Origin of the sequence: Sinomicrobium weinanense, from assembly GCF_018863395.1 — a bacterium.
GTDB classification, from domain to species: domain Bacteria; phylum Bacteroidota; class Bacteroidia; order Flavobacteriales; family Flavobacteriaceae; genus Sinomicrobium; species Sinomicrobium weinanense.
Genome location: NZ_JAHKRR010000005.1, coordinates 57,672 through 115,342 on the forward strand (window position 1 = coordinate 57,672; position 57,671 = coordinate 115,342).

The window sequence follows — 57,671 nt, forward strand, 5'->3', positions numbered from 1 at the left end:
CATCTTCTATCCCACAGGAGGGAACGAGGCCATAAAACTTGCCCTTAAGATCCTGAATAAAGATCCCGTATCGAAAAACAATATACTGGGCACCACTGTGATCGACTCCGTAAACGCAGACATCATGAAAAACCAGCTGGACAAGATAGACCTCCAGCAGGCCAGTATAGAAAACCAACTGCATAAACTCTCCGAACAGGAAAAAAAATATGCCACCCAAACCAATCTCATTAAGATACTGACCTTTTCCCTGGTGCTTATCCTGTCACTTGCACTGTACAGTATTTATTCTACTTACGTGATAAGCAAGAAGAAAAAACTGCTGGAACTTCAAAGCGAAAAGATCACCCTTCAGCAAAACGAAATAGAAAAGATCACCGGGCAGGAATTCCGTACCAGACTCGACACCATTATAGAGCAGCACCTGGATAACCCGCAGTTTACGGTGGAAGAACTCGCCCAAAGGCTAAATCTGTCGCGTGTGCAGCTCTACCGTAAAATAAAAGGGATGTTCGGTATAAGCGTCAATGAGTACATCAGTGGCATAAGGCTTGAAAAATCCAGGGAAATGCTCCGGAAGACTTCCCTGAACATTGCCGAAGTTGCTTATGCTTGCGGCTTTTCTTCCCCCAACTATTTTTCTACTTCTTTTAAGAACAAATACGGTATCACCCCAAAAGAATACAAGAACAATCCGTAGTTCCCGATACGGTTTTCCGTGATCCTCGTGGCCGACCTGTCCTTTTCAGTTTTTCCAACCAGATTTCCACATGAAATACCCTTACTCCGATAAGGTCAAACTAAAATTCGAATAATTCATCATTAAGAACGTGTTAAAACCATGTAACCTCAGTATAATTTGTGTTACCTGAGTGTAACTATATCGTTGTAGTACATGATTTATAAAAAATAAAGCCCTTGATTTGCAACGATTTAAAAAAATAAAGGCATAAAAAATCAAAAACGAAATAATTTGCAACATCATTAAACATAAACCTTGTTTTTTAAGAATAGTTTAGCATTCATCACAATAAATTACAAGATGAATAAAATTATTCTTTGGTCTGTTACGGCTGCATTGGCCGGTTTCCTGTTCGGGTTTGACACCGTGGTGATTTCGGGAGCTGATAAACAATTACAATTATTATGGAAGTCCTCCGATGCCTTTCACGGTTCGGTGGTCATGGCCATGGCTTTGTGGGGTACGGTGGTCGGCGCCCTGTTCGGCGGAATACCTACCAACAGGATAGGCAGAAAAAACACCCTGCTGTTGATAGGGGTGCTCTATCTGGCTTCTTCTCTCGGTTCTGCCCTGGCCAATGATCCTTATACCTTTGCTTTTTTCCGGTTTATCGGGGGATTGGGCGTGGGGGCATCGACCATTGCTGCACCTGCCTACGTATCGGAAATTGCCCCTGCAAAAAAACGGGGCCGGCTGGTATCTCTTTATCAATTTAATATTGTGCTGGGCATCTTGATCGCCTTCATCTCTAACTACCTGCTCAGAGACACAGGCCATAACTCCTGGCGCTGGATGATGGGAGTGGAAACCTTCCCTGCCCTGATATACCTCCTTTTTGCATTCAACCTGCCCAAAAGCCCGAGATGGCTTATTTCCAAAAAACGGATAGACAATGCCAAAACAGTACTAAAATTTATTAACCCCGACAAAGATGCCGAACATTTAATCGAAGAGATCCGGAAAGGGTCGGAGACAGAAGATAGCGGGGAAAGCATACTCATGAAAAAATACAGGTTTCCGCTTATCCTTGCCTTTCTCATTGCCATGTTCAACCAGCTATCTGGAATAAATGCCTTTCTGTACTATGCCCCCAGAATATTCGAGGAAGCCGGACTGGCACAGAATACAGCCCTACTGAGTAGCGTAGGTATAGGGTTGGTGAACCTGTTGTTCACGCTTTTAGGGGTGATGCTTATAGATAAGCTGGGCAGAAAGCCCCTGTTGCTGTATGGTTCATTCGGCTATATCCTGTCGCTTTCCATGGTCACGGCCGCATTTTATTTTGACTGGGGCGGATATTCGGTGCCCTTGTCACTGTTTTTATTCATCGCATCGCATGCCGTAGGCCAGGGAGCTGTGATCTGGGTTTATATTTCCGAAATATTCCCCAATCACCTGAGGTCATCCGGGCAGGCTTTCGGATCGTCTGTACACTGGGTGCTTGCCGCTGTTATCCCCTCGCTTATTCCCATGCTTTTCGGCGCCATCGGTGCCTGGCCGGTGTTTATGTTCTTTACGGTAATGATGGCGATGCAACTTCTCTTTGTATGGTTCGTCATGCCGGAGACCAAGGGAATTTCCCTGGAGAACATACAATTACGGATCAGAAGTCAGAAGTCGGAAGTTAAAAGTTAGAGGTATTGAAGGGGGGGGCACAGGGGGGTGTTTTCGCCAACCTGATAAAAACCTGAAACTACAAAAACGATAAAACAACAAATCAATCAATCCCTATGAAAAAAACAGTAATAACCAAAGCAGCTATACTTCCTGCCTTCCTGTTCTTTCTCATCGCATGCGGTCAGAAGAACGGGAAAAAGGAAGCGACGGATTCCGGCGTTCCTGTTGCCGGAGAAGAAGAACGTTACAGACCAAATTTTCACTTCACGCCCAAAGAAAAGTGGATGAACGACCCTAACGGCATGTTCTATTACAACGGGTATTACCACCTTTTCTTCCAGCACTATCCCGATTCTACCGTCTGGGGACCTATGCACTGGGGGCATGCAGTAAGCACGGACCTATTGAACTGGAAAGAGCTTCCCATAGCCCTCTATCCCGGTGAAGAAGGATATATTTTTTCGGGAAGTGCCGTGGTAGATCACGAAAACACATCCGGGCTTAGTACTAACGACGCTCCTCCTGTGGTCGCCATGTATACCATTCACGATCCTGAAAAGGAGGATAAAGACCAGGTCGATGTGGAGACCCAGGGCATTGCGTACAGTACGGATGAAGGCATGACCTGGACCAAATACCGGGATAACCCGGTGATACAAAACCCGGGAATACGGGATTTCCGCGATCCGAAAGTGGTACGTGACACCATTCGAAACCAGTGGATCATGGTCCTTGCAGCCCAGGACAGGGCCAAGTTCTATCGTTCTGACAACCTTAAAGACTGGGAATTCCTTTCGGATTTCGGAGTGAACACAGGCGCACACGGTGGCGTCTGGGAATGCCCGGACTTTTTTCCGCTGACCGCAGGGGGCACCGGCGAAACCAAATGGGTACTGCTCCAGAGCCTCAATCCGGGAGGGCCTAACAGTGGTTCGGCTACCCAGTATTTCATCGGGGATTTTGACGGTACCACCTTTACACTCGATCCTGAATTTGAAGTCGAATTAAACAAAAGAAAAGCCTTCTGGATAGACTACGGCAAGGATAACTATGCCGGGGTCACCTGGTCCGGCATTCCCGGCAGTGACGGCAGAAAGCTCTTTATCGGGTGGATGTCTAACTGGGAATACGCTCAGGAGGTCCCCACCACAGCCTGGAGAAGCGCCATGACCCTTCCCAGGGAATTACAGCTCGTCAAAAGCGGGACTGCCTATCAACTGGTCTCCCAACCCATCCGGGAACTGAAGGACTTCCGCGCCAAAGCCATTAAAAAACAGAATATCGCCCTGGATGCCCCATTCGTGTATCGCAGTGAAAAAGGCCCTGCCCTGAGCAGTACCGAAATCAAACTCACCCTCGAAGGGCTTGGCGACAGTACTTACAGATTTGAGCTGTACAATACCGGGGGAGATACACTTTCTTTCGGACTGAATAACGCCAAAAAAGAATTCTTTATGGACAGGAGAAAGGCCGGGCAAACAGATTTCTCTGAAAAATTTGCAGCTAAAATATCCACCGCCCCCCGCTTCTCTTCGGCCGATACACTCGACATGCACATCATATTGGATAAAACCTCCGCCGAGGTCTTTTACGACAACGGCACAACAGTCATGACAGAGGTATTCTTCCTCAAAGCCCCTTTTGACACTTTTAGCCTCAATGCCGGGGACCCCGGATCTACCGTGAAATCGATAGCCATTCACCAATTAAAATTCAATTAACCAGAAAAACCAAAACGCATGAAACGATTATTGTTTTGCCTTCTGCTTCTGGCACAAGGCTACCTGTTTGCGCAGGAAACCCAGGTAAGCGGTACGGTGACCTCTTCGGAGGACGGGCTTCCCCTCCCCGGGGCTTCCATCCTCGTACAGGGGACCACAAAAGGGACCGTGACCGATTTTGACGGCAATTACAGCCTGGACAATGTTCCGGCCGATGCTACACTGGTGTTCAGCTATGTAGGCTTTGTAACACAGGAGATCCCCCTGAACGGACAAACACAGGTGGACATTGCCCTGGAAACGGACTCACAGCAACTGGACGAAGTGGTCATTGTTGGATACACCCAGGAACGAAAAGTGGAAATGACCGGAGCCATCTCGGTAGTAGACCTGGCTCCCCTCGAAGGACAAAGCATGAGTTCGGGGAGTACAATGCAGGCCCTTCAGGGACGTGTTCCCGGCCTGTTTGTGGAAAAATCGGGAGACCCGACGGGGGCCAGCAACCGTATCCTTATCCGGGGGGTCAGTACCCTGGGGGACAACAACCCGCTTTACGTCATTGACGGGGTGCCCACCGTACGTCCGGAAGTCTTTGCCAGCATCAATCCCAGCACCATAGAATCTGTCCAGGTCCTAAAGGATGCTTCCGCTTCTTCCGTATACGGGGCCAGAGCAGCAAACGGGGTCATCGTGATCAGTACCAAAAACAGGTCCAGAGGTGAAGGTGAAAAATTTACTGTAAATATAAATTCCAACATCTCCGTACTTTCCGAAAAGAAACAGCGCTACGATATGCTCAACGCCCGGCAGAGAGGTGAAGTACTGTGGCGTGCCTCGGTAAACGACGGTGCCGACCCTAACAATGCCTTCGGGGAAATATATGATTTTGACTGGAACGGCGACCTCAGCAATCCGGTGCTCAACAGTGTTGCCGTACAACCTTATGTGGGCGGGAACACCGACGTTCCCGCAGGAGATACGGACTGGCAAAAAGAAACCTACGAAACCGGATATGTGTACAATAATGACGTCAGCATTTCCGGAGGAACGGACAAATCGTTCATGCTGCTTAATCTCGGGTACCTGAAAAACACCGGTATCCTGAAATATACCGGTTATGAACGCTATTCGGCCAAATTTAACGGAAATATCAAACTCTTTGACGACAAGGTAAAAGTGGGGGTCAACACCCAGTTCTATACTTCAAACGAAACCCTGGCCTCTCCCGATGTGGGAAGTGCTCCAACACCCGGGCTTGCCATTACCCTTGCACCTACCCTGCCCGTGTTTACCAGCACCGGGGAATACGCGGGACCTCTCGGCTCCGGTTATTCCGACCGGAACAACCCTGTGTACATGCAGTATATCAACCGTTGGGACAATACCAAAAGGACCACGTTCTTCGGAAATGTATTTGCCGAAATAAACATCCTCAAAAACCTGACGTTCCGTACTTCCCTGGGGATCGACCACAACCGCTTTCACCGGAAAGATATAGAAACCACTGTGGATAACGGTTTTATTACAAGGGCTACCAACAGGCTCACCCATGACACTAATGACTATTCGAGCCTTACGTTTACCAACACCCTTAATTACAACCTGGAGACAGGAGACCATAAAATAGGGGTATTACTCGGTACGGAAGCCATAAAAACAGACCTGAATTCCATCAGGTCCTCGGCCCAGGACTTCGCCATAGAGACCGAGGACTACTTTACGCTAGGTGCCGCCTCCGGAAAACGCACCACGGACGGTACCGTAAGCGGAAGCCGGTTATGGTCGTTATTCGGAAAAGTAAACTACGCCTTTGCCGGTAAATACCTGGCTTCCTTTACCCTGCGAAGGGACGGTTCTTCCCGTTTCGGGGAAGACAACCGCTACGGGTACTTCCCGGCCGCAACCGCAGGATGGCGTATTAACCGGGAAAACTTTCTCAGTGAAAGCAAGCTGATATCCGACCTCAAGATCCGTGCGGGTTATGGTAAAGTGGGGAACCAGTCTATCGGGGATGTCGCCCGTTTTGGCCTCTTCGAAGCGAGATACGGCCCCAACCAGAACGTATATATGCCCGATTTCTTTAATATCTACTACAATGTAGGCACGGCTTACGACCTTAACGGGGTGAATACCGGGAACCTCCCTTCCGGCTTCGTATCCATACAGGCAGCGAACAGCGGGTTAAAATGGGAAGAGACCGGAGAAGTGAACATCGGGCTCGACTTTGGCCTGTTGCAGAATAAAATAGCCGGTTCTTTCGATTATTTCGTAAGGAATACAGAAGGTATTTTAATACAGCCTCCCGTGGCCTCGGTATTGGGTGAAGGAAAACAGCGTTTTCTGAACGGTGCCTCTACCCGTACCAAAGGATGGGAATTGTCTCTCGCTTATTCCGGCACTTATGAGAACGGTCTGTATTTTGCCGTATCCACCAACTTCGGGGCTTTTAAGGACGAGATCACCGAGCTACCCGAAAAGGTAAGAACAGCATATCCCGGAACTGCTGAAAATTCCATTGTCGGGCATTCCCAGTTTTCCATTTTCGGGTATAAGACCGATGGCCTCTTCCAAAGTCAGGAAGAAGTAAATGCACACGCCAGCCAGGTAGGCGCCCGGCCGGGAGGGATCAGGTTCGTGGACCTCAACAATGATGGGATCATCAATGCAAACGATCGCGACTTCCTCGGCACAACCCTCCCCGATCTCGAATACGGTATCCGTATTGACCTGGCCTACAAAAATTTCGATTTTTCGGTATTTGGCTCCGGGGTAACGGGACGTATAGGGCTTGACCCCTATATTTTCTGGAACAACTTTGTGCAGAGCCGGGAGAATGCCGGATTGGGCGTCCTCAATGCCTGGACTCCCGAAAACACCAATACGGACATCCCTTCACTGTCCCTGGTGAACAATGACAGCCAGACCTCTGATTACCTCTTCCGGAACAACTCCTACTTTAAACTCCGGAATATGCAGCTGGGATACAGCCTTCCCAAAGAACTCATCGAAAAATGGGCCGGGATGACTAACCTGCGGTTCTATGTGCAGGGTGAGAACCTGTTCTGGATCACCCCGGACAACTATATAGGATCAGATCCGGAAAGGACCGATGTCAATGCTATTCCCGTCCCCACCACTTTTTCGATGGGAGTCAATATCGGGTTTTAATGTTCCTATGATATAATGGAATCATTCGATAATGTATACACACCCGAAACGCATATATGCCTAACTGAAAAATTAAAGATAAAATGAAAACAATTCGCACCATATATTATACTTTCCTTGCAGGAGCGCTATTGACATTCGTGTCCTGCAGCAAGGATTATTTGGAATACGACCCCAAGGGCCAGGTTTCCGAAGAGGATATCGCTACTGCGGAAAATGCTGACGGACTGGTAACGGCCGCCTACGCCGGCATTGCCAATGACGAAATGATAGGCCCTCTCACCCACCTGTGGGTCTATGGAAGTGTACGCTCGGACGATGCCTATAAAGGCGGTGGCGGAAGAGGTGACGTACCCGTGGTAGACCACTACGAACAGTATAACCTTACCCGTGCCGACGATGACGACGACTGGATGGCACCGCGTACCTGGACCAATTTTTACAAGGCCATCTCCAGGGCCAATTTTGCCCTGTCCGTGATCAAAGACCTTTCTGAAGAGGAATTTCCGCAAAAAGCCATCCGGATGGCCGAACTGCGTTTTTTAAGGGGCCACTCTCATTTTATGTTGAAATTACTGTTCAAAAAAATACCCTACATCGCAGAAGGCCTCAGCGAAGAAGAAGTCCTGGAAATCTCCAACGATATGAGTAATGAGGACCTCTGGAATACCATCGCCGAAGACTTCCTGTTTGCTTTTGAAAACCTTCCGGAAACACAGGAAAATCAGCCGGGACGGGCCGACAAGAGCGCAGCAGCAGCTTACCTGGCCAAATTAAGGCTGTACCAGGCCTATGAGCAGGACGAAAATCACCAGGTTGTAAATATCAATGCTTCCAGGCTGGAAGAAGTGATCACCTATGCCAACGCCGTGTCCGGAAGCCTTGAGCCCGACTTTGCCAACAATTTTCTGGACGGCCATGACAACGGATCCGAATCGATATGGGCCGCACAATTCTCTATCAATGACGGTACGGAAGTAGGCAGGGTGAGCTTTGCTACCGGGTTAAATTCCCCTCACGGCACTGCCCTCTATGGCTGCTGTGGCTTTCACCTGCCCAGCCAGAATATGGTCAATGCATTTAAGACCGATGGGGACGGTCTGCCCTTACTGGATAATTTTAATGCCTCAGATATGGCCGACACTGAAGATTTTACCAGTGTGGACCCCCGCCTGGATCACACCATAGGTGTACCCGGTCGCCCCTTTAAATACCGGAACAAGGTAAAAGAGGATGGCGACATGATCTACAGTGCCAGCTGGGCAAGGGACCCTGGAGTTTACGGTATTTTCGGGAATATGAAAGAACAACAGGCCCCCGACTGTTCCTGTTATGTCAAGGAAGGTCCTTTTGTCGGAACTTCCAAAAACGTGGATTTTATACGTTATGCCGATGTGCTGTTATTCAAAGCCGAGGCACTTATACAGCTCAATCGCTACAATGAGGCGCTTCCTATCATCAATCAAATACGGGAAAGAGCTGCGGCAAGTATCTCCAGGCCGTTAGAAGCAGGGGCAAGCGACATCTACAATATAGAATCGTACCCCTCTTTTTCTTCCAAAGAAGAAGCGTTAAAGGCCCTGAAGTTCGAAAGAAGGCTGGAATTTGCCATGGAAGGCCACCGCTTTTTCGATCTCGTGCGATGGGGTGAGGCTGCCGAAGTACTCAATGCTTACCTCGAGGAAGAAAAGACAAAACGGGATTTCCTAGCCAATGCACAATTTACGGCAGGAAGGGACGAATACTATCCCATCCCGCAACGGGAGATCGATTTTACCGGGGGATTGTACAAGCAAAATCCCGGGTATTAACACAACAACTGTCTCTCCGAGGGTTTCGATACCCTTCGGCTGTACTCAGGGCAACGCAACTCAGCATTTGAATTTCGATACCTAACACTTAAATTTTCGTAATTTGTAACGGCAAATCTGCCGGAAATGAATAAAAAGACAAGCATGGACAAAGAAAAAAAGTTAAGGGTCATATCCTTTGGGGAAGTGTTGTGGGACTGTTTCCCCGACCGCAAAAATATCGGGGGAGCCCCGCTCAACGTAGCCTTGCGTATGCGGTCCCTGGGATGTGATGTAAACATGATAAGCTGTATCGGTAACGACGAGGACGGCAGGAAGATCAGGTCTTTTCTCGAAAAGCACGGAGTGGGTACCGTCGGTATTGCTGAAAACACCCTGCACCCTACCGGGGCGGTAAAAGTAAGCCTTAACGACCGTGGATCGGCTACATACGAGATCACCTATCCTTCAGCCTGGGACAAGATCCCCGCCACGGAGACCACCGCCCGGCTGGCGTCGGATTCCGACCTGCTGGTATATGGTAGCCTGGCCTGCCGGGACGAGCTATCCGAAAACACACTGCATACGCTGCTTTCGCACGACATACACAAGGTGTTTGACGTCAATCTCCGAAGCCCGCATTATACGGTGAATACCATCGGCAAACTTATGGACAGGGCTGATTTTATAAAATTCAACGATGACGAACTCTATGAAATTGCAGAAGCCATCGGTTCACCCTACCGTTCGCTGGAACAGAATATAACGTATATCGCCGAAAAGACCGTCACCCCGGCTATATGTGTCACCAAAGGAAGGCACGGAGCGGTATTGTGGCAAAACGGAAAATGGTATTACAACAGCGGGTACAATATCACCGTAAAAGACACGGTTGGCGCCGGCGATTCCTTCCTGGCCACCCTGCTCACTTATCTTTTCCATTATAAATCACATCCGCAGGACGCCATAAACCACGCCTGTGCTATGGGGGCCCTGGTAGCAGAAAGCAAGGGTGCCAATCCCCTGATCGATGATCTGAAACTAAAAACACTGATGCAGGGCGAAAACAAAATAAAATCCGTATAAATCCATCTGATCCGTGTCATCCGTGTGCCTTTTTTAGAGAATAGCACACCGATGACACGGATTTTACGGATATTCACAGATAAAACTGCCCTATTTTGAAATGACCTTCGCTTCTTCAGGTTGATAGGCAGGCATTTTCTCTTCAAAAATATCTTCAATACACTTTATTTCTTCGGCATAGATCGTTTTTTTGCGCATGGCAAAATACAGGGTGTTCTCTATGACCGGCTCTCCTTCCCACAGCAGTTTTATATTGCCTTTTTCCATTTCTCCCAAACATAAAAAATCCGGAAGTACGGCAAGCCCTTTGGCCCTGCTCAGGCAACGGACAATGGAGGTTTTATTGGGCACAATATAATTGCACTTAAAATCAGGGTGCTTGTTAAAATTCACATTCCAGAATCTTCTCAACTGCTCCATATCGCCTGTGGTTCCATACCATGTTTGTTGCTTCAGCCAGTCCCGGGCCCTGTTCAGGTCGCCCTCTTCGAGCAAGGCCTCAAAACCATCCGTATCGGTATCCCTTCCGGCCACCAGTACGATCTTTTCCTTCGAAAAGGCCCTGTATTCTATATTCTTGTCCGAGCCTTTACGTGAGCTCACCACCAGGTCCAGTATCCCCTTGTCCAGGTCATTCAGCGCATCCTTGTATTCTACAAATTTTATGATGACATCAAAGGGCAAAGACGAAATATAAGGCTCCACCGTGTACTGGAATGTTTCCATACACATCCCTATACTGATGGTGGGCTTGTCCTTTTCCGTACTCTTTCGGAAGCATTGCTCGGCATCTTCGAGCTTGGTGATAGCTTCCTTGATGTGATTGTATAATACTTTTCCCCTTTCCGTAGGGACCATTCTCCGGGAAGAACGATCAAACAGTTTGTACCCCGTATATGCCTCCAGCGAACCCAAATGAAGGCTCACTCCCGGCTGGGAAGCGTAAAGTGCCTGGGCAGCCCCGGTAAGCGTTCCTGTTTCATAGATCGCCTTAAAAGTCCTGTACCATTCCAGATTGACCATATCTTTATACATCATAATTATGATACAAATATATGATTTATATTATTTTTATAATACATTAAACGCTCCTAATTTTGTCCTGTAAAATAAAAATGCCGGAAGTCAGAAGTAGATTTGATTTACAACTCAAACTTCGACCTGTCATCCCGAGCGTAGTCGAGGGACAGACTTCCGACCTAAAAAAACTCTTATGAAAAAGATATTCATTATTAACGGCGGACAAAAATTTGAACAATCCGGAGGCAGGTTTAACGAAACCCTGACCCGCATATCCTCCGATTTTTTTAAAGACAAAGAAGGATTTGAAGTAAAGACCACAGATATAAACGAAAGCTACCGCCCCAAAGAGGAAGCCGAAAAATTCGTCTGGGCAGATGTTGTCATTTATCACATGCCTGTCTGGTGGTTTCAGATACCTCATAAATTAAAAGAATACCTCGATCACGTTTTGGAACACGGGAAGGTTTACGGTGGTGATGGCCGCTCTTCAGCAAATCCCGCCATCAATTACGGTACCGGCGGCCTGCTTCAGGGGAAAAAATATATGGTCACCACCAGCTGGAACGCTCCCAAGGAAGCCTTTACCCTGCCCGGGGAATTTTTCGGCCAGAAAAGTGTGGACGAGGGTATTTTGTTCGGTTTCCACCGGATGAATGCCTTTATCGGCATGGAGGCACTGGAAGGTATTCACTTTCACGATATCGTTAAAAACGGAAATGTGGAACGGGATATGGCCGCTTATAAGGCTCATCTGGAAAAAGTGTTCTCCCCGATAAAGAGCCTTGTGTTGAAAGATTGAATGAGATTGAAGGGATTGATTTAAGGACGTTTCTATCTCCATCAACCTTCCGACGTAGTCGGATCAATCTGCTATCAATCTTTTAACCGATGGTTTTCCATCAATATAATTTTGCCATATACAAACTAAATAATACAGTATAGTGAAAAAGAGCTTATTATCCTTAGCACTGGGAGGCCTGGGCATCGGTGTCACCGAATTTACCATTATGGGGATGCTCCCCGACGTGGCCAAAGACCTCGATATTTCTATCCCGGTCGCAGGTTACCTTATCTCAGCCTATGCCCTGGGGGTAGTGATCGGTGCGCCCCTGCTCGTGGTGAGTATGGACAGGTTTTCCCCGAAAAAGACATTGATCCTTTTAATGGTCTTGTTCACCGTCTTTAACGGTGTGTCCATTATTGCCCCGGACTATGAACTTCTCCTGTTATCGCGGTTTGTTTCCGGGCTTCCGCACGGGGCCTTTTTCGGGGTAGGTTCCGTAGTGGCCAGCAGGCTGGCCGATAAAGGCAAGGAAGCCCGTGCTGTGGCTATGATGTTCTCAGGGCTTACGGTGGCCAATCTGCTCGGTGTTCCGCTGGGAACCTATATCGGACATCATTTTTCCTGGCGGTATACCTTTTTGCTGATCGCCCTGATCGGGCTGGTCACTATGCTTGCGCTAAGGTTCTGGATGCCCGCAATGGAACCGCGTAAAAACGCTAACAATCCCTGGAAGGATTTTGCCATTTTCCGGGATAGCAATGTCTGGTTTATGGTATTGATATTTTCGGTAGCACCGGGTGCGCTTTTCGCATGGATAAGCTATATTGCCCCGTTGATGACCGAAGTATCGGGCATTGCAGAAATGCATCTGCCCTATATTATGATACTCGCCGGATTCGGGATGTTTGTGGGAAACCTCATCGGAGGAAAACTCTCCGATGCCTTTTCCCCTTCTGCAACTGTTATGGCCATACTGGGATTACAGATATTGTGTATGATCCTTATTTACTATACCGCCTTTCTTCCGTGGGCATCACTGATCATGACCTTTTTTACAGGAGTAACCACTTTTGCCATTGTACCGCCGCTTACGGTATTACTGCTTAACTCGGTAAGAAGCGAGGCCGAAATGCTGGTGGCTTCACTGGGCCCGGCCTGTTTTAACATCGCCAATGCATTAGGCGCATTCTTCGGGGGTATTCCCATTGATATGGGCTATGGCTATACTTCCCCGGCATGGGTGGGAGTTGTGATGGCGACAGCCGGTATCTTTATATCTCTGATGTATTTAAGGAGGAACAGAGGGGAAGTCCGAAGACAGAAGTCGGAAGTTAGAAGTAAGTCGGGGGTCTGGTAAAATGATTTTACTTCCGACTTCGGATAAAAAATAAAATATGGAAATTTAGTCAACCTGAATCATTATGGCTGAATAATACGACTAAAGGGCCCCTGCCGATTAAAGATGATATTTTCGTTTTTTATTCTTTTATCAAATGCTTTGTCGTTTCTTTCCCGTTTATATGAAACCGGACGATGTACTGCCCCATCTTTAACCGGGAAATATCCACCGGTTCATCGGGTCTTACGGCCATCGCGGGTATGACCATTCGTCCGGACATATCGTAAACGGTCATCCTGGCTTTTTGGGCATCGAACTGCAAACGGAGATCACCGGATGCCGGGTTCGGGTAAAGTATAGCATTGGTTCCCTGTCCGGATGTGTTTTCGGTGCGCACCGTAATGGTCCGGCCTGCGGAATATAACTGGTTTCGGGGTATGATCTCTTTGGGCTGGGAATCATTCGACCACCGCAGCCTGCAATTGGCACCTCCGTAATTTTCAAAATATTCGAGCCTGATGTCGTATCGTTGTCCGGCTTCGAGTGTAATGGTCCCGGAATATTCCACATCCCAGTCGTCGATCCACTTATCGATAATAAGTTCCCCGTTCACCCAGAGCCGCCTGCCGTTATCGCTGGTCACATAAAACGTATATTCCCCGGAATACCGCGGCTCTACTTTTCCGGTCCATCTTACGGAATAGCCGTCCGTATCCACTCCACTACCGGGAGAGCCTTCGCCCCAGTCGAAATCGATATCGGGATCGACCCGGGAAAAGACATGAGTGTCGAATTCCATACCGTTGTAGTAATCGCCCGTAAGCCCGTCACCATTGCCGACCGGCGGAGCGGAGATCAGTTCCCATACAGCAGAGGCCTGCCCGGTATCGGTGAACTGCACGACATTGGCTTCAGGGGCCGTGCTCTCCCCTGCTATGGCAATGACCTTTCCGCTTATTACGGAAATGAATTTGTAATACCGGCCGTTGACAGGGATGGCAATAAACTGCTGGTTCAGGGCTTCGTAATTTGTTCGCTGGGAAATATTGGCATTATCGTCGTAATCCGATTGTTCCACATCGAGACATTTGGCGCTGTGATATGCGGTTATGGTATATACGCCATTGCCGAGATGCTTCAGGTTAAAGGTCTGGTTGGCCTGGTTGTTTTTATGCCAAAGCTGGGCATTCGCCCCATCGGAAACACCGCCGAGGCCTCCCCTTACATCGAGGAATAAGCCACTGTTTATGTTTTTCAGGGAATATGTCCCGCCGAGCCCGGTCTCACCGTTGGCTACCACTTTTACAGAACTTGTCCGGTTCTTCCAGTTCCCCAGGCAACCATTATTCACCGTCAGTGTTTTGGATGCTCCTTTAAAGTTGTCATCTTCATAAAGTATCACTTTGTAGCCTTTGGCAATTTTTAACGAAGCGATCTCATCATCCCGGAAGCCTTTCAGTTCCAGGTCGGCCAGTTTGTATTGGCCTATGGGCAGCCCGGCGTGAAACCCATTGTAGTCGCAATGTTCGTAGAAGGTCACCGGGCCTTCGGAAACATCCGGCCTGCTGTACAACTGTGCCCGGGGTATTGTTTCGCGCATTTGGGAGGAACTTTCCCATTCCAGGTAGCAAAAGGCCTCGCCGTTGCCTTCGCCATATTCCAGAGAAATATCGTATTTCTCCCCGGCCGCAAGGGTAATGGTACCGCTACGGGTATAGCCCCCCTGAGTTTCGTAATCGTCGATAAGCACCTGTCCGTTTACCGTAAGTTTTGCCCCGTCATCGGAATATACGTAAAATGTATATGCTTCGTCATACAGCGGTTGCACCTGGCCGGACCATCTTACGGAAAACTGATCTGTGCCCAAAGATTCATCGGGAGTACCGGTTGCCCAGTCGAAATCCACGGTGGGGTCTGTTTTGCTGTATTTGAGTTCATCCCGGTGATACCCGTTGTAATATTCGGCTTTCAGGCCATTTCCGGTACCTGCTGGTAATCTGCCGAGATTCTTTTTGACAAGCCATACAAATTCATCCGGGGCCACAACCCGTACATTTGGCCCCAGGCGGCTGATACATTCCAGTACATCATCCACTCCCCTGGACCACACATGAACGGGAATAAGGCTGTAACCGTCTTCGGAATAAATATCGGTAGAGGCCTGGTTGAGCTGTTCGGCAAGCGATCCGGGAGAGGAAAGCGTACCCCAGAGGGTATACCTTCCGCCGATGGACGGTTTTCCGTTGTACCAGTCTATCTGTCCCTGCCTTCCCGTGTAGTTGGCTCCGTAGCTGTAATAGAACAGGGCGTCGATGTTGTCCTGTTTGAGGTAGGCAGAAGGGTCGTTATCACTGTCGTCTGCATCGATGATATTCACGATGCGGAGGTCTGCCCTCTTCATATAATTGTTCAGCAGGCTGCATTCTTCTTCAAGGTCTGCATCGGGGTAACGGCCGGGCAGGTGATAGCCCCTTCCGGAGGGCCCGGCGATGAGCACATTTCTTCCTTCAGGTGTAGTCAGGGTATTGTCCACATATTTTTCGTAAACTATGGGAGCCAGTTCTGCAAGAGCGGGAGAAGTGGTCCATCCCAGGTTGACCCGTGCCCGGTTGGGATTGTTCCAGCTTGTAGGGCTATCGTGCGAACCGAGAAGCCATTGTACGTTATCACCATCAGATATGACAAAGCATACGGTATGGACATCGGGCACGGTTTCAAAGGCCTTGACAGGGTCCTTCTGACGGAAGGTTTCCTTTACCGGGGGAATATTGGTCAGTGCCGACATATTCGGCGCCCAGTCCGACGGGTGTATCACACCGGAATGCAAAGACAGTTGTTCCACGGTTTCGTATTCCCCGGCCCCCCATCCGAAATAGGTGGCTCCCTTGTCCATGCGCTTGTAAACACTGTCGGCCAGTGTCCCGGTAGCCGAATCGTCCCAGAACTGGAATGCCCCGGTATACGTGCTGTAATCTGCCAGGTGATTTACCCGGTCGTCGGAACTCTGTTGATAAGAGGCTATGGTACGGCTGAACAGATCGCCATAGTTGGCCAGCACCCACGACTCGTCCTTTTCGCGCACGTCCAGCAGGCGTGTAAGCCCTGCATCGATGGCCGTCTGTTCTATATCTTCGGGAATGGCCACGGCATTCATCACCCCAGCGAGCGAAATGGCCGCGTTGGTAGACCGGTCTTTCGGATGGCACAGGATGTACCCGTCCAACCTATCGGAAAAACGGGCCAGCAGACCGGGGAAATCGGTATAGTAGGTATCGTCTATTATTACTCCTGCGTTCTCTACGAGTGTACGGTGGCCATAGATATCCCGTAAAATTTCGGGTTTATCCTTGGCGATAACGCCCATTAGGGTTTGTAGGGCCACCCGTTCAGAGGGGGAGTAGTTCTCGGAAGTGAGAAACAAACGGTCGGGCACTGCCGAAAAGGGATAGGGGCTTCCTTCTACCCTGGGTATCGTTTGTGCTTCCGTATACAGGAAAGACAAAACCCCGGTAATGAGGCTGTAAAGTAGTTTTTTTTTCATGGTATTTGGTTTTGATCGGTTAAGTTTTTTATTCGAAATTCAAAGCACAAGCATTTCCCGATAGGGGGATGTCTAAAAATAATTTTTAGACATCCCCACTCAAAGTGGCGGGGCTGAAAGCATACAGCCTGTTCAGCACCCGCATTATTTCAGGGCAAAAAAGGTGGAATGACCGGGGGTGCTATCCGGGGCACAGATCAACAGACATCCGGTGACGCTACCGTTATTTCCTCCATTTATCTTCCAGCAATTTTATAAAATAGCCGCCCACAACACTCCTCGCCTGGAATCCCCTGACATCACCGCTGGAGGTGAAATGCCAGTCGCTCATGGGCACCCTGTCTTTTGTTTCCGTAGCAAAAGTGTAAACCGGGTTTGCCAGTTTCCGAAAACTGGCCCCGGAATCGGTCAGGGTGGCCGTCCATAGTATCCAGTCGGATTTAGTATAGTCGGACCTGTTATCAAGGGGCAAGCCGTATTTGTTCTGATTTTTGAGGTACCAGGCTATTTCCTTTTGGTATACTTTTTCCGGGAACAGGTCCAGGTCCAGCACCTTGTCCCAAACCAGGTTGTATTTCTGGCTCCAGGTGTTCTTATCGTCAAAGGTCAGCGCGTAGTGGTCCCCGGCATCGGCCAGGGCCATCCATTTTTTGGTCATTCCTTTGGCCATTGCCGTATATTTTTTGGCCACATCCTTATGCCCCAACTGATCTGCCAGGTAGCCGTAGCATCCTAAAGCGACAATGGCTTTTACGGAAAGGTTGGCATTCCGGGCCAGGTGACCGGCAAAGTCGTCGGTACATAGTTGATTTCCGGGATCAAAGCCTTTATCTGCCAGGTAATTGGCCCAGGTGGTCAGGGTCTTCCAGTGCTTTTTTGCATAATTGGCATTACCTTCGGCCCTTGCTATCGCTGCCGTAAGGATGATCATGTTCCCGGATTCTTCTACAGGCATGGGTTCGCCGTATACCACACCGTTTGCTTTCGGGTAAGTTCCTATATCATGGGCCGGGAAGGGTTCGTTATACCTGCCGCTTTCCGTATAATGGAAAATCCCGGTAAGCATGCCTCCCATAAGCCGAGGATTGTACATAAGGTACAGCGGGGCCGACGGATAGGTAACATCTACGGTATTGATGCAGCCGTTACTGAAATTCTCTTTAGACAGGAACAGCAATTCCCCGTCGGGGCTCTCCACCAGTTTATGTGCGGCAATACTCTGCCGATAGCCGATCTCGCACAGTTTAGCGTATTTTTCCCCTCCGGCAGCCGCTGCTTTTTTACGGAGGTCGCTGTCAAAATCACTGCATTTTTTTATCACTTCGGCATATTCGGTATATGCCTTGTCCAGTTCCTTCCCGATGGTGTTTTTTCCGTCCTTGTTCCACCAGGGGCGGAGGTTTTGTTCAAAATACTGAATGGAATATATATCGTCATATCCCAGCAATATCAGGTGCTCTTTTTCAGAAGTGATCTTTTCTTCGGGGAAAATAGTGTTCAGCATCAACTGCTTTCCTCCTGTTTCTGATTTTCCGGAATTTTTAACGGAGACAAAGTTATCGATAGCTTCCCTGTCCGAAGTTATGTTCTGGCTGACACCCGCCGTTTTTGGAGCGGCTACATACATATACCCCCAATCGATACGGAGGTTATCCCCTTTCTTTTCCAGGACCGGTTGTTCCTCGGTTCCGGCTTTTAGGTAAGACAAGGTCCCGGTGGAAGATGTTTCTGCAATTATCGGCTGCCCCGGGCTGTCAGATGCCAAAGCGGAGGATGCCCCGAAGTAGACCTGTACTTTATGGGGTTTGCCATCCGTAGGCCTGGTCTTTACGGAAATATAGGATACCGGCCGGGCAAAGAGGTCCAGGTCTTCCATAAGCAAAGGGGAAGTAAAGGTCAGGTCTACATCTACCGGGCCGCATTCCAGGCTGTACGTGGTTTGTGTCGCTGACATATCCAGGCTTTTCTGCCTGGCGGCCACAGCTTTATTCTGAGGCTCTATTTTCTCTGTTATCCCGGCATCCAGCCATCGCCCTCCGGCAGTGTTCCGCACATGGATGGCCAGCACATTTCCTTTTTCCTTCAATTTTTGCTGAATCGTTTTAGTTATTTCATAATATTTAAATTCATTGGTCCAGCATTCACATTGATACACTTCCTCTCCGTTGATATACACTTTTACATTATCGTCATGGTGGAGTTTTAAGAACAATTCGCCGGAAGGAACTTCGGAAAGGTCAAAAGTACGCCGGTACCACAGATCGGAGCTTTTCCAGGAGGTCGCGGCATTGTCATTGTCCCCGAACGGGGCTTTGGCCATGGACCAGCCGGAATCGTCATAATCTGTTTTTTTCCAATCGCTGCCAGGGTCGGTTTCTGTTATTTTTACCTGATAGGGTTTGCTGTCTGATGCAGGCAATATATCTTTATAACTTACACTTTCCTTTCCCAGAAAGCGATAGGTTTTACCATCTACTTTGATCAGGCCCAGCATGGACTGGTCGGTACCTGTCCAGTGCTTTGTGGGTGATGCGTTGATCTCATCGGTAAATGACCAGATGCTGAAATACGGGTCGTGCGTGACCAGCGGGTATGCGGGCGCCTGCCTCTGCTGGGCAAAACCTGCCTGGAGAAATAATATGACCGGCAGTATGCGGAATAGTTTTTTCATAGTGGGTGTTTTTTATTAAAAGATCGATTGTTATATCAGGGTATGTTTAAAAAACTTTGAAAACTGTCCGTCATTCTGAACTTGCACGCGCTGAGTGTAGCCGAAGTGTTTCAGAATCCCATCCCGCTAATCGAACAGTTGGGGTGAGACCCTGAAACAATCCTTCGATTGTGCTCAGGGTGGCAGTTCAGGGTGACGTAAAGATTGTTTTTAAATATGCTTTTATTGGTTATTTGCTTATTGAAAAATGATATATGGAAACGGTATGATACTTCTCTCCGGGATTCAATATTACAGACGGGAAATCCGGTTGGTTGGGCGCATCGGGAAAATGCTGTGTTTCCAGGGCAAAAGCAGTTCTGAAATCGTCCGTAGCACTGCTTTTGAAGATATTTTTTCCCTGCATGAAATTACCGCTGTAAAACTGTATCCCGGGTTCTTCTGTATAGACGTTCATTGTAATGCCAGTTTTGTCCCCGACCATGGTGGCAGCATGGGTCATCCCTTTTCCGGCGGTACCGTTCAGCACAAAATTATGGTCATAGCCTTTTCCATGCTTTAGTTGAATGTTATCGGCTTCTACGCGTTCTCCTATGGTATGAAAATCCGTAAAGTCAAAGGGCGTGCCTTTTACCGATCTTAATTCACCGGTGGGGATAAGGCCTTCGTCTACCGGGGTAAATTTATCGGCATAGAATTTTACACGGTGTTGCAGGACACTGCCGCTGCCTTCTCCGTTTAAATTAAAAAAGGCGTGATTGGTGAGGTTTACGGGGGTGGGGTTATCGGTAGTGGCTTCGTATTCCATTTTCAGGCTGTTATCGGCCGTAACGGAATAGGTGACCCTGACTTCCAGGTTGCCAGGGAAGCCTTCTTCCATATCGGGAGAGGTATACCGGAGTACGAGTGTTTTACTGTCGGGCTGTTCTGCATCCCACACTATATCCTGGAACCCTTTTACCCCTCCGTGCAATGTATTTTCCCCATTGTTTACAGGAATGGTGTATTCTTTCCCGTTCAGGGTGAATTTTCCCTTTGCAATACGGTTGCCCACCCGGCCGATGGTGGCTCCGAAATAAGGCTCGGTGGAGTTGATATATCCTTCAACGTCCTTAAAACCCGTTACCACATCAACCTGATCACCGTTCCTGTCCGGAACCCACAGGCCTATCACCCGCCCTCCGTAATTGGTAAAGGCGGCTTTTATGCTGTCGTTCTCAATCCAGTAGAGCTTAACCTGTTTACCATCCACTACCGTATCGAAAGCCTTTTCTTCCAATACGGGGCGGGCGGTGTTTTCCTGTACTGATGCGGACGCTTTCTTTTTTGCAGCCTGGTTGCAGGCTACAAAACACAGGGCCAGGGTTAGCAGTAGGATTGTGTTGATCTTTTTCATGTTTTTTGTTTGGTATTTTTGTTATTGGGTTATGAATTTTGCTTGCCCCCCTGCCCCCTACTTCGACTTTAGTTTATCCTGAGCTTGCCGAAGGGCACAGCACATCGCCTCAAGGGGGGAATTATTTGTCTTTATTTCTTTTGGGCTTCAGTGGTGGTGTTGAGTTTTTTTATAAGGTTGGTTTCGTCTTTTCGGTAGGGAGTGCCGTCTTTACGGAATATGTCGTGAAACCATTCTACGGGTTCTTCCCCGCTATCGATAGGGGTGTTCCAGGCATAAATGGTATTGGTCTTTCCGTTTACGAGTCCCCAGTTGATGGCTCCTATGTTCTCTTCTTTAAGCATGGGCATGATATTGGCGAAACGGCTGTTGCGGGTACGGGCCATGTATTCGGTACAGATCATCGGCCGTCCGTGGCTTTTTAACAATTCCAGGACCCTCCTGTGATCTTCGGGGTCGCCGTAGTTGTGGTAGGTAATAATATCGGAATGGAGCGCCTGAAACGCACCAAGGTCCGTTAATCCCCAGGACCACAATCCGGCGGACAGAGGTTGGGAAGGATTGACTTCCCTTGCCCATTTAAATACATTTTTCAGCAATGGCAATGACTCATTTCCCTTGCTGTCGTTGCCCGGTTCGTTGTAGAGGTCCCACAACAAAATACGTTTATCGTCCTTAAAGGTAGTAATAATGTCCTTTACATATTTTTCCAGTCCAGGGAAATTCTTTTCTTCTCCGGAAGCCGGGTTTCCCGGGTCCTGTACCCATCCGGAATTATGGGTCCCGGTTTTGGGTTCGGGCTGTTTACCGATCTTCGGGGTCTTGCCCCATACGTCATCGAAAATGACGAACATGGTTTTTATACCGTGCTTGTCCGCCATATCCAGGTATTTGTTTACCCGTTCCTTAAAGCCTTCGGGACCGGCCTTGTAGGCCAGGCTGTGGAGGTAGACCCGCATGGTGTTCATGCCTATGCTTTCGGCATATCCAAGTTCACGGTCTATGGTTTGGGGGGCGAAGGTCTCTTCCTGCCACATTTCGAGCTGGTTAATGGCGGTGCTGGGAATGAAGTTCGCCCCGTTTATCCAGGCGTGCTGCTTATACCACTCCTTTGCCTTGTCCACCGACCATCTTTCTCCTTTCTGTTGTGCTGCGGTACTGCATACGATGGCCAGTAGCAATACTAATGCTATAGGTTTTCTGATTTTCATATTAAAATTATTTGGTTACGGGTTTAACACCGTTGTTTAATGAAAAAGTATCCGTTTTTGTCCTTCGTGCCCGGCGGCCTTAAAATTCCAGTTTTTCGACCGGGGAAAAGATCATGTCCTCTACCCCGCTTATCTTCACTCCTATACGGGCAAAGACGTAGTTCCTCACATTGTCTTCGGGGATCTCTGCCGAAACGTTCACGGCCCCAAGGTCATTGATTTCCGCATTGGCCCCGGCATAGTTCTCCTGATCGTTATCGGATACGAAGTTTGTACCGTTGAGATAGAGCGTTACCCTTTCCACATTCTTAGCTTCCTCCCCGGTGATCACCTGTTCTACACTGCACGAAGCCTGTACCGTATTTCCGGAAAGGGAGAACTGTGCGTCCCTCACCGTGTAATAGGGGGTTACTTCCACATCCATCGTCATGTCCCCTTCGAGGGTGAAAAAGATGGTGTCTAACTGTTCTTCACTTATGATCTCTGTGCGGAACGGACCGGCATTATCGGTAAAGACCAGTTTATATACGCCGTCAAACAGCCTGGCACTAAACGAGCCATCCTGATTTACAGGTACGCCTATGGCTCCCGGATCCCCGTATCCGGGTTGCCACAACTGAAAGCCAACTTCGCCATGCCGTACCTGAAGAGGTTCTCCTTCATACACCACCCTTCCGCTGAAATAAGTTTCCGGATCGTCAAAATTGTCAATGCCACAGGAGGCCAGGCACAGGACAACAAGATATGCAATACTATTTATTTTAAGTGTTTTCATCTTTGTCATTTTAATGATTGGGATTTTTTACGATCTTAGAGTTATTGTTGAGTACATCCTGTCCTATCATGGAGTAATAGTTACCGAAACGGAAGCGGTCGGATGCCGTTACACGGCTGGGCCTGACTATTTTAAAAATATATTTTTCGTGGTCGGGATCTCCCGGGTCGTGAATTTTATAGGGCCACAGACCGTAGGGCTGGGTGAGCGGTTTGGTAGCACTGCCAATATTCTGAGTAATGGCAGGTGCTGTGATCTCCGCACCATCCATCACGATATGGGCAATTCTCCAACGCTTGATATCAAAAAAAAACAGGCCTTCGAAAGCGAGTTCTACGAAACGTTCGTGCGCAATTCTATCAAAAGTAATATCACCAGAGGCAAGGGGCACTGTAATCCCGGCCCTTTCCCTGAGCCGGTTCATATATTCAGCGGCCACATCGGGTTGCCCGAGTTCAAATGCTGCTTCCGCGGCGTTCAGCAATACCTCTCCGAAACGGTAGCGGATAAACCATACATCGCTCTGTACCCCCCGTTGGCCTGAGCCGTCTTTGGGGTCCAGGTATTTACGGATATAGAACCCTGTTTGCGCCACGTGCTCCAGCCCGTCAATAGGGCCGTCAAAACCTACCACCTGTACGTTGTTCCCGTCTATATTTTTACTTTGCCCCCTGGAATCACCGCTTACCACGCTACCGTCGGGCATCTGAAGTCCGGCTAATATATCTACGGTCTTCCCCTTAAATGAAGAACCGGGTACTATCACGGTACCTTCCAGACGGGCATCCCTGTTCATGAAGATATCTTTTACACCGTCGTAAACAATATATTCACCCGAAGCATCTTTATTGGGGATAGGGGCAAATTCCCCGTTAAGCGTTTCAAAAGCCTGGACCAGGTTCAGGGAGGGATTAATGCGCCCCCCTTCTTCTTCTTCGGCACCGAAACGGGGTTGGTTGGATATGGTGAAACCGTGTCTTTTACCCGTTTGCAGCTTGTAATCTTCTACAAAAATGGCTTCCGGGTTAGTTGCTTTATCATAGAAAATACTGGCAAAGTTATCGGCCAGGTCGTCCGGTTTTTTCTGATAGAGGCCATAGGCCCCGGCTTCGCCGTTGATGATCTTTTTTGCTGTATTCAAAGCTGTGGTATAATAATCGTTGGCCCGGTCTTCGGGAATTCCCACTTCTCCCCCCGGAAGGGACACCTGGGGAGTGGAAGCTCCGTATTTGGCTATGGATCCTGCATAAAGCGCTGCCCGGCATTGCATGGCCAATGCAGCTCCCATACTGGCCCTCGACTTGGTATTGGCATCCTGGGGCAGAATGTCTTTGATCTCCTCTGCTTCGTTTATGACAAAATCGTAAATCGCGGCTTCAGTTTCCCTGGGATGTTCCAAATACGTAGGGTCCCCGCTATAATCATACTCCAGGGGTTCCAGGATAAGGGGTACTCCTCCCATACGCGTAACCATGGAAAAGTAACAGGAAGCTCTTAAAAACCGGGCTTCCGCTAAAAAACGGTCTTTTATGTCCTGCTCTAATCCTTCGGAAGCGGTAACTTCGTTTATAAAAATATTCAGGTCACGGATATAGCCATAATTCCAGGTGCCCCAGGAGCCAAATCCCCAGCTGTTATTCTCAAAGTTTCCGTAACTACCGTTATCTGACCAGAAGGCCAGGTTAAAACCGGAAAGGGATTGCCAGTTCTCTACGGTTCTGAAATCGTCATACCTGCTGTACAGGTCCGCCAGAATAGACAGCGTCAGTTCATAACTGTTGTATGCCTTGTCGTCGGGTATGATCTGTGTGGGCTCCCGGTCCAGGAAATCATCGTCATTACAGCCGGCAGCTAACAAAACCAGGGCCAACAGGGTATATATATGTTTTTTCATCTTGATTCTTTTTTGCATTATAAAGAGATGTTTACACCTAGGTTCACAAACTTGTTGGGCGGGTATTCCAATCCGTTAGATTCCTTGATCTCCGGGTCTATCCCGAAATCAGACAGGTTATCGATGGAGAAAAGGTTATACCCGTTCACATAGACCCTGAATTTTTGGATACCGACCTTTTCCAGGAGTTCCTTCGGGAGCGAATAGCCCAGTTCCAGTGTCCTTGCCCGAAAGTAAGTGACGTTATGCAGCCAGTAGGTAGAATTTCTATAACTGCTTTGTCCGCCATCGTTGAACCGGAGTGGCGGGTATTTTCCGGGTATCCATTCACTGTTGGCATCAAAGGGGTCGGCCCTGTGCCAGCGGTCCAGGAAGATCTTGTTGAGGGCCCCTTCGTTCTGAAAGGGGGTCCTGGTTTCCCATTGCTGGCTCCAGGAATACCCGGAGGCACCAGAAAAATCGGCTGTGAGATCAAAGCCCTTATAAGCCATGCGCAGGCTGAAACCATAGTTGATATTGGGGTTGAACGAGGTGTACCCTATTGGCCTTTCGTCATCCCCGGTGATATAACCATCTTTGTTCAGGTCTTTATAAATAATATCCCCGGGCAGCAATGTAGCATTTCCCCTGCCGTCTATATTAACGGGATAATTATCTATTTCTTCCTGGCTCTGAAACTGTCCGTCGGCGATCAGCCCCCAGAAGATATGCTCATACCTGCCTTCGCGCCGGGCACGGTATTCCTGCAAAGAATTGCGGTAACGGGGTTTGTAACTGTCTAAAAACTTACTTCTGGAAACGGAGGCATTTCCGCTTACGGTGAAAGTGAGTTCGCCGAAATTTCCGGAATAGGACAATGCTCCTTCTATGCCGTAACGGGCATCGCTGTTTACGTTTTCGTCCGGCAGGGAATATCCCACTTCACTGGGGATAAGGATATCGTACTTTCTTCCCCGCAACCCGGTCCGTTTCCTGTAGAAATATTCGAATGACCCGTTGAGTTTGCTGTCGAACATATAAAAATCGGCACCTATATTGGTGATCTTACTTTTAAACCAGGTAAAGTTGGTAATAGGCAGGCCCCGGTTCCTGGAACCCACCACGACATCCCCATCGAGAATAACCTGCGAGGTATTATAGTTATAGCCGCTCAGGTAATCGTAGGCTCCGAGCCCGGTGACATCCCTGTTATCATCGCCCAAAACACCGTAAGAGGCCCGGAACTTCAGGTCGTTTAACACCGTGTTCTCTCCCAGGAGATTCTGCATGAACTTTTCGTCAGTGATCCGCCACCCTCCGGAAACAGATGGAAAGAAACCTGTTCTTTTCCCGGGGGCAAACATCCACGAGGCATCGCGCCTGCCGGACAGCTCCAGATAGTACCTGTGCTTCCAGTTATAGCTGATACGGCCTATATATCCTATCCTGGCCTCTTCATTGTCACTGTCGTCAAAAGTGTCCATATCCTTAAAATAGATCAGCGGAAGGTCGTTGTTATCGGGAACGGAATGTACCCACTGGCGTGTTTCCCGGTCTTCTTTCCGCTCTATCACAAAAAAGGACTCTATATTGTGATCGCCAAAGGAATTTTTATAGTGCAGCTGTCCCTGGTACAACTGCCGGAAGACCTTTTTGTTTTCGCGTTCCCTCCAGGGATTGGTACTTCCTCCCGTAACTTCGTAAGTGTCTGTATCGGGACGGTAGGTGTAGGCTTCGTAGGTGTATTCATGCCCGTCCAACACCCGGTCTGCCAGGTAATAGGAATACATTCCCTTAAGCGTAAGGCCATCTATATAGGGAATATCATATTCTCCGGTAAAATTGGCCTGGATAACCCTCCAGGTATCGAGTGAATATCCTCCGATCTTCTTATTGTGCAGGGCCCAGTTGGTCTCGTTATGGCCAATGTCGTTCAGATATTCCGGATTGTCATTGGCATAGGGGCGTTCAAAGGGGCGGTTCCGCAAAATGGCAAAACGCGGAAGCCAGTAATCATCTGCTCCCGGAATACCCGGCCTGTCCCTGACCTCTATCCGGCCATTGATCTGTGACCCCACACGCAGACGCTTAGAGATATTGGCATCGATACTACTTTGAATATTGGTCCTTTCAAACCGGAATTCCTTGCCCAATACGGCCTCCTGTTTTAGTTTTGTGGCCGACAGGTAATAGTTTATTCTATCAGAACCTCCTGAAGTACTGATATTGATACTGGTCAAAGGGGCATTTTTCTTAATGATAAAATCCTTCCAGTTAAAAGACTTATATCCTTCCTCCGTTCCTATTCTGTATTTTTCCAGTTCTTCGGGTGTAATGGCGGTTTCCCCGTACTGATTGACATCCGCCTCGGCCTTCATCAACATCCACTTATAGGAATCGTTGACAGGTTCGGGGAACCTCGACCAGTTTTGCCACCCGGTATAGGCATTGATGTTTACCGTATTTCGGGAACCTTTTTTACCTCTTTTGGTAGTTACCACCACTACCCCGTTCGCTGCCCGCACCCCGTAAATGGCTGCGGAAGCATCTTTTAAAACGGTAATACTGGCAACATCATTGGGAGCGAGATTATTGAACTGCCCTTCGTCCTGGGGCACGCCGTCTATAATAAACAAAGGGGTGCCCATATTACGGATCTGTACAGAGGCACTTGCCCCCGGACGGCCATCGGACATACGGAAGGTGACCCCGGGTATCTTTCCGGCCAGTCCGGAGCTTACCGTAGCCCCGCCGTGTACATTTTCGAGATCATCGCTGGTAACCGTGGCAATGGACCCGGTAAGGGATTTTTTTTCCTGGGACGAATATCCCGTAATGACCACTTCGTCGAGTTCCTGGGCATCTTCTTTAAGGACCACATCTACCCTGTCCTTTCCGTTTGCAGGGATCTCCTGACTGATGAAGCCCACGTAAGAGAAGGTCAATATATCCCCTTCCTGTACGTTAATAGCATAATTGCCATCAAAATCAGTAGTGGTGCCCTTCGCTCTCTCTTGGATGACTATATTCACCCCCGGCAGAGGTGTCCCTTGTTCGTCCTTTACCGTACCTTCGACAGGTCGTTCCTGTGGTTTTTCCTCCGGCTTTTTTTCGGGAGGCGGGGGAATGGCTACCCTTTTCACTGCTATGGTGTTATTTTTTTGCAGAAAGGAAAGCCGGGCTTTTCTGGATATTTTTCCCAGGACAAAGGCTACACTCTTGTTCTGTGCCTCTATGGTTATTTTTTCCCTGAGATTGCTGACAAGCTGATCTTCATAGAAGAAGACGAAATCGGTCTTGCGCTCTATGGCTTTCAGGGTCTCCACTACGGAGGCGTTCTTTAAATTAAGGTTGATATAAACATTCCTGATATTCTGTGAAGTCGCCCTGGATGCGAAAGTCAGACCCGAAAAGATCCAGATGCCCAGTATGGCAGAGCGTATAGTCATAGCAATACATGCCTTGACAAGATTATTTTTCATAATTTTGTGAAGATTAAATGAAACTTCGGTTTTGTTTGGTTCAGGCCTTCTATCAATTGCGTCAACAGTGGTAAGAGGGCCTTTTTTGATGATGGGTTCAGGTTTTGGTTCTCATAGTTGGTCGATTTATTAGCGTATGGTTTTTATTTGCCTGTACAGCGCCTGCCACTTATGGTTACACTGCCTTCCGTTATTTTATAGGTTATCCCCAGTGCGTATTGAAAGGCAAGCAACACGCTGGACAGGCTCTGGTCTTTGTGCTGCCCGTGAATGATGCAATGCTTTAGTTCCGGGTTTTCGAGTATTACTTTTATACCGTACCATCGCTCCAGCATTTTGGCGGCTTCATCCAGCGGGGTCTTTTCAAAGGACAGTATTCCCTCTTTCCACAGGGCTATGCTGGCCACATCCACTTTCCTACGGGTCCAACTGTTATCCCCTGGCTTGTAAACGGCTTCCTGGCTGGGATTGAGCAACATTCGTTTTTCTTTCCCGGGGTCATCGCTGGTTCCCGTATTTTCCTTACTCACCTCTACCAGGCCCGTGGCCACAGATACTGCCACTTCATCCTCACTTTTATAGGCTTTTACATTAAAGGAGGTCCCCAATACTTTGGTGGTCAGGTCTCTCGCTTTTACAATAAAGGGATGATCTTTGTCTTTTACTACTTCAAAAAAGGCCTCTCCCCGCAGGCTAACTTCCCTGGTATCGCCGTAAAAGTGTTCTGGGAATATCAGTTCGCTGTTGGAATTAAGCCGGACCACAGTCCCGTCCGGCAGGGTTACGGTCGCTTTTTTTCCGTTGGATATGTGCTGGGTGATCATGGTCGCCGGGGGCGACGGGGGTTCAATATTATTATAATATATTGTTCCGGCAATCCCCAGGAACAGTATCAGTATTGCTGCTGCCTTATAATACCTCAACCCTGTCTTTTTCTCCGGGCTATGTATCCTGTTCCTTCTATCGGTTTTTTCCATCAACTCCCGGAAACGGGCCCCGACGGCTGTATCCTGTTTAGCGATGTCAGCGCTTTTTTTTAATTCTTCCCAATGGGCGTCCATCCATTGCTTTAGCTGGTTTTCCGACCCGGACTCCCTGATCCAGTCCATCAGGCGGTTATATTCTTCTTCGGTTATTGTATTTTTACGAAATTTCCTGAATAATCGCTCTATATCCTTTTCCCTGCTCATTTCCGGTTTTTATTTGCTATAAATATGAGGACGGACCACGCCTGTTTTTTTTCGTCATACACTTCTGCCCCTCCTGCTTAAACAACACACGTAACTCTATAAAAAGTCCCAATTAAAAAATGATTTTTCTAAGGAACTGTCTAAATTTCATCCATGAAAGCCAAGTACATGACAAAAAACTAATTTTGTTATACGAGTGTACGAGTTATCAACCTCCATCCATATACCCGAATACCCGAACACTCGGATACCCGATAAGATGCGTCTTTCCTTATGGTAATAAATACGATGTCAATTGAAACAAAAATATTGTCATGTACTGAACCATGAAAGGACACGGATATCTCTTTATTCCCTGACGGGATAGACCGGAAATTCGGTTATCCTGAGGGTGGTACAGCCATAGGGAATAAGGCTTATTTCCTCTACGGTATTTACATTTTTGAAATTCCGCCAGAAACCGGGCATTACCGGAACTCCGTTTATGGCTTTCCAGTCGTCCGCCTTTACGCCTTTTAATCGTAACTCAAGGGGGGCATTTTCCAGGTTCCACGGATAACTTCCGTCCCAGTCGTGTTCTACCACCTCTATGTTTTCAGCGGGGTTTTCCAGTTCAGGCTCCACCAGGCCGTAGTTCCAGTCCCCTGCCGGATAAAACTCGAAGAACTCCCGGTAACCGTCATCCCTGTCCTTCTTTCTTTTTTCGTGCGGTATTTTCAGCGCATACACCAACGGGCCTCTTTCCACGGCGACAGAAAACTCATACCATTTAGAGGTCTTTGTTTTCATGGGCAGTTTTAACACGATCTCATCACCTGTTCTCCACTCCCTGTCAATCACGGCTATTTGGTTGTTTACGGGTGCACCCACAACTTCTCCGTTCACGGAAATGACCGGGTTTTCGGCCCAGGAAGGGATTCGAAGGTGAAAGGGGAAAGCGGAGGTCTCCGAAAGCGTTAATTTAAAGCTGACGGTTTCCCGGAACGGAAATCCGGTAGTTTCGCGAACTTCCAGGTCGACATTGTCTCCCACCTTAAGACTGACCCTGGCCGGGGCATACTGCAATGCCGCCACTCCCCCATCCTTCGTAGCGTAAAACAGGTTTTGTACAAACTTGGGCCAGGACTGGTGCATATTGGTGGTACAGCAGGTATAGCCGGTGACCGTTCCGAACACAAAATCGGTATGCTGATGATTGTGCGTTTCGAAGGCGGCATCGAGCCGGTCGCTAATCTCCACCTGGTTGGCGGCCTGAAAATACTGTCTGGACATATAGTCGTCCGAAGCCTGTGTCGGCAAGGCGTTGTAGGTGATCTTTTCGAGCAGGTCGGCAAACTCCATATCGCCGGTGATCCGGGTCATGGCCTCCAGGGAGAACATCATTTCAGATACGGAACAAAACTCTATCCCCCGCACGGGGTTATTGCCGTGGAGCGGTTCGTCCCCGCCGTACATTCCCTGAGGCTGGCCATGGTATTTTTTGATGTCACGGAGTGCTTTTTTAACAGCCCGGAGATATTTTTCGTCCGTATCTTTCTGGTAACGGATCACTGGTTCTTTGATCCCCTGTGCCAGGTTTACCGTATGTATTCCACCCATTTTGGAGAGGGAAATTCTACTGATCTCAACAGAATCGAAAGGGTAATGTACTCCTCCGAAAGACCAGGGGACCCCGGGGTCCCCGCTCTTGTCTTCACCCAGGAAAATTCCGGTCCAGGGAAAGGTTTGCTCATGGATGATATCTCCCAGCTCCAGCAAAAATTCATCCCCGGTAATATTGTACAGCCAGTAGACCACCTGTAAGTTATCCCCTCCCCGTCGATTGGCCCAGAACGATAAATAATCCAGTGGTCTTTCAGGCAGTTCTTTTAACTGGTATTTAAAATATTCGGTGAGTGTGGTTATCACTCTTTTATCTCCGGTTGCTCCGTAATACTGTTTCAGGATCTTCAGCATGATCATCTTGGGCCACCAGTCTTTTCGCGGGCCCCGTTGAAGGCCCGGCTCATATTCGGGTTCTTTCTCAAACGGAACAGGACCGAGGTACCCGTCTTCAGCCTGGTTGTTCAGGGTCCATTCTATCCAGGGGCGGACTTTTTCCTTCAGGGCGTTATCATCAAGGATATAGGCCAGGGGAAGCAACCCGTCTATCCAGTAGGGCCCTCTTTCCCAGCCGTCACCGTCACCGCCCAGCCAGCCGTTCCGATCTCCTACGACTTCCGGATAGATGGAATCGAGCTTCCCGGTCATGCCGTTGGCCATGCGCTGCAATTGTTCTTTAAGCCAGCCTTCGGGACGGATCGTTCCCAATGGGAGTTCCAGATAAGGCCGTGGTTCCAGAGGGGCCCGGTTTTGCAGATAATTGACCTGGGGTGAATGGCTTTTTTCCGTAACGGTAGTTTTTTGGTCCCCATCCCCGCAGGATAGCAGGGTCAGGGAAACGGCAAAGCAGGTAAGTAGTTTTTTCATATGTTTAGTTTTTGGACGGGGGGACGGATGACCGGTGACCGGTGACCGGGGCATACAACTGTCATTCGTCTTTATACATAACACACTTAACTATCCTGAAAGTCCCAAGGTTTTTTAAAATAATTTTGATTTTTGATGTTTTAAGTTCTCTTCCCGTAAGGAAAACGGGTTAAATTCGGCAGGGTGAGAATTTATTTCTGGTTCAGACTCCTTTGTCAATCAAACAGCAGCACTAGAAAAAGCGGTATAAAGACAACAGGAAAAGCAGTTTGATGGTGCTTTCCAGATGGGGGCGCAACTGTATTTTTATGGTTTCAAAGGTTTTCCAGAGGTGATTTTTTACGGTTTTCGGAGAAATTCCCAGGATATCGGCAATTTCGGCATTGGTCTTACCCTCTTGCCTTGACATGATATAGATAGAACGCTTTTTACCGGGCAGGTGGTTTATAATATCGTCCACGATCTCGCGATATTCAGAAAAGATCACCTCGGTTTCGACATCTTCCTGCAGGAGGGATACGTTTTTCCAGAGCTCGTCCCTGATGGCTGCCCGTTGTGAAGCATTTCGAAGGTAGTTGAGCGTGCGGTTTCTCGCCATCGTATATAAAAAAGCACTAAAGGAACCGGACAACCTGATCTCTTCCCTTCGTTCCCAAACCTTGATAAATACTTCCTGGACGATCTCCTCGGCAATGTATCCGGATTTGGTATAGGAAAAAACAAAACCATACAGCCTGGGCTCCATAAGTTCAAAGATGGCCCGAAAGGCCGAACGGTCTCCTTCGCTAAAACCTTTTAGCAATTTTTTGCTTATTATTTCGCTGCTGGAACTTTTCACGGGGGACTATTTTCACGACGGGCATAAACTTAGTGAACAATTAAGTTTTTAACAAAATTAAATTCAATTTTTTATCAATATCACGTTGTTAGCTCTATTTTTTATAAATACCACAATTGCCCATTTTTTATTCTTCAGTAAATATCTCTATTTTCCCTCCTTTCCGGAAGAGTTCATGAGGAATGAAACAGGATGTCCGCACCTTGCCGTTAACCCGGATCTCCTTCAGTTTTCTCCCTTTGGAGGTCTTGTATATGGAAACGGGTTTATTTCCGTCCAGCCGGAGATTTACCTCATCAAAAACGGGCACTGTTGCCAGGTATTCCGGATCGGCAGGTGACAACGGGTAAAGTCCCATAGCTGCAAACACATACCAGGACGACATTTCCCCGGCATCGTCCATTCCCGCAAGGGCCAGTCCGTCCGCTCCTATGCCGTAATAATTTTCCAGGATATTGTCGATCACCTGTTGCGATTTATAAGGTTTACCGACAAAATAGTAGGCCAGCGGGGCTTCGTGATCGGGTTGGTTTCCGTGACAGTATTGCCCCATAAAACCGGAAACGTTCCTGGCGATGTATTCGGTATCCCACGGTATCGTAAAAAGGGAGTCCAGCTTGCTTTCAAAGGCTTCTTTGCCTCCGTAGAGTTTCACTAATCCGGGCATATCGTGCGGTACATAGAAGGAGAGTTGCCAGGCATTGGCTTCGCGGTACATGTATTCGTAATAGGGGTATTGTGGATTGAACGGGGTTATCCATTGCCCGTTTTCCAGTTTTCCGCGCATAAAGTTTACGGAAGGATCAAAGACATTGGCATAGTTTTCCGATCTTTTTATCAGGTCTTCGTAATGCACCGAGTCATTCATCGCTTTGGCAAGCTGTGCAAGGGCATAATCGTCATAGGCGTATTCCAGGGTCTTCGACACCCCGGCTTTTCCCTTGCTTTCCACATGGGGATCTTTAACCTGCGGATCGGAAATGTATCCCTTTTCGATGTATTCGGCAATAAAGGGCCTCGTCCCTCCTTCTTTGTAGGCGTTGTTGAGCAGCAGCTCATAGGCCTTTTCCAGGTCAAAACCGTCAATCCCCCTTAAATAGGAGCCGGTGATAAAGGGCGCGGCATGGTCTCCGTGAAAAAACGTGGGAATAAAATCCCTGATCTTTCCCCGGTCTACAAGGGAGCGGATCACATCACGGGTAACATCCGGGGCTACGAGCCCCAGCAACACCAGTTTGTTCCGATAGGTATCCCAAAGCGAAGGGATGGTGTAGTACCGGAAATCTTCTTTCCTGCGTTTTCCGGATTCATCAGTAAACTCACCGTTGCTATCACTGCGAAGGGCCGGCCACAGGAATGCCCGGTACAGTGAAGTGTAGAACAGTTCCTTTTCCCTGGGGGTTCCCCCGGAGACCCCGATAGACGAGAGCAATTTTTCCCATGTATTTTTTCCTTCGCTGCGGACCTCATCGAGCGTCTTGTTCCCGATCTCTTTTTTCAGGTTATCCCTGGCATTTTCACTGCTTACAAAAGACAGGCCTATCCTCAGGATAACAGCTTCATCACTGTCTTCCAGTTCGGCCAGGGCATAGCCGTTGCTTTCTCCCTTGTCCATGATCTCGATGTTTTCGATATCACTGTTCAGCGTAGCAAAGAAATATATCTTTTCTTTCCCCATCTGTTGAAAACCACTGAGCCTGTTTTTGCCGATAAGCCGGATGTCCCAGTCAGAAACGCGATTGTTGGCCTTTCCCAGGTCGAGAAGTATTTTCCTGTCTGCCGGATTTTTAAACGTGTATTCGTGGATCCCGCACCGCAGGGTAGAACTGAGCCTTACCCCGACATTATAATCCTTGAGAAACACCTGGTAAAAGGCCGGAGAGGCTTGTTCTTCCTTGTGGTCAAATGCAGATTTAAAAGGGTATTCTGCCTTTCCCGAAACAGGCAATACCGGGATATTACAAAGGTTCCAATGCCCTTTGTTGGTATGGGTAAAACCCAGTATTTCCGTATCTTCATATTCATACCCCGCCCCACTGCCGTACTCGGTAATGGGACTGAGCTGTACCATGGCATTGGGCAGGGAAGCGCCGGGATATACCAGCCCTGCCCATACCCGCCAGTTTTCCGGAGGTGTATAGCCTATGACCTCCGGGTCTGTAAGTGGTGCCGTGCCGATGAACGGGTTTACGTATGATGTTAATCCGGCTTCACCGGTTTCATTGTCACGAGGTTGTTGTTCCGGGTTATTTTCCCCGCAGCCGGTGCACAAAAAAAATACCGTGAGCAGGATGGCCATCCCGCTTTTAAATAAGGCTTTCATGAGTTTGGTTTTTGGTTGGTCTGTACTGTTACTACCCCAGTAATCCGGGTTGTTTCTGATAGGTTTCCCAAAGGAGCTCCCCGAACAGGGTATTGGTCCAGGCAAACCAGGACCGTGTAAAGTTCTTCGGATCGTCCTTATGGAAGGATTCATGCATAAACCCGGTATCCCCGTGAGTGGATTTCAGCATTTTTATACACGCTTTTATTTCTTCGCCGTCCGTACTGGTAAGCCCCCGCATAATGATAGACATGGGCCATACCATATCGATCCCTATATGAGGCCCGCCGATACCTTCTGCCGTCTTTCCTTTAAAGAAAAAAGGATTGTCCAGCGACCATACGAATTTTCGCGTATTCCGGTACACCGGGTCGTTGGCATCCACGGCATCGAGATAGGGTAAGGCCAGCAGGCTGGGTACATTGGCATCGTCCATAAGGAGATGGTTGCCGTAACCGTCGACTTCAAAGGCATAGATATCCCCGTATTTGGGATGTTTTACTATACCGTATTCTTTCAGTGCAATGTCCACTTCCGAAGCCAGGGTTTTCAGTTCGGCTGCAAGTGTTGTATCTCCTGTTATGGCCTCTACCATTTCCGCAGCCTGTTTTAAACTCACTACGGCAAAAAAGTTGGAGGGTATAAGGAAGGAGAACACGGTGGCATCGTCACTGGGCCTGAAGGCAGAACATATCAATCCCACGGGATTTACGGGATAGCCATAGCCTTTGAGTGACCTGGTATCGGTGGCGTTTGCCGTTTTCCTCTGGAAGGAATACGGGCCGGGGCCGTCTTTTTGCTGTTGTTCCTTAAAGACTTTCAATATGGCCCTGATCGCATTTTCCCAATCTTTATCAAACGGGGAAGTGTCTTTGGTGGACTTCCAGTAGTTATACCCCAGCCTTATGGGATAACACAGGGAATCTATCTCGTATTTGCGTTCGTGCACCCCGGGTTTCATATCGGTTAAATCGCTGGTCCACTCTCCTTTTTTCTGAGGATCATCATAAAAGGCATTGGCATAAGGATCCTTGAGGATATACCGGGTCTGCCTGTTTATAACGCCGGCGATAAGGTCTTTCAGCTTCTTGTCCTTATCCACAAAAGCCATATAGGGCCATACCTGTGCAGAGCTGTCCCTGAGCCACATGGCATCGATATCGCCAGTGATCACGTAGGTGTCTGGTTTTCCGTTCTTTGTGCTAAAGGTCACTGTCGTATCCAGCGTATTCGGGAAACAGTTGTTGAACAGCCAGGCCAGTTCTTCATCCTTGACATTTTTCTGAAATTCCCCGATGGCCTTTTCTATGGCAGTGCTTTCAAAATGTCTTTTGCCTTTGGGTGTTCTTACTACGGGAAACTGTTTTTTTAACGGACTTGCGGCCAGGTGAACGGGGTCTACCAATGTCAGACCTCCCAACAGGGCCGTGTTTTGGATAAATCTTCTTCTTTGCATTTTGTATATTATGTTGAATAGTATTTGCTTTTTAATTGGTCATATGTATTAACATGATGACATGAAACTGGGAGGCCCCTCGTTTGTGCTACCAGTTGCTCCCTCCCGTTTGGCAGGACGTTTTATCTTTTTTGGTAAAACGATTTAGCATTGAACTCATAAAGGATTTTACGATCCTTATAGCATCCTGTAAATATACGATTTCTCCGGCAGGTTCCGTCAGCTTACCTCAGGAAAGGAGTGATCTTATTGGCCCAGATCTTATATCCCTCACCGGTCATGTGTAAACCGTCTTCAATAAAAAGTTCTTCACGGGGTACCCCGTTTTCTGAGAGCATAGCTGGCCAGACATCTACAAACCGGAGTTGTTCTTTCCGGTTACAATATCGGTTCATCCAACGGTTCAGGCGAAGGTATTTCCGTTGTCTTTCTACCCGCTCTTTCTGTAAAGCCGGTTTTACGGAAATGATGTAAACCTGTGTATCCGGCATTCGCTTCCGCACTTCCCGAAGTACTTTTTTAAAATCCCTTTTTACCCGCCCTACGCTTTTGCCCCAGGCGATATCGTTATCCCCTTCGTAGAGAAAGAGTTTTTCTAGCGGGTGGCGGAAGATCAGGTCTTCCATATAATAAATGACATCGCTCATCTGCGATCCTCCAAAACCGCGGTTCAGGAATTTATGCCCGGGGAAATACCGGTCGATATCCTGCCACATCCGCACCGACGAACTTCCTACGATCAGGGCATCGTAATCCCGTAGGTCCAGAGTATCGGACTCCTGGCGGAAGGAAGCTATATCTCCCTTAAAACGATCTGCATCCTGGCTGTACGAAAAGGTGTTTAATCCGAAAAAAAGGAGCAGTACAACTATTTTTTTCATATACCTATATTTTTAAAGCACAGGGATCTTATACCCATTGTGATAGGATGCCGCTATCAGCTTGTCGGCATCACTGTCGTTAAAATTCTTCTTAGATGCATCCCAATAGATCTTCTTGCCTGTACGATAGGCAATATTGCCCATCTGGGAGAAGACAGCAATATGTGCCCCGGCTTCCACAGGGCAATGGAGCAGGCTTTTGTCTCTCTGCTGTACAGCCTCGATAAAGTTGACGGCGTGCAGGTCCAGCCCGTTATCTACCTTCTTTTGGAGCGGCACGGCTTCCATCCGGTCTTTCTCGGGGATGACCTCCCATCCGTCGCGGTTGAGCACCAGGGTTCCCTTATTCCCGATAAAGGCTACACCGTGATTACGGCCATAAGGGCCTCCGTCTATACCATTGGCGTGTTCCCACTGGACGTTGAAGTCGTCAAATTCAAAAACGGTGGTCAGTGTATCGGGGGTTTCAGCAGCATCGTCGGGATAGGCGAACTTTCCGCCGGAAGCCATGACAGATCTCGGTGTGGTCGCTTTCATACCGATCAGGGCATAGTCGAGCATATGGACGCCCCAGTCGGTCATCAATCCACCTGCGTAGTCCCAGAACCAGCGAAATTCAAAATGAAAACGGTTTGGGTTAAAGGGGCGTTTTTCGGCAGGTCCGAGCCATCCGGCATAATCCACTCCTTCGGGTGCAGGGCCGTCCGGTTTTACGGGGATGCTCTTCATCCATCCCTGGTAAGCCCATGCCTTTACCAGGCGTATTTCGCCCAGCTTGCCGGAATGTACAAAGTCTACGGCATCCCTGAAATGTTTCTGGCTGCGTTGCCATTGCCCTACCTGTACGATACGGTCGTACTTCCTGGCGGCTTTGACCATGGCCTCACATTCTGCAATGGAGTTCCCCAGGGGTTTTTCGACATACACATCCTTCCCGGCAGCACAGGCGTCTATCAGTTGCAGGCAATGCCAGTGGTCCGGTGTACCGATAACCACCACATCCACATCTTTAGCGGCCAGCAGGTCTTTGTAATTGCCGTACCCCTTGGGTTTTATGCCCTCATCGGCCAATTCTTTCTTTCTTTTGTCCAGGACGTTTTTGTCCACATCGCACAGGGCGGTGCATTCGGTGTCCGGGTGTTTGAGAATAGCTTTGAGGTCGGCCCAGCCCATGCCATTGATGCCTATGGCCCCTACGCGTATTTTTTTCTGCGCCCCTGGCATTGCCATGGAGAAGGCCGAGGGAAATGTGGCCCCCACCCCCACCGCAGCGGTAAATGCAGCGGATGTGCGGATAAAGTTTCTTCTGGAATTTTTCATAAATAATACAGTCTTAGCAGGTAAAATATTTCCATTTTGGAAATTAAACACGAAAACTACTTATAAAATGTAATATTCACAAATAACCCCGGAGAATTAACAAATATGGGGTTGCCGGTTGCAGGTTTCCAGTTGCCGGTTAGTGAGTTGAGCATGCCTGAATAAGGTTGCCCTTTTTCTGGTTAATAATTAATTTTAAATGTTGCTTTTTGTTCATTTGCTATTAATTAGTTTTCCGTAAATTCTATCACTTCCCCTCCTTTGCGGGAAAGTTTTGTCCCGTTCCGGGTGTAGTACTGCCATTGCCCATCTTTTTTACACAATACGGGAAAAGACAGATCGACCCTGGTCTCGTAATGACGCATGCTCCTGTTCAGAATTACATCATCAAGTTCGACAGGAACAATTATTTTTCCATGCAGACCGGCCATACCAAACTTTTCGGGAGGCATATGACCGGAATAAAAAGAACCGTTGATATATTTTCTCCCGCCTTTTTTCAGCAAAAATCCCTGTTCATTCTCAAAAGGATATACAGCACTGTATCCGGGGGACAGGAGTACCTGACCCTGATGATCGGCCAGGCCTATTACCGCCAGGTCCGTATTTTCACTGTCCTGTTCAACCAGGAACAAATGGTCTTTTGTGATGTATTTGAAATCGATGTCGGTATTACTGTAATAATGATATTTTAACGACACTATGATCTGGCCGGTGCTGTCTGCATAACCGTATACAGGGGGAACGCGATTATCCGCCCCCTCTTTTCCCAGTAATGTTATTCCGTGTTTAAATTCTTCGGAGGTTACATCATATTCAAACGGGATCACGGTTTTGGCCTGTGTATCGATAAACCCAACCTTCAACTTACCGTTGATCATTTTATCTACCCGCGCCAGTCCGCTGGAGAATTTACCTATCAGGGAGCGGGTATATGTGGTGTCTTTCTGACCATTATAATGATACGTGCTGTACTTTTCGGGATAGGCCTTCCCTTGTTCTATATTGTACAACTGTGCAGCAACGCTGTCTTTTGCTACCAGCAACACTTCCGGAGCACCGGTTTTCCACACCATCGGGTAATCGAGAACCATGCTTTTTTGAGTTTTCGTACGGAACAGGTTATAGCCCCCTTTACTTCTCAGCAGCCAGGTTTCACTGGTCAGCGGTGTAATTTCATCGTATTTTATGGGCAGGATCGTATTTCCTTCGGCGTCGAATATTCCTTTTAAGCGATTTTTATATTCATCTCCTGTTTCTGCCTGGATCCAGCCGTTGTCTAAAAAAGCAACTTTACTGTACCCTACAGGAAGGACCTGTTTTCCTTTTATGGTATATACCCCGTTCTTTCCTCCTCCGTAAGATCTTGTACTCACCCGGAGCAGGTTTCCCGATTCCGGTTTACCGATATGACCGTAAGCCGGGGAAATGATCTCCCGTCCTGTTCCCAGGTCGTAAAGTCCCTTTTTTTCATTGTTTTCCACGATGAGCAGGGCAGGGTACTTTTTATCGTAATGATCCCATTTATCGTATCTTACAGGCATTACCACCTGGCCGTCCAGGTCATACATGCCCACTTTGCCCTCATGGGTAACTTCCACCAACCCGAGAGAAGGGTCTTTGTTATAACTGGAAAATCCGCTGGAGGCATTTTTTACATTTTGAAATTCGGGAGGGACAAAGAGCCCGGTTTCAGGGTCAAAAAAGCCATATAATTCTCCTTCTTTTACGACAATGATCCATGTATCCGGCCCATCCGGATGTGTTATTTTTATGGACGAGATGTCACTGTATACGGGGTCCAGCAGTTGCCTTCCTTTACGGTCGAGCAAACTGTACATCCCTTCTACACTCACCACAAAATACGGCCCTTGTATGCTGATATCATCAAAATGGGTATCCAGAACGATATTTCCTTCCAGGTCTGCCAATCCTGTCTGGCCGTCCCTGTGCAGTAAAAGATAGGGCAACTCTCCTTTGCTGTAGAGGTTGAATGGTTCTTCAATATCGTCATAAACACAAGGCAGGAGCTCGGTCCCTTCAGCATTGACCAGGCCGGTCTTTCCGTCCTTCCGTACCCTTAACAGGCCTCCCCTTATAAGTTCGGCATCTGTAAAATCCTTAAATTCCTTTGCTGTCGGAATATATACAACCACCGGGGCACCGTTGCGTTTAAAGGACATCACCCATTCGTCACTACGCATATTCATAGGGGTGTGTTCATACCAGAAGGGGACCAGTACTTTATTGTTGAATGAAACAATCCCCCACTTCCCGTCTTTTTGTGCATATACATAGTCGGACTTACGGCCGCAGCCACCACAATAGTCCAATCGGTCATAGGTAGCGGGAACGGTCATTTCCCGGGTTTTACTATTGTACACTCCCCAGTTTTCACCCTGTTTCACAGCATAGTGCATCCCATCCAGGAAGTAGTTGTTGCCAAATTGCGAAAGTTGCTGAAGCTGCGGCGGATCACTATCCAGGTTAAACCGGGGCTTTCCATACTTCCGGAACACCTCATCCGTAAGGTCGTATCCGGGTTTTAAGATCCACTTGCCATCAGGAGCCAGGATACCCCATTTGTTGTCCTTTTCCCGGAAGACCGCAAATACGGTTTGGGGAATACCATCAGGATCTTTTTTCAACTCATACCTGTACTGTTCAATGGCATCGGTCGTGCCAAAGGTATCTGCGCCATAGATACGGTCAAAGGCATATTGCCCGGTAGTGTCGATATAAAAACTTTTGCCGTTCTCTTCTACACGGGCAAAGTTCTTTACAAAACCGGAAAGTCCGTTTTTCACCTCTTCCCGGGCTTTGGCATCTGTATTCTGGGCAAAAATATCCTGAGATAAAAACAGGGAAATCAATAAAACTAAAGCCGTGTGGGTTTTCATCCTATACATCACAGACATACTCATTTTTTAAGTCGCAGCTAAATTTCCCGCGCTGGGATTTCAGCTTGTAAAACGACCTCAAAAGTACATCTTTCCCTTTCATTGACAAATCCCCTGGATCCGGTATTTTCCGCGATATCGATGCAATTAATCGGCTTTTATCCCCGGCTGCACTATTTTATAAGCTGTTTTTGCTTTTTCTTTGGCCACGATCTCCTTTACATCTTCCAATAGTTTTTTGGCATCGTATATGATACCGTCTTTGATCGTGTACTTTACCCCTCCTACGCGGACTACTTCGTTATCTTCTGTAAGTCTTATGCTTCCGGTTCCGTACAGGACCTGAAAATTTTCCAGGGGATTTTCTTCAACAATGACAAAATCTGCCAGTTTTCCGGGTTCGACCGTACCGATCTTATCGTCCATCCCCAGGGATTCCGCTCCGTTAAGCGTGGCGGCTTTTATGACTTCCAGGGGGTGGAACCCGGATTCGCGCAGGAGCTCCAGTTCGCGGGGATACGCAAAACCGTACAGTTCGTAGATAAATCCGGCATCCGTTCCCACAGTTACCCGGCCACCCCGATTTTTATATTCATTTACGAAGGCCATCCACAGCCTGTAATTCTCTTTCCATTCTATTTCCTGTTCCGTACCCCAGGAATGCCAATAAGACCCGTGCGACTGCCTGCTGGGGGCATAGAACTCCCAAAGGGAAGGCAGGGTGTATTCTTCGTGCCATTCAGCGCGCCGTGCCCGGGCCAGGTCCCTGTTTGCTTCGTAAATAACGAGGGTTGGGGACAGGGTAAAATCGAGGGAAAGGAGTTCGTTCATCACTTCATTCCATTTTTCCGAATAGGGTTTTGCTGCCTGTTTCCACAACTGGCCGGCTTCTCCAAAGCGGTCCTGTTCATTCTGGTAGTTATAGTCGAGGGAATAATACTGAACCGTCCTGTCGTCAAAAAGGGCCTCCGGGAGGCCATACCAGTGCTCCATGGAGTTAAGGCCGGCCCTGGCACTGTTCAACACATTCCATCCTCCGACATAGATCTGGGCATGATGCATTTTGGACCGCAATCCCAGCTTTTTATTTTCATCCAGGGCTGCCGCCATGATCCTGGGAGGGGCGCCAAAGAACTTGATCCCGTCAGCACCTTTTTTGGCATTCTGGCGCACCCATTCCCTGGCCTGTTCGGGAGTGGATATGGGAACATCGCTATTCCTGGCAAACCCGGTATAGGCTTTTATTCTCGGGGCAGTGATCTCGTTGCTTTCGCTTTTTTTCTTTTCGTCCAACACCCAATCCAGTCCGTTACCGCAACCGGGGTCTGCAATGGTGGTCACCCCGTGCCCCATCCATAGCTTAAATACATATTCTGCGGGCGTGCCCTGGGATGTTCCTCCGATATGGGCATGAGTATCCACAAAACCGGGCAAAATATACATGCCGGATGCATCGAGTTCTTTACCCCCGGGTTTCAGTTCGGGGCGTTTTTCGGGGTCGATCTCCACTCCCGGGTAACCGACGGTTTTTACATCGACGATACGATTGTTCTCCACCACGATATCCACGGGGCCGATCGGTGGTGCCAGGGTACCGTTGATCAGGGTTGCCCCCCGGATGATGAGTTGTGGCCATGGGCCTTCGCCTTCTTCCCTGGACGGGGCCTTTTCTATCTGGGCATATGTATGGAACGCAGACATGACAGTACATGTCAGAAGCAGGTATATTTTCAGTATTCTCATAAGAATTTTGCTTTACGGGTTATGCTTTATAAATATAACAAGGCGCTACGGAAGGCCCCGGGATATTGCACTCTTAACCTGAGCATTATATCATTTATACGGGGCCATTGCATTATTTCCGCGTATATTGTGCAGGTTCCTGTTCTTCGGGTGTGGATGCCCGGATAAATTCGCGGATATGTTCGTTGGCCGTGGCCAGGTCTTCATTCCGGAGGTACATCATATGGCCGCTGCGGTATCCTTTCCAGCTCATACGGTCGCGGAGTTTGCCGCTGGGGTCCATTTGCCACAGGTTGTATTTGGAATTAAAGTAATCGGTTCCGCCATCGTAGTATCCCGACTGTACCATCACTTTCAGGTACGGGTTCTGCGCCATGGCCTGGCGGAGGTCTTCGGCCGTGGTGTTACCGCTCCTGTCCCACGGCCGTACAGGGCCGAACATATAGTATTTCAGGTCGGTGTCATATTTCAGGTAATTCTTTACGTAATAATTGACCGCAGGTGTAAATGAGTGTAGCCAGGTGGTGAGTTCGGGAGAATAATCAGGGCGTTCCCCCGCATCCATCCGGTCTATACCGAGATACCTGGAATCCAGCCTTCCTATGGTAAAGCCCTCATCCCGCAGGAGCTCTTTCCAGAAGAAAGATCTGGGGATCCTGAGGTTGTGTTCCAAAATCACTTTTTCAGACAAACCGGAATAATGGGCAATGCGGGCGGCTACTTTTTGTTTTTCGCCCTGCGGCAGAAAGCCTCCTTTGGCTATTGCAGGGACCAGTTCATTTATGGTATACTGTTCCACTTCAGGCAATATGTCGGTGAGGTCCCTGGACTGCAGGTCCTGTGGCAACTTTTTATGGAACCAGGCTGTGGCCGTATAATAGGGCAAAAAGTTGGCCGCCCCTACGGCTACTCCCCTTTCTATACCCAGGTTGGTGGGCGATACCAGTATAACCCCGTTCAGGTACATCCAGTGTGAATTCTGAAGTTCCAGGGAAAGGCCGGAAACACGCGGAGTACCATAGCTTTCACCAATAAGGTATTTCGGGGACTCCCAGCGGTTATGACGGGTAACAAAGGTGTCTATCCAGCTGGCCAGATATTTGATATCCTGCTTAACTCCAAAAAAGGTCTTCTGTTTTTCTTTATCGCTCAGGCTGTCTACGGCCCTGGAATAGCCGGTATTGACCGGGTTGACATAGACAATGTCAGCTACATCGAGTATGGAATTCGGATTGTCTTTAACACCATAGGGCTGTATGGGATAGCCTTCTTCGTCTATGGTAAGGATCTTCGGTCCGGTATATGCCAGGTGCATCCATACCGACGCAGAACCCGGTCCCCCGTTAAACGAAATGATCAGCGGCCTTCTGGCCTTGTCCTTGACATCAGACCGTTCATAATAGGTAAAGAACAGCCCTGCAATGATCTTTCCTTTATCGTCCCAGACCGGTTGTTTTCCGGTGGTTGCGGTATATTTTACCGGGGTTCCCTTTATGGTTACCTGCCCGGTGGTGGTCACCGTGGAATCCATACTGGTATTGAGTTGCTGACCTTTTAAGGGTAATGCAACAAGTATACAAACGGCTATAAATATGTAAATCTTGTTCATGGTTTGGTTGTTTTTTGGTTAAAATTATTAGTGCTGTATACATATTATTAAACTTTGGTTTATCCTAAGCATGCCCGCACTGAGCGTAGCTGAAGTGTCGAATGACCCAGGGTCAATTTATATCCCAGAAAAGTTTTGTCGTCAACAGGTCGCCTCCTATTGCCGCTGCGGCGCTTTCATAATTGGAACGATTCAGGTTTTGTTCTGAAATGGGATAAATAAGCCTTACGGGAACTATATCTACATAAGCCCCGGGTGGAGCCATAAGTTCCGGATAGTCTATACGCCTGTATTCGGTCCACGCTTCGAGGCCCTGGTTGAAGAGGGCTATCCATTTCTGTTCCCCTATCTTCTGTTTCCAGTCTCCTGTGGCCGTACTATAAGCTACTTCCGGTTGTTGTAAATAGGTTTCTGCGCCTGTTACCCCGTAATATTCAAAAGATGCTTTTATGGCCGTATTGTAATGCGCTTCGGCGTCAGTAACGGAAGCAATGTTGCGTTCGGCGGCCTCGGCCAGAAGAAATTCTACCGTGGCATAGTCCAGGAATATTACGGAGGTTGTGGGTTCGTAGAACAGCAGCCCGAAACGGGAGTAGGAGTCATAAGAGACCACTTCTCCGGGAGGCGATCCTACATACATGCCGTTGACATCCTGGAAGAACACGCTTCTCCTGGGGTCTTCCAGTTCGTTCATCAGGTCTATAAACGGTTTTGCTCCTACAAAATCCCTCCGGTTCCCGACGGCCAGGTCGGTCCATAATTCATTGGTATTCGGCGGGGCGCTCAGGTGTTCTACCTGGGCAATATCTTCATTGGAGGTAAAAACACCCGGAAGCGCCCCGGCAATGACCTCAGCAGCCAGCCCGGGATCGGAATCCGCTATACGCATTCCCATTTGCAAAAGCAGGGAATTGCCGAATTTTTTCCACAAAGCAACATCGCCCGCGTAGAGTATGTCGTTCTCCCAGCTGGCTTCCGATGTGTCCAGGTTATTGACCGCGGCCCTCAACCTGCCCAGCAGGTCTTCGTATATGGTCCTGGCATCGTCGTACTCCGGCGATATGTTATTTACATCCAGGGCTCCGCTATAAGGAATATTGCCAAAAGACTCTACCAGTTTGGCATAGGTAAAGACTTTCATGACCTCAATAGTGGCCAGTCTGTTCCGATTGACCACCTCATTGGCGGATTCATCGGCCAGCATCTCGCTTTCAACGACCCCCGAACTTTTTTCCAGGTTGATCAGGACTCCCATATATACATTGCTCCAGGCAAAATTGGAAAAGTAGGTAGCCCCTTCATTATAGGTCACCGAAGAGATCTGCTGTGCCAGTATCCGGGTGGTATTGAACGGATTCCCGTCTGCACCGTAGGTGATGCCGCTCAACAGATCGGACATATTCTTTATGGCCAGATTAAAAAAGCTATCTGCCGGGGCATCGGTAACGTTCTTTCTATCCACATTCCTGTCTTCCAGATCTTCGGAACACGAGAACAGTATAAAGAATATGGAAAACACGATAAAAGAGTTTTTCATGACAGTTGAGTTTTTAGTTAGAATTGAAGTTGCAGGTTTACCCCAAAATTCCGTGTTGACGGCAGCACTCCATTCTGGAACCCCTGTAAATTACCGGAGCTTAAATTGGCTTCCGGGTCGGAAAAAGGCAGGTTTTTGTGAATGATCCACAGATTAGACCCCACAAGGCCAACTCTCAGCGACTCCAGATGAAGTTTTTCCATAAAAACCATTCTGGGCAATGTATAGGTCAGGGTCACTTCCCGGAGCTTGACATAAGATGCGTCATAGATAAAACTGGCGTCAGGAGCCTTGATGCTACCCGTGGCATTGGTATAGATGTCCATGCCCGTACGTATGGTATTTGGACTGCCGTCGGGCGCAACTCCGTCGAGTATGATACCTCCGCCGTTTTCCAGAGAGTTCCGGACGGGGTTCCCCAGGTCGTTCAGCCCGGCCGAGTAGCCGTACAGTCCTGACCTGTTCCCCGTAGAAATATCCTGGGAAAACACATCGCCGCCCTTCTGAATGTCGATCAGAAAACTAAAGCTCAGGTTTTTGTACCTGAATTCATTGGAGATCCCTCCGTTCCAATCGGGTGTGATATTACCGATAACATTATTGGAAGTAGTGGTACGTTCGTATTCTCCGGTTTCCTGGTTAATGACCCTTTTTCCATCGCGATAAATAAAGTCCGTCCCCTGGATGGTGCCATAGGGTTCTCCGACAGTGGCATTGATGGTCACTCCGGAAACGCTTCCCAATTGCAGGTTACTTCCTCCTTCGAACAGGGAAAGTACCCTGCTTTTGTTTTTGGCCCAGTTCAGGTTGATATCCCAGTTGAAATCCTCGCCGGATATGATCGTACCGGACAAGGCAACCTCAAGCCCCTTGTTTTCAATTTCTCCTGCATTTACATACTTTGCAGCATATCCGGTAGCAGTAGATATAGCCACCGGCATGATCTGGTCTTTGGAATTGGTCTTGTAAGCTGACAGGTCCATCCGGATTCTGTTGTCCAGAAAGCGTAGTTCCAGGCCACCTTCCACGCTTACTGTTCTTTCGGGTAAAAGGTCTTCGTTATTCTTGGTAGATTTCACCCCGTATAACGGAATTGAACCGAACGGTGTGGGCTTGTTAAGAACATCCCAGAGGCTGTTGGCCGGTGCCGAACTCCCCACCTCGGCATAATTAAGCCTGAATTTCCCGAATGAGAGCACTTCGCTTTCGATAAGATTGGAGAACAGGAAACTCGTGGAAATCGAAGGGTAGAAATAGGTGCTGTTCTCGGGTGGCAAGGTGGAGGAATGATCGAACCTCCCTGTAAGGTCCAGGTACAACAGGTTGTTGTATCCTAAAGACAACAGGCCGTAATACCCGTCTACCCCGATCCTTTCTTCTATTTCTTCCGGGGCATTCGGGACATTTACCGAATTAGACAGGGAGAAGATCCCGGGAATGACCAGTCCCCCGTTCGTAACCGCGTAGATGGAACTAAAGTCATTCCTCCGGATATTGATCCCCAGAACCCCGCTGATATTGAATTTATCGGTGACGTACTTGTTGTAATTCAGCATAAGATCGTAGTTCATTTCACTGTAATTGATATTTCTCCTGGAATATCTTCCCACGGCTCCGGCAGTACCTTCATTAATGCGTTCTTCCTGGAGAAATGAATAGGTATCGAGCGAAACCTTTCCTTCTACATTCAGCCAATCTTTGAATTTATATTTGATGGAAGCATTACCGAAAATACGGCTCCTCGTATCATCTTCATAATTTTCATAGACCACCCAATAGGGATTGTCTATCGTCCCTCCCATAAAAGGGTCGATGTTTTTTCCGGTGTTGAAATACGCTCTCTTCAATTCCTGTATCCCTACGTTCATGGCCCAGTACTTACGCATGGACGCTACAACGTTACCGGCATTATCCCCGGTTTCATTACCTGTACGGTTTCGCCCCAGGGCATCGGTCTTGACATAATTTGCACTTCCGGCCACGCTGAGCTTTTCGGAAATATCGAAAGAAGTGTTTATCGAAATATTGTCTCTGGACAAATTACTGTTGGGCATAATCCCCTCCTGATAGAAATTGGTATAGGCTATCCTATAGGTTGCCCTATCACTGCTTCCGGCAAAGGAAATGCTGTTGGTGGTGGTCACGGGGGTCTCGAAGAAGGTGATCAGTTTATCTTTCGGCGCTTCCCAGGGTGTTGGTTTCAGGTAATTGGGAGATTCCGGGTAAAAGGAATCCCATTGATATACCAATAAGTTTGAATCGAACGGTGCTCCGTATGAACCGTAGGCCGTGGAAGGAGAAACCAGGTCGGGAACCCCGTCCCCGTCTACATCCCTCTCCTGAAAAAAACTGTTGTTATCCGGTCCGTATATGGCTCCATACCCTGTACCGTACTTATATTGATAATCGGGCCATGTAGACTTGTCTACCCACCCCACCGTTACGCTCGAATTGACAGTGACTGTTGGTTTTTTCCCGGCACCGCTACCGGATTTTGTGGTGATGATCACTGCCCCGTTCGTTGCCCTGGAACCATAGAGCGCGGTTGCAGCAGCACCTTTGAGGATGTTTATGGACTCAATATCATTGGGGTTGATATCTGAGGCCAGGTTACCGTAATCGAACCCTCCGGCACCGGTTTGCTGGTCTGAAGTGTTGAAGTTTGAGTTGTTGACAGGCACTCCATCCACGACAAACAGGGCCTGGTTGTTCCCGGTTAGCGACGTACTTCCCCGGATAACCACATTACTGGAACCGCCAAGGTTCGTATTCTTCCGGATCTGAACGCCGGCCACTTTACCGGACAGGGAATTGACCACATTGTCTGACGGCACTTTATTCACGTTTTCCCCGTCTACCTCCTGGGTAGCATATCCAAGGGATTTTTTTTCCCTGGAGATCCCCATGGCCGTGACCACAACTTCGTCGAGCTTGGCCGAGTCTTCCACCAGGGTTACTGTGACTGAAGACTGTCCGTTTACAGGGATCTCCCGGGCTTTGAACCCTATATAGGAAATCACCAGAACAGCATCTTCGCTCACCTCCAGCGAAAAATTACCGTCGAAATCTGTTTGTGTACCGTTTGAAGTTCCTTTTTCCAGGACATTCGCCCCCGGCAGGGGCTGCCCATGGGCGTCAGATACAACACCGGTCACTACGGTTTGTATGTTCAGGGCCAAAGGCTCTTTCTCCGTGGAGCGGAGTTTTTGCTGCCGGTTGAGAATGATCTGCCTTCCCTTGATCTTATAGTCTACATCAGTCCCCTGAAAAAGAATATCCAGGATATCGGGGATCTCTTTCTGTTTAATTTTCAGGGTGATCTTTCGGCTCAGGGAAGTGACCCCGCTTTCGTATAAAAACCGGTATTCCGTAAGGGTCTCTATTTTACGGAATGCTTCTTCGACGGTTACATCTTCCAGGTCCAGGGTGAGTTTACTATCCGACGGGGAAGAATTTGCCTGAACCTCAAAAAATGAAACGATTAGCAGGATTGCTGTAAATGTCATCCTCAATCCAGGTTTTGGAAATCTCCAGAACGGGGAGTTTCTGGTTAGCTTTTTTTTCATAATTTTGCATAGATTTTAATAGTTAATGGATTACGACATCAAATTCACTATTAAGTCTATCGGGGAAGGCGCCAACATTCCCCGATTTTTTGTGAATCCTTCAGGTAAAAAACACTACATCATAGGCATCTGATTTTATTTGATTAATAAATTACGATCTTGCGGTCCTTTATTTCATAATTATAGGCAAAGACCTCCCCGATCGACTTCAAAACATCCGATATACTTTCGACGTCTACACTAAACCTGGCATTTAATTTTTTGCGGGCCAGGCCGGGATTCCTGTTCTCTATGGTCACATTGTATTTGCGTTCCAGTTTTACCAGGGATTCTTCGAAGGGTGTTTCCCTGAAAACCAGTTCGCCTTTGGTCCAGCTTGTATACAGCTCAATATCCACCTTTTCCGTCCTGGTGGTATGCGAAGTCCTGTTCCAGGAACCCTTGGTCCCGGGTTTCAGTATGGTCTTGCTGCCGGTGTTGTATGAATTGGTCATTGCTACGGACCCTTCTATCAATACTGTTTTAACCTCTGCATCTTCCCGGTATGAGGATATATTAAATTCCGTTCCCAGTACCTTTACCGTTACCGCATCGGCATGCACAAGAAAAGGATGCTCTTTGTCCTTGGCCACTTTAAAATAGGCCTCTCCATCAATAAAGACCTCTCTTTTCCGGGGATCCGAAAATTTCACCGGGTACTTTATCCGGGTCCCCGAATTTAAATGCACCTGTGTACCGTCAGATAATTCGACTTCAAAGATCTTCCCGTAGGGGATATGAAGCTCGTGAAATATGAGTTCATCAACTTTTGCACCGGGCTTATAACGAATGGTGTTCCCCTGCTGCTCCGCAATGACCTCGCCAGAAGCAGAGACGAATTGCTGGCTACCGGTTTGGTCGATGACCTTTATCTCCCTGTCCATCCCAGTTCTCAGTTTTATGGCATCTTCGGCAATACCGTATTCCGGGGGCGAAGAAAACAATACCTGGTACAGATACACCACAGTAATAGCGCCGGCCAGGACAGCGGCATATTTTAACAGGTATTTCCACATCGGGATCACCGGGGTTTCAGGGATGTTCAACCTGTTCTTCAGTTTTTCCAACTCCCGGTCAGTATTGAGGCTTTCCAGGAAATCCAGGGATTCGTCCACCAGGTTTTCGTCATACAGTGTGCGGATCACTTCCTTTTCAGCATCGGTCAGGCCCCTGAGGTCTTCCGGAGCTATCTCACCAGAAGTTTTAAGTTTTTTCAGCAGTTGTTTTATCCGTGCCTTTCGCAGCATATTCGTATCGTTTCTGATAATATGTTATAAAATATGTTAAACAGGGTGACAAAAAATTATCTTTTTTTGATTTTTTTTCGCAACACACTCTTTTTAGGTCGCATTTTTTTTGAGTTCAGTTGAAAATTGTTAATTTTCCCTGAAATCCCCTGTACAAATGGACTCCAACCCCTGAATGAAAGCGAAGTCTGACATAAAAACCGTTGAAATTGAACAACTTTTTAAAGAAAATTACGATCTCCTTTGCCTTGCTGCTTTTGGAATTTTAAAAGACAGGGATGCGGCCAGGGATATTGTACAGGATTTTTTTGTTTTTTACTGGCAGAAAAGAGATACCGTTTCCATAAACATTTCTTTCCGGGCCTATGCGGTCAGGGCTGTAAAGAATTTAAGCCTGCTTTCCCTGAAGAATGTTAAAAAAGAGCAATCCCTGCTTCGCGACCTGATAGCAGAGGAAAACGAAGTAAAAGCTCCCTATGACCCGCAATGCCCCTATAATAAAGTGTTTGAACTGATAAACCAATTGCCCCGGAGCAGGCGGGAGATCTTTATCTCTTCTGTAATGCACGGCCAGAGCTATTCGGAGATCGCCGAGTCTTATAATATTTCCGTAAATACGGTAAAAACCCAGATCAAGAGGGCCTATGTCTTTTTAAGGGCCAGAGTAAGTAAAGAAGATCTGTTGTACCAGTTTGTCCTGGCTTCTTCTGCCGCATGGGAGATTCTTCTCGATACGGCATTTTAAGTCGCTTTTGGTGACTTAAAATGTCCACTATCAAGACATGTTAATATTGATTTATGTATTTTCCAAAACCCCCATCTAAAAGCGTCTTTGCGAGGAGCCGACCGAAGGAGGTGACGTGGCAATCTCGTCTGGCAGGCAGCATACCTCGATGACATGCGCAAACCCGCGGGGAGATTGCAGCGCTTCGCTCGCAATGACGCAGAAACGTCATTACAATTTATACGTTTGCTAAAATGTTAGGTCTCGAACTGACAACAGGTGGTCTTATAATACTTTGTACCATCAGACCGAAATGATAAAAAATGCCGTGAGTGGAAGAAACAAATACGATCACGCCTTAAAAAGCCAGGGATTCACTCACGGCCGTTTGCAATAAAGGTTGGTTTTTCCTTCCTCCGTTGCCTGGGTTGGGGTAGATCAATTCACGTTTAACCTGTCATGGGCGTGATGTGCGGTTTTAAAAAGCCCGTATACCTAAAAAAGAATGCTGCAAATTACCGGGTTGAACTCATAAAAACTTGTCTGGGAGGGATTATTTCTTATCTCTAAGGGATTTTTTGTTAACACAAAAGCTATTTTTGATAGTTTTTTTCTTACAATCAGCATTTTTAGGGCTGTGGGGACAAGGTAAGGCAGGAAATTATCGTTTTCTTACGGAAATCCGTAATGAGATGAAATTTGTTGAGTATTGGGTATTTTAATGTGGGGTATATTTTATAGAAATACGATCACCTAACCTTATACTCTCAGGCAGGCTAAAGTAGAGGATACGAATAAAATATATCGGGAAGAAGTGGCCTGGAAAAGCCACCCAAAGTGACAGATCTGACCATATTGTGATGTGTTTTCAAGGATTTTTATAGACAAGCAGATTTTATGAGCGATACATAGCATTTCAATAAAAGCCGGAAACAATAATGTCAAAAGCTCGAATCCTGCCACGATCAGAACCTGAACATATCAGTGCTGATCTTTTATAATAAAAGCGATGTCAACCGCCTGAAAGGTCATATCGGCCTGGCTGCCTTCGTAGAGGATCCCTATGGTGTTTTTATCGACCGAACTGAGGCTGGAATAGCCTCTTCCGGAGCCTTCGTCCAGCAATATCCAGTATTTTTCCGGCCAGGTTTTGCCATTGTCCAGGCTTGCCTTGATCGTCATGTTCTTTCGTCGTTCTTTATCGTTGGGGTTGGAAAAGAAGAGTATCGACCTTTTCTTCCCTCCCTCCGTATATTCATGTTTATACAGGGAAGCCATACATACGGGCTCGATCAGGGCACCGTGTGAAGAAGGGTGTTCGGCCCAGGTTTCCCCCATGTCCCGGGTTATGGCCACTGCCCTGCCATTGGCTTCTCCTTTTTCTTTTCTGTTCCTGTTATCGCGCATATTAAGCATCAATGAGCCATTCGCCAGTTCAACCACGGCACATTCGGTGGTATTTTTATATGCCGGGGTACTGGTGGCCCAGTGTTTGCCGCCATCGGTACTAAAGGTAATATTGGAGAACGGCTCTCCGCTGGCATCCCTTCCCTGGGTAGGGAATACCAGGGTTCCATTACGGGTAGTGATACCATTTCCCGGGGCAGGTGCCCATAGCCACCAGTCCTGTTTTTTGCACATTTCCGTGATGTTTACAGGTTCTTCCCAGCTCAGCCCGTCGTCGGTACTCGAAGCAAGGAGAAATTGAGAGGTTTCCCTCAGGCCGAACCCGGGTTGTGACCCCTTGTTTTTCCATTGGTGATTCCAGGCATCGCTGTTTTCTTTAAGCCCGGTGATCCAGTTTCCGTTTTTGTCCAGGACGCCGTGCATCCACAATCCGGCGACAAAAACCCGGCCGGTGGTTTGGTCTACCAGCAGGGAGGCATCGCTTACGCCATTGAACTTTTCCGGAAGGCCTCCCCAGGCTCCCCGGTCGAGGACTACCTTATGGTCTCCCCAGGTCTTTCCGCCGTCTGTGCTCCTGCTGATCCCGATGTCGATATTTCCCTGGAGGTCCCTTGCGTTGTCATACCTCATGTCATAACCTGCGATCAGGGTACCGCTACGGGTTGTTACCAGAGAAGGAATGCGATAGGTATGTACGCCGTCATCGCCGTGTTTCCGGACCGCCACTCCCATATTCAGCATTTTTGACTGCCCGGGAGCTACCGGTTCCGGCCGGACCTGTGTGTTACCGATCTTCACTGCTTCGCACGAAACGGTTATTTTATGGGAGATATCGGCCTCTTTTTTGAGTTTCAGAGAGACCCAGAAAAAGTTTTTCACCCCTTCGAGGAGCATGTCCCCTTTTAAATGTACTGTCTGGGTCACGGTGCCTGACGTGGCAAATACGGGGCTGTCTTTAGCAATAAACCTGCTCTCTTCCCCTACGGCATAAAGTGCTATACTTTCAATATCACTGAGGACGGTTTTTCCGGAGAGGTCAATGTCTACCCCGGAAAGCCTCACCGGTGTCAGCGAATCCCGGTTTTGGATTTCCAGCAGCAATACGTGGTTATACGGCCTGGACTTTAAAACGGGATATTCTAACCGGTGCTGCAGGATCTGTATGTCTTCTTTTGCCGTTTTGCAGGAAGATACGATGGTGTATAAAAAAAGTAAGATTAAAAGTCTGTTTTTCATTATGCTATGTTTTATTTCTTAATATGTACCGGGTTCACCGGAAGATACAACAATATCGGGCATGGGTGATCTGTTGAAAGACGGCAGGTAATCCCTGAGGCTGTCCTTGATGTTATCGTATGTAGGATCTCCCGCCAGGTTTTTCCATTCGTTCGGGTCTTCCTCAATATTGTACAGTTCTTCCGTGCCATCGTTATAGCTTATATACTTCCATTTACGGCCCCTCACAGCATGGTTTTTATAACCGTAAGTCATACGCACAGGAGGATATATGGTATCCTTTCCGTTCATCAGTCCGGCAAGGCTGTTCCCTTCCAGGCCGGCTTTCTGTGGCAGGCCCGAAAGTTCAGTGAGCGTGGGATAAATATCGATCAGGCTTACCGGAGTATCCACGCGGGTACCTTTCGGTACTCCGGGTCCGGATATAATCATCGGGATATGATTTGCCTTGTCCCACAATACAAATTTTTCCCAGTGTTCCTTTTCACCGAGATGATATCCGTGGTCTGACCAGACTATGACAATGGTGTTTTTGGCGTGTTTGCTTTTTTGCAGGGCCTCGAACAACCGACCTATCTGGGCATCGGCAAAAGTACAGGACGCATAATAGGCCTGCAGGGCTTCTTTGTATTTATCCTTTCCGTCAGGGCTTCCCTTTCTTATGGTATTGTAGATAAAAGGTTTTCCTTCGTCCAGCATGGTCAGCGCTCCCTGCGGCAGGTCTTTCAGGTCGTCTTTACGAAGGGCCGGCATAACCAGGCTGTCAGCCGGGTACATATCAAAATATTCCTGTGGCGCATAGTTGGGCATATGCGGCCTGAAAATACCGGCCCCCATAAAGAACGGTTCATCTATGGAATCGAGTTTTTTAATCAGCCAGTCCACTGTCCTTATATCCGGATGTTGATGGTTTTTACCATAGCTTCTGGCTCCCCAATCAAAAGGAATGCTGGTCGAGGTTCCGTCCCTGTCTCCTCCTATCCATACCGGTAGCCCGTTCAGCTTTTCCGGGGGTGGATCGTCCGGATAGCGGGGAAGTTTCAGGAACTCGTCAAAGGCGCCATCGTCGTGAAAGGCATGGTTCATTTGATGATGATAGATCTTTCCTGCCCCAATGGTTAGATAACCATTCTGTTTAAAGTATTCCGGAAGTGTAATGGCATCGGGTATGGCTGCCCTCCAGTCAGTCTGATTACCGTATATTCCGGTAGTAGCGGGATAAAGGCCACTCAATATTGATGACCTGGAAGGATTACATGCCGGGGTATTACAGAAGGCATTTGTAAAAAGTACTCCCTGTTGTGCGATCTTTTCCAGGCCTGGTGTCTGAATATGATATGTCGTACCCAGGAGGTTAATATCATCGTTCATATCGTCAATAGCGATAAATAACACATTGGGTTTGTCGCCGGATTTATCCTCTTTTTCATTTTTACAAGCAAACAGGCAAAGGCCGGTGATCAATATTATTGTTTTGCGGATGGTGTATTCCATCTTTTCAGGTTTAAGGTTTTGATTTCCCGCCCAGGGATCTTCCCAACACCAGGCTCAGCAAATATCCGGATACACAACAGGTAACCACCCCGATAAAGGAATACATGAGGAAGTTAATATCCGTATGCAGGCTTATATACCAGGTTACGAGTACACTAAGGAATACCCCGGCCAGGGTGCCCGCCGTATTGGCTTTTTTAGTCAGTATCCCCAGGAGGAACATCCCGCCCAGCCCTCCCGTAAGGAACCCGATGAATTTGAAAAACTGGTCCCAGAGTGATTTTATCTGGGCATTAGCCATCCAAAGGGCCAGTAAAAGCCCCAGAACTCCCATGATCACCGTGCCTGCCCGGGCTATTTTTAAAAGCCCCAGATCAGAGGTCTGCGGTACAAAACGCTTGTAGAAATCATTACAGAACACTGTTGCCGTGGAATTCAGGCTGCTGCTGATGCTGGACATGGCAGCAGAAAAGATGGCGGCTATCAATAAACCGGAGATCCCGACCGGCAGTTCCTGAACGATATACCAGGGAAAAATAGAATCGCCATTGGACAAATTCAACGGTAATTTTTCGGGTTTCTGTGTATAAAAAATATAGAGCAGCGTTCCGATACCGAAAAAAATAATGGTGGCGGGAAGTGTCATCACAGCATTTGTATACAGGGTGCGTTTGGCGTCTTTTACCGTAGCACTCGTCAGGTAGCGCTGAACCACGGTCTGATCTGTGCCCTGTGTGATCAGTGCTGAGGCCAGTCCCCCGAGGACCACCACCCAGAACGTTGATCCGCTGAAACTGAGATCCATATCGGCCATCCTGAGTTTCCCCCTGCTTTCGGCTAAGGTAAACATCTCGTAAGGCCCCAGGTCGGTGTGCATAAATATCCAGGCGATGGATAAAAGGGCTCCTCCCAGTAAAATAACAACCTGTAACACATCTGTCCAGATCACGGCCTCGATACCTCCGTATGCGGTATAAAAAATGCATATAACCCCCATGATGATCACACTTGTTTCCACAGGGATCCCGGTAACGATGGATATGGCCAGTGACGGCAGCAACAGGATAATGCCTATCCGCCCCAGTTGGAAGAACATAAAAGACAGGCTGCCTATGACCCTTGCGGTATAGTTGAAACGGGTTTCCAGGAATTCGTAGGCCGTGGTGATATTCAGTTTATTGAAATAGGGAATAAACCACCTTGCGATAAAAGGGGCCATACAGATCATCATGATATTGATAAAAAAATACGACCAGTCCGTCAAAAAGGTCTTTGCCGGGATGGCCATAAAGGTCAGGGCGCTGAGCAGCGTGCCGAAAACACTGATCCCTGCCGCCCACCACGGGATTCGGCCTCCTCCCTTAAAATAGTCGGCCGTGGACTTTTGTTTCCGGGAAAAATATATCCCTATTGCGGCCATGACCAGCAGGTAAAGCCCCAGGATTGCATAATTTACCCATCCGAACGATGCCG

The 57,671-nt window shown here is 48.1% G+C and carries 33 protein-coding genes (2 of these 33 cut by a window edge); 9 read left to right on the top strand and 24 right to left on the bottom strand.

What is annotated here, in order from left to right:
• From KN811_RS15325 to KN811_RS15350, 6 genes are all read left to right on the top strand, one after another.
• On the top strand, positions 1 to 700 hold the 3' portion of the coding sequence (locus KN811_RS15325; protein WP_187965264.1) for an AraC family transcriptional regulator. Its footprint begins 830 nt before the window's first position; the window shows 700 of its 1,530 coding nt (coding positions 831-1,530); its start codon lies beyond the left edge, outside the window; the stop codon is at positions 698 to 700.
• 342 nt (positions 701 to 1,042) lie between these two features.
• Positions 1,043 to 2,377, top strand: coding sequence for a sugar porter family MFS transporter (locus KN811_RS15330; protein WP_187965265.1), 1,335 nt, complete (start codon positions 1,043 to 1,045; stop codon positions 2,375 to 2,377).
• Positions 2,378 to 2,472: 95 nt separating this feature from the next.
• Entirely contained in the window at positions 2,473 to 4,080 is a 1,608-nt protein-coding gene (locus tag KN811_RS15335) for a glycoside hydrolase family 32 protein (RefSeq protein WP_187965266.1), read from the top strand.
• An 18-nt stretch (positions 4,081 to 4,098) separates the two neighbouring features.
• The gene (locus tag KN811_RS15340; protein ID WP_187965267.1) at positions 4,099 to 7,248 is read left to right on the top strand and encodes a SusC/RagA family TonB-linked outer membrane protein; all 3,150 of its coding nucleotides are present in this window, start codon (positions 4,099 to 4,101) and stop codon (positions 7,246 to 7,248) included.
• 83 nt (positions 7,249 to 7,331) lie between these two features.
• Positions 7,332 to 9,059, top strand: a complete 1,728-nt coding sequence (locus KN811_RS15345) for a RagB/SusD family nutrient uptake outer membrane protein (protein WP_187966235.1) — start codon at positions 7,332 to 7,334, stop codon at positions 9,057 to 9,059.
• 144 nt (positions 9,060 to 9,203) lie between these two features.
• Entirely contained in the window at positions 9,204 to 10,124 is a 921-nt protein-coding gene (locus tag KN811_RS15350; RefSeq protein ID WP_187966236.1) for a carbohydrate kinase family protein, read from the top strand.
• A gap of 90 nt (positions 10,125 to 10,214) precedes the next feature.
• On the opposite strand, the gene KN811_RS15355 is transcribed toward KN811_RS15350, so the two are convergent.
• Positions 10,215 to 11,162 carry a LysR family transcriptional regulator gene (locus KN811_RS15355; protein WP_247716520.1) on the bottom strand — a complete coding sequence of 316 codons (948 nt, stop codon included), beginning with the start codon at positions 11,160 to 11,162 and terminating at the stop codon, positions 10,215 to 10,217.
• A gap of 175 nt (positions 11,163 to 11,337) precedes the next feature.
• On the opposite strand from KN811_RS15355, the gene KN811_RS15360 reads away from it, so the two are divergent.
• Together KN811_RS15360 and KN811_RS15365 are read left to right on the top strand one after the other, a co-directional pair.
• Complete coding sequence (locus KN811_RS15360) at positions 11,338 to 11,946, top strand: NAD(P)H-dependent oxidoreductase (protein ID WP_187966237.1); 609 nt, start codon at positions 11,338 to 11,340, stop codon at positions 11,944 to 11,946.
• Positions 11,947 to 12,088: 142 nt separating this feature from the next.
• Positions 12,089 to 13,288 (top strand): MFS transporter, encoded by a 1,200-nt coding sequence (locus KN811_RS15365; protein ID WP_187966238.1) that lies wholly within the window; start codon positions 12,089 to 12,091, stop codon positions 13,286 to 13,288.
• 121 nt (positions 13,289 to 13,409) lie between these two features.
• On the opposite strand, the gene KN811_RS15370 is transcribed toward KN811_RS15365, so the two are convergent.
• From KN811_RS15370 to KN811_RS15465, 20 genes are all read right to left on the bottom strand, one after another.
• The gene (locus KN811_RS15370; RefSeq protein ID WP_187966239.1) at positions 13,410 to 16,811 is read right to left on the bottom strand and encodes a PA14 domain-containing protein; all 3,402 of its coding nucleotides are present in this window, start codon (positions 16,809 to 16,811) and stop codon (positions 13,410 to 13,412) included.
• Positions 16,812 to 17,034: 223 nt separating this feature from the next.
• Entirely contained in the window at positions 17,035 to 19,482 is a 2,448-nt protein-coding gene (locus KN811_RS15375; RefSeq protein WP_187966240.1) for a glutaminase family protein, read from the bottom strand.
• Between the two features lie 229 nt (positions 19,483 to 19,711).
• On the bottom strand, positions 19,712 to 20,878 hold the full coding sequence (locus KN811_RS15380) for an aldose epimerase family protein (protein WP_187966241.1): 1,167 nt from the start codon (positions 20,876 to 20,878) through the stop codon (positions 19,712 to 19,714).
• 131 nt (positions 20,879 to 21,009) lie between these two features.
• A complete protein-coding gene (locus KN811_RS15385) occupies positions 21,010 to 22,089 on the bottom strand; it encodes a cellulase family glycosylhydrolase (RefSeq protein WP_187966242.1) in 1,080 nt (359 codons plus the stop codon).
• A gap of 79 nt (positions 22,090 to 22,168) precedes the next feature.
• A complete protein-coding gene (locus tag KN811_RS15390; protein ID WP_187966243.1) occupies positions 22,169 to 22,864 on the bottom strand; it encodes a DUF3823 domain-containing protein in 696 nt (231 codons plus the stop codon).
• 10 nt (positions 22,865 to 22,874) lie between these two features.
• Positions 22,875 to 24,758 carry a RagB/SusD family nutrient uptake outer membrane protein gene (locus tag KN811_RS15395; RefSeq protein ID WP_187966244.1) on the bottom strand — a complete coding sequence of 628 codons (1,884 nt, stop codon included), beginning with the start codon at positions 24,756 to 24,758 and terminating at the stop codon, positions 22,875 to 22,877.
• Positions 24,759 to 24,775: 17 nt separating this feature from the next.
• Positions 24,776 to 28,219: a SusC/RagA family TonB-linked outer membrane protein gene (locus tag KN811_RS15400; protein WP_247716521.1), complete on the bottom strand. Its 3,444-nt coding sequence runs from the start codon at positions 28,217 to 28,219 to the stop codon at positions 24,776 to 24,778.
• A gap of 143 nt (positions 28,220 to 28,362) precedes the next feature.
• On the bottom strand, positions 28,363 to 29,409 hold the full coding sequence (locus KN811_RS15405) for a FecR family protein (RefSeq protein ID WP_187966245.1): 1,047 nt from the start codon (positions 29,407 to 29,409) through the stop codon (positions 28,363 to 28,365).
• A gap of 348 nt (positions 29,410 to 29,757) precedes the next feature.
• Entirely contained in the window at positions 29,758 to 31,878 is a 2,121-nt protein-coding gene (locus KN811_RS15410; protein ID WP_187966246.1) for a beta-L-arabinofuranosidase domain-containing protein, read from the bottom strand.
• A gap of 232 nt (positions 31,879 to 32,110) precedes the next feature.
• A complete protein-coding gene (locus tag KN811_RS15415) occupies positions 32,111 to 32,716 on the bottom strand; it encodes an RNA polymerase sigma factor (protein ID WP_187966247.1) in 606 nt (201 codons plus the stop codon).
• 127 nt (positions 32,717 to 32,843) lie between these two features.
• Positions 32,844 to 35,039, bottom strand: a complete 2,196-nt coding sequence (locus tag KN811_RS15420) for a GH92 family glycosyl hydrolase (protein WP_216334881.1) — start codon at positions 35,037 to 35,039, stop codon at positions 32,844 to 32,846.
• A 31-nt stretch (positions 35,040 to 35,070) separates the two neighbouring features.
• Positions 35,071 to 36,495: a glycoside hydrolase family 125 protein gene (locus KN811_RS15425; protein ID WP_187966248.1), complete on the bottom strand. Its 1,425-nt coding sequence runs from the start codon at positions 36,493 to 36,495 to the stop codon at positions 35,071 to 35,073.
• 224 nt (positions 36,496 to 36,719) lie between these two features.
• A complete protein-coding gene (locus tag KN811_RS15430; protein WP_187966249.1) occupies positions 36,720 to 37,376 on the bottom strand; it encodes a GDSL-type esterase/lipase family protein in 657 nt (218 codons plus the stop codon).
• A 12-nt stretch (positions 37,377 to 37,388) separates the two neighbouring features.
• On the bottom strand, positions 37,389 to 38,696 hold the full coding sequence (locus tag KN811_RS15435) for a Gfo/Idh/MocA family protein (RefSeq protein ID WP_187966250.1): 1,308 nt from the start codon (positions 38,694 to 38,696) through the stop codon (positions 37,389 to 37,391).
• A gap of 227 nt (positions 38,697 to 38,923) precedes the next feature.
• A complete protein-coding gene (locus KN811_RS15440) occupies positions 38,924 to 41,605 on the bottom strand; it encodes a WG repeat-containing protein (RefSeq protein ID WP_187966251.1) in 2,682 nt (893 codons plus the stop codon).
• Positions 41,606 to 41,743: 138 nt separating this feature from the next.
• Positions 41,744 to 43,339 carry an amidohydrolase family protein gene (locus tag KN811_RS15445; RefSeq protein ID WP_187966252.1) on the bottom strand — a complete coding sequence of 532 codons (1,596 nt, stop codon included), beginning with the start codon at positions 43,337 to 43,339 and terminating at the stop codon, positions 41,744 to 41,746.
• Between the two features lie 112 nt (positions 43,340 to 43,451).
• Positions 43,452 to 44,948, bottom strand: a complete 1,497-nt coding sequence (locus tag KN811_RS15450) for a S10 family peptidase (RefSeq protein ID WP_187966253.1) — start codon at positions 44,946 to 44,948, stop codon at positions 43,452 to 43,454.
• A 112-nt stretch (positions 44,949 to 45,060) separates the two neighbouring features.
• On the bottom strand, positions 45,061 to 46,485 hold the full coding sequence (locus KN811_RS15455) for a SusD/RagB family nutrient-binding outer membrane lipoprotein (protein WP_216334883.1): 1,425 nt from the start codon (positions 46,483 to 46,485) through the stop codon (positions 45,061 to 45,063).
• A gap of 17 nt (positions 46,486 to 46,502) precedes the next feature.
• The gene (locus KN811_RS15460; RefSeq protein ID WP_247716522.1) at positions 46,503 to 49,991 is read right to left on the bottom strand and encodes a SusC/RagA family TonB-linked outer membrane protein; all 3,489 of its coding nucleotides are present in this window, start codon (positions 49,989 to 49,991) and stop codon (positions 46,503 to 46,505) included.
• A gap of 203 nt (positions 49,992 to 50,194) precedes the next feature.
• Complete coding sequence (locus KN811_RS15465; RefSeq protein ID WP_187967508.1) at positions 50,195 to 51,337, bottom strand: FecR family protein; 1,143 nt, start codon at positions 51,335 to 51,337, stop codon at positions 50,195 to 50,197.
• A gap of 175 nt (positions 51,338 to 51,512) precedes the next feature.
• On the opposite strand from KN811_RS15465, the gene KN811_RS15470 reads away from it, so the two are divergent.
• Entirely contained in the window at positions 51,513 to 52,082 is a 570-nt protein-coding gene (locus KN811_RS15470) for a sigma-70 family RNA polymerase sigma factor (protein ID WP_187967509.1), read from the top strand.
• A gap of 960 nt (positions 52,083 to 53,042) precedes the next feature.
• Here KN811_RS15470 and KN811_RS15475 read toward each other — a convergent pair.
• The 3 genes in view from KN811_RS15475 to KN811_RS15485 are tightly spaced (at most 18 nt apart) and all read right to left on the bottom strand, a layout consistent with a single transcriptional unit that may run on beyond the window.
• Entirely contained in the window at positions 53,043 to 54,704 is a 1,662-nt protein-coding gene (locus KN811_RS15475) for a sialidase family protein (RefSeq protein ID WP_187967510.1), read from the bottom strand.
• A gap of 18 nt (positions 54,705 to 54,722) precedes the next feature.
• The gene (locus KN811_RS15480) at positions 54,723 to 56,198 is read right to left on the bottom strand and encodes a sulfatase (RefSeq protein WP_187967511.1); all 1,476 of its coding nucleotides are present in this window, start codon (positions 56,196 to 56,198) and stop codon (positions 54,723 to 54,725) included.
• A 10-nt stretch (positions 56,199 to 56,208) separates the two neighbouring features.
• On the bottom strand, positions 56,209 to 57,671 hold the 3' portion of the coding sequence (locus KN811_RS15485) for a sodium:solute symporter family protein (protein WP_216334885.1). Its footprint extends 1,147 nt past the window's final position; only the last 1,463 of its 2,610 coding nucleotides appear in the window; its start codon lies off the right edge, out of view — the gene reads right to left on this strand; its stop codon occupies positions 56,209 to 56,211.

Bases quoted from the DNA above. Each gene is read 5' to 3' on its own strand.
- KN811_RS15330 (WP_187965265.1), top strand. From the start codon at position 1,043: ATGAATAAAATTATTCTTTGGTCTGTTACGGCTGCATTGGCCGGTTTC.
- KN811_RS15335 (WP_187965266.1), top strand. From the start codon at position 2,473: ATGAAAAAAACAGTAATAACCAAAGCAGCTATACTTCCTGCCTTCCTG.
- KN811_RS15340 (WP_187965267.1), top strand. From the start codon at position 4,099: ATGAAACGATTATTGTTTTGCCTTCTGCTTCTGGCACAAGGCTACCTG.
- KN811_RS15345 (WP_187966235.1), top strand. From the start codon at position 7,332: ATGAAAACAATTCGCACCATATATTATACTTTCCTTGCAGGAGCGCTA.
- KN811_RS15350 (WP_187966236.1), top strand. From the start codon at position 9,204: ATGGACAAAGAAAAAAAGTTAAGGGTCATATCCTTTGGGGAAGTGTTG.
- KN811_RS15355 (WP_247716520.1), bottom strand. From the start codon at position 11,162: ATGATGTATAAAGATATGGTCAATCTGGAATGGTACAGGACTTTTAAG.
- KN811_RS15360 (WP_187966237.1), top strand. From the start codon at position 11,338: ATGAAAAAGATATTCATTATTAACGGCGGACAAAAATTTGAACAATCC.
- KN811_RS15370 (WP_187966239.1), bottom strand. From the start codon at position 16,811: ATGAAAAAAAAACTACTTTACAGCCTCATTACCGGGGTTTTGTCTTTC.
- KN811_RS15375 (WP_187966240.1), bottom strand. From the start codon at position 19,482: ATGAAAAAACTATTCCGCATACTGCCGGTCATATTATTTCTCCAGGCA.
- KN811_RS15380 (WP_187966241.1), bottom strand. From the start codon at position 20,878: ATGAAAAAGATCAACACAATCCTACTGCTAACCCTGGCCCTGTGTTTT.
- KN811_RS15385 (WP_187966242.1), bottom strand. From the start codon at position 22,089: ATGAAAATCAGAAAACCTATAGCATTAGTATTGCTACTGGCCATCGTA.
- KN811_RS15390 (WP_187966243.1), bottom strand. From the start codon at position 22,864: ATGAAAACACTTAAAATAAATAGTATTGCATATCTTGTTGTCCTGTGC.
- KN811_RS15395 (WP_187966244.1), bottom strand. From the start codon at position 24,758: ATGAAAAAACATATATATACCCTGTTGGCCCTGGTTTTGTTAGCTGCC.
- KN811_RS15400 (WP_247716521.1), bottom strand. From the start codon at position 28,219: ATGAAAAATAATCTTGTCAAGGCATGTATTGCTATGACTATACGCTCT.
- KN811_RS15405 (WP_187966245.1), bottom strand. From the start codon at position 29,409: ATGAGCAGGGAAAAGGATATAGAGCGATTATTCAGGAAATTTCGTAAA.
- KN811_RS15410 (WP_187966246.1), bottom strand. From the start codon at position 31,878: ATGAAAAAACTACTTACCTGCTTTGCCGTTTCCCTGACCCTGCTATCC.
- KN811_RS15420 (WP_216334881.1), bottom strand. From the start codon at position 35,039: ATGAAAGCCTTATTTAAAAGCGGGATGGCCATCCTGCTCACGGTATTT.
- KN811_RS15425 (WP_187966248.1), bottom strand. From the start codon at position 36,495: ATGCAAAGAAGAAGATTTATCCAAAACACGGCCCTGTTGGGAGGTCTG.
- KN811_RS15430 (WP_187966249.1), bottom strand. From the start codon at position 37,376: ATGAAAAAAATAGTTGTACTGCTCCTTTTTTTCGGATTAAACACCTTT.
- KN811_RS15435 (WP_187966250.1), bottom strand. From the start codon at position 38,696: ATGAAAAATTCCAGAAGAAACTTTATCCGCACATCCGCTGCATTTACC.
- KN811_RS15440 (WP_187966251.1), bottom strand. From the start codon at position 41,605: ATGTATAGGATGAAAACCCACACGGCTTTAGTTTTATTGATTTCCCTG.
- KN811_RS15445 (WP_187966252.1), bottom strand. From the start codon at position 43,339: ATGAGAATACTGAAAATATACCTGCTTCTGACATGTACTGTCATGTCT.
- KN811_RS15450 (WP_187966253.1), bottom strand. From the start codon at position 44,948: ATGAACAAGATTTACATATTTATAGCCGTTTGTATACTTGTTGCATTA.
- KN811_RS15455 (WP_216334883.1), bottom strand. From the start codon at position 46,485: ATGAAAAACTCTTTTATCGTGTTTTCCATATTCTTTATACTGTTCTCG.
- KN811_RS15460 (WP_247716522.1), bottom strand. From the start codon at position 49,991: ATGACATTTACAGCAATCCTGCTAATCGTTTCATTTTTTGAGGTTCAG.
- KN811_RS15465 (WP_187967508.1), bottom strand. From the start codon at position 51,337: ATGCTGCGAAAGGCACGGATAAAACAACTGCTGAAAAAACTTAAAACT.
- KN811_RS15470 (WP_187967509.1), top strand. From the start codon at position 51,513: ATGAAAGCGAAGTCTGACATAAAAACCGTTGAAATTGAACAACTTTTT.
- KN811_RS15475 (WP_187967510.1), bottom strand. From the start codon at position 54,704: ATGAAAAACAGACTTTTAATCTTACTTTTTTTATACACCATCGTATCT.
- KN811_RS15480 (WP_187967511.1), bottom strand. From the start codon at position 56,198: ATGGAATACACCATCCGCAAAACAATAATATTGATCACCGGCCTTTGC.